At 59.9% G+C, this 56,022-nt stretch carries 56 protein-coding genes and 2 pseudogenes (2 of these 58 only partly in view); 26 read left to right on the forward strand and 32 right to left on the reverse strand.

The window, feature by feature from the left end:
* The 7 genes from NTD87_RS22945 to NTD87_RS22975 all read right to left on the reverse strand — a co-directional run.
* Positions 1-498 carry the 5' portion of a malonate decarboxylase holo-ACP synthase gene (locus tag NTD87_RS22945; RefSeq protein WP_262116483.1) on the reverse strand. It extends 123 nt beyond the left edge of the window, so 498 of the gene's 621 nt are visible here — the first part of the coding sequence; its start codon is at positions 496-498; its stop codon lies beyond the left edge, outside the window.
* Positions 492-1,295, reverse strand: coding sequence for a biotin-independent malonate decarboxylase subunit gamma (mdcE, locus tag NTD87_RS22950; protein WP_262116484.1), 804 nt, complete (start codon positions 1,293-1,295; stop codon positions 492-494). The genes NTD87_RS22945 and mdcE overlap by 7 nt, the downstream gene beginning before the upstream one ends.
* Positions 1,292-2,143, reverse strand: coding sequence for a biotin-independent malonate decarboxylase subunit beta (locus tag NTD87_RS22955; protein ID WP_262116485.1), 852 nt, complete (start codon positions 2,141-2,143; stop codon positions 1,292-1,294). Before NTD87_RS22955 ends, mdcE begins: the two co-directional genes overlap by 4 nt.
* Entirely contained in the window at positions 2,136-2,435 is a 300-nt protein-coding gene (locus NTD87_RS22960) for a malonate decarboxylase subunit delta (RefSeq protein ID WP_262116486.1), read from the reverse strand. The genes NTD87_RS22955 and NTD87_RS22960 overlap by 8 nt, the downstream gene beginning before the upstream one ends.
* Complete coding sequence (locus NTD87_RS22965; protein ID WP_262116487.1) at positions 2,435-3,310, reverse strand: triphosphoribosyl-dephospho-CoA synthase; 876 nt, start codon at positions 3,308-3,310, stop codon at positions 2,435-2,437. The genes NTD87_RS22960 and NTD87_RS22965 overlap by 1 nt, the downstream gene beginning before the upstream one ends.
* Positions 3,310-4,980 carry a malonate decarboxylase subunit alpha gene (mdcA, locus tag NTD87_RS22970; RefSeq protein WP_262116488.1) on the reverse strand — a complete coding sequence of 557 codons (1,671 nt, stop codon included), beginning with the start codon at positions 4,978-4,980 and terminating at the stop codon, positions 3,310-3,312. Before mdcA ends, NTD87_RS22965 begins: the two co-directional genes overlap by 1 nt.
* Before the next feature lie 150 nt (positions 4,981-5,130).
* Entirely contained in the window at positions 5,131-6,021 is an 891-nt protein-coding gene (locus tag NTD87_RS22975; RefSeq protein WP_262116489.1) for a LysR substrate-binding domain-containing protein, read from the reverse strand.
* Positions 6,022-6,270: 249 nt separating this feature from the next.
* Between NTD87_RS22975 and NTD87_RS22980 the strand changes: the two genes are divergently transcribed.
* The 5 genes from NTD87_RS22980 to NTD87_RS23000 all read left to right on the forward strand — a co-directional run bounded on the left by NTD87_RS22980 (position 6,271) and on the right by NTD87_RS23000 (position 11,736).
* Positions 6,271-7,389 carry an ABC transporter ATP-binding protein gene (locus NTD87_RS22980; protein ID WP_262116490.1) on the forward strand — a complete coding sequence of 373 codons (1,119 nt, stop codon included), beginning with the start codon at positions 6,271-6,273 and terminating at the stop codon, positions 7,387-7,389.
* Between the two features lie 15 nt (positions 7,390-7,404).
* Positions 7,405-8,325 (forward strand): ABC transporter permease, encoded by a 921-nt coding sequence (locus NTD87_RS22985; RefSeq protein WP_262116491.1) that lies wholly within the window; start codon positions 7,405-7,407, stop codon positions 8,323-8,325.
* On the forward strand, positions 8,325-9,131 hold the full coding sequence (locus NTD87_RS22990; protein ID WP_262116492.1) for an ABC transporter permease: 807 nt from the start codon (positions 8,325-8,327) through the stop codon (positions 9,129-9,131). Before NTD87_RS22985 ends, NTD87_RS22990 begins: the two co-directional genes overlap by 1 nt.
* Before the next feature lie 27 nt (positions 9,132-9,158).
* Positions 9,159-10,205 (forward strand): extracellular solute-binding protein, encoded by a 1,047-nt coding sequence (locus tag NTD87_RS22995; RefSeq protein ID WP_410017509.1) that lies wholly within the window; start codon positions 9,159-9,161, stop codon positions 10,203-10,205.
* 61 nt (positions 10,206-10,266) lie between these two features.
* Positions 10,267-11,736 (forward strand): amidase, encoded by a 1,470-nt coding sequence (locus NTD87_RS23000; protein ID WP_262116493.1) that lies wholly within the window; start codon positions 10,267-10,269, stop codon positions 11,734-11,736.
* 31 nt (positions 11,737-11,767) lie between these two features.
* Here the strand turns inward: NTD87_RS23000 and NTD87_RS23005 are convergent, their stop codons facing one another.
* Entirely contained in the window at positions 11,768-12,694 is a 927-nt protein-coding gene (locus NTD87_RS23005) for a LysR substrate-binding domain-containing protein (protein ID WP_262116494.1), read from the reverse strand.
* Positions 12,695-12,819: 125 nt separating this feature from the next.
* Between NTD87_RS23005 and NTD87_RS23010 the strand changes: the two genes are divergently transcribed.
* The 9 genes and pseudogenes from NTD87_RS23010 to NTD87_RS23050 form a co-directional block, all read left to right on the forward strand.
* Positions 12,820-13,440 carry an isochorismatase family protein gene (locus tag NTD87_RS23010; RefSeq protein WP_262116495.1) on the forward strand — a complete coding sequence of 207 codons (621 nt, stop codon included), beginning with the start codon at positions 12,820-12,822 and terminating at the stop codon, positions 13,438-13,440.
* A gap of 40 nt (positions 13,441-13,480) precedes the next feature.
* On the forward strand, positions 13,481-14,248 hold the full coding sequence (locus tag NTD87_RS23015) for an alpha/beta hydrolase (protein WP_262116496.1): 768 nt from the start codon (positions 13,481-13,483) through the stop codon (positions 14,246-14,248).
* A 174-nt stretch (positions 14,249-14,422) separates the two neighbouring features.
* On the forward strand, positions 14,423-14,914 hold the full coding sequence (locus NTD87_RS23020) for a GNAT family N-acetyltransferase (protein WP_262116497.1): 492 nt from the start codon (positions 14,423-14,425) through the stop codon (positions 14,912-14,914).
* Between the two features lie 584 nt (positions 14,915-15,498).
* On the forward strand, positions 15,499-15,945 hold the full coding sequence (locus tag NTD87_RS23025; RefSeq protein WP_262116498.1) for an Ohr family peroxiredoxin: 447 nt from the start codon (positions 15,499-15,501) through the stop codon (positions 15,943-15,945).
* A 204-nt stretch (positions 15,946-16,149) separates the two neighbouring features.
* Entirely contained in the window at positions 16,150-16,596 is a 447-nt protein-coding gene (locus NTD87_RS23030; RefSeq protein ID WP_262116499.1) for an OsmC family protein, read from the forward strand.
* A 133-nt stretch (positions 16,597-16,729) separates the two neighbouring features.
* Positions 16,730-17,122, forward strand: a complete 393-nt coding sequence (locus tag NTD87_RS23035) for a VOC family protein (RefSeq protein ID WP_262116500.1) — start codon at positions 16,730-16,732, stop codon at positions 17,120-17,122.
* Between the two features lie 229 nt (positions 17,123-17,351).
* On the forward strand, positions 17,352-17,813 hold the full coding sequence (locus NTD87_RS23040; RefSeq protein WP_262116501.1) for a MarR family winged helix-turn-helix transcriptional regulator: 462 nt from the start codon (positions 17,352-17,354) through the stop codon (positions 17,811-17,813).
* 225 nt (positions 17,814-18,038) lie between these two features.
* Positions 18,039-18,743: an SDR family oxidoreductase gene (locus NTD87_RS23045; protein WP_262116502.1), complete on the forward strand. Its 705-nt coding sequence runs from the start codon at positions 18,039-18,041 to the stop codon at positions 18,741-18,743.
* A 112-nt stretch (positions 18,744-18,855) separates the two neighbouring features.
* Positions 18,856-18,927, forward strand: a pseudogene (locus NTD87_RS23050) (transposase); the annotation flags it as partial.
* 582 nt (positions 18,928-19,509) lie between these two features.
* On the opposite strand, the gene NTD87_RS23055 reads toward NTD87_RS23050, so the two are convergent.
* Together NTD87_RS23055 and NTD87_RS23060 are read right to left on the reverse strand one after the other, a co-directional pair.
* Positions 19,510-20,445 carry an alpha/beta hydrolase gene (locus NTD87_RS23055; RefSeq protein ID WP_262116503.1) on the reverse strand — a complete coding sequence of 312 codons (936 nt, stop codon included), beginning with the start codon at positions 20,443-20,445 and terminating at the stop codon, positions 19,510-19,512.
* A 181-nt stretch (positions 20,446-20,626) separates the two neighbouring features.
* Positions 20,627-21,817, reverse strand: a complete 1,191-nt coding sequence (locus tag NTD87_RS23060; RefSeq protein ID WP_262116504.1) for an MFS transporter — start codon at positions 21,815-21,817, stop codon at positions 20,627-20,629.
* A 237-nt stretch (positions 21,818-22,054) separates the two neighbouring features.
* On the opposite strand from NTD87_RS23060, the gene NTD87_RS23065 reads away from it, so the two are divergent.
* A complete protein-coding gene (locus NTD87_RS23065; RefSeq protein ID WP_262116505.1) occupies positions 22,055-22,942 on the forward strand; it encodes a LysR family transcriptional regulator in 888 nt (295 codons plus the stop codon).
* 131 nt (positions 22,943-23,073) lie between these two features.
* Here NTD87_RS23065 and NTD87_RS23070 read toward each other — a convergent pair whose 3' ends face one another.
* Positions 23,074-23,901 (reverse strand): SDR family oxidoreductase, encoded by an 828-nt coding sequence (locus NTD87_RS23070; RefSeq protein ID WP_262116506.1) that lies wholly within the window; start codon positions 23,899-23,901, stop codon positions 23,074-23,076.
* 52 nt (positions 23,902-23,953) lie between these two features.
* The gene (locus tag NTD87_RS23075; RefSeq protein ID WP_262116507.1) at positions 23,954-24,373 is read right to left on the reverse strand and encodes a cupin domain-containing protein; all 420 of its coding nucleotides are present in this window, start codon (positions 24,371-24,373) and stop codon (positions 23,954-23,956) included.
* A gap of 105 nt (positions 24,374-24,478) precedes the next feature.
* Here NTD87_RS23075 and NTD87_RS23080 point away from each other — a divergent pair, with 105 nt between their 5' ends.
* A complete protein-coding gene (locus NTD87_RS23080; RefSeq protein ID WP_262116508.1) occupies positions 24,479-25,372 on the forward strand; it encodes a LysR family transcriptional regulator in 894 nt (297 codons plus the stop codon).
* A gap of 339 nt (positions 25,373-25,711) precedes the next feature.
* Positions 25,712-26,473 carry a DUF4239 domain-containing protein gene (locus NTD87_RS23085; protein ID WP_262116509.1) on the forward strand — a complete coding sequence of 254 codons (762 nt, stop codon included), beginning with the start codon at positions 25,712-25,714 and terminating at the stop codon, positions 26,471-26,473.
* 269 nt (positions 26,474-26,742) lie between these two features.
* On the opposite strand, the gene NTD87_RS23090 is transcribed toward NTD87_RS23085, so the two are convergent.
* The gene (locus tag NTD87_RS23090) at positions 26,743-27,699 is read right to left on the reverse strand and encodes a LysR family transcriptional regulator (RefSeq protein ID WP_262116510.1); all 957 of its coding nucleotides are present in this window, start codon (positions 27,697-27,699) and stop codon (positions 26,743-26,745) included.
* Between the two features lie 102 nt (positions 27,700-27,801).
* On the opposite strand from NTD87_RS23090, the gene NTD87_RS23095 reads away from it, so the two are divergent.
* Positions 27,802-29,223: an aldehyde dehydrogenase family protein gene (locus NTD87_RS23095; RefSeq protein WP_262116511.1), complete on the forward strand. Its 1,422-nt coding sequence runs from the start codon at positions 27,802-27,804 to the stop codon at positions 29,221-29,223.
* Between the two features lie 302 nt (positions 29,224-29,525).
* Here the strand turns inward: NTD87_RS23095 and NTD87_RS23100 are convergent, their stop codons facing one another.
* The 4 genes from NTD87_RS23100 to NTD87_RS23115 form a co-directional block, all read right to left on the reverse strand.
* Positions 29,526-30,335 carry a helix-turn-helix domain-containing protein gene (locus NTD87_RS23100; RefSeq protein ID WP_262116512.1) on the reverse strand — a complete coding sequence of 270 codons (810 nt, stop codon included), beginning with the start codon at positions 30,333-30,335 and terminating at the stop codon, positions 29,526-29,528.
* Positions 30,336-30,427: 92 nt separating this feature from the next.
* Positions 30,428-31,156 carry a TorF family putative porin gene (locus tag NTD87_RS23105; protein ID WP_262116513.1) on the reverse strand — a complete coding sequence of 243 codons (729 nt, stop codon included), beginning with the start codon at positions 31,154-31,156 and terminating at the stop codon, positions 30,428-30,430.
* An 87-nt stretch (positions 31,157-31,243) separates the two neighbouring features.
* Entirely contained in the window at positions 31,244-32,917 is a 1,674-nt protein-coding gene (locus NTD87_RS23110) for a carboxylesterase/lipase family protein (protein ID WP_262116514.1), read from the reverse strand.
* A 243-nt stretch (positions 32,918-33,160) separates the two neighbouring features.
* Positions 33,161-34,102: a LysR family transcriptional regulator gene (locus tag NTD87_RS23115; protein ID WP_410017510.1), complete on the reverse strand. Its 942-nt coding sequence runs from the start codon at positions 34,100-34,102 to the stop codon at positions 33,161-33,163.
* A gap of 97 nt (positions 34,103-34,199) precedes the next feature.
* On the opposite strand from NTD87_RS23115, the gene NTD87_RS23120 reads away from it, so the two are divergent.
* The gene (locus NTD87_RS23120) at positions 34,200-34,964 is read left to right on the forward strand and encodes an SDR family oxidoreductase (protein WP_262116516.1); all 765 of its coding nucleotides are present in this window, start codon (positions 34,200-34,202) and stop codon (positions 34,962-34,964) included.
* A 136-nt stretch (positions 34,965-35,100) separates the two neighbouring features.
* Here the strand turns inward: NTD87_RS23120 and NTD87_RS23125 are convergent, their stop codons facing one another.
* The 3 genes from NTD87_RS23125 to NTD87_RS23135 form a co-directional block, all read right to left on the reverse strand.
* Positions 35,101-35,262: a DUF2986 domain-containing protein gene (locus NTD87_RS23125; RefSeq protein ID WP_262116517.1), complete on the reverse strand. Its 162-nt coding sequence runs from the start codon at positions 35,260-35,262 to the stop codon at positions 35,101-35,103.
* Between the two features lie 163 nt (positions 35,263-35,425).
* Complete coding sequence (locus tag NTD87_RS23130) at positions 35,426-35,698, reverse strand: hypothetical protein (RefSeq protein ID WP_262116518.1); 273 nt, start codon at positions 35,696-35,698, stop codon at positions 35,426-35,428.
* 567 nt (positions 35,699-36,265) lie between these two features.
* Positions 36,266-37,282 (reverse strand): succinylglutamate desuccinylase/aspartoacylase family protein, encoded by a 1,017-nt coding sequence (locus NTD87_RS23135; RefSeq protein WP_262116519.1) that lies wholly within the window; start codon positions 37,280-37,282, stop codon positions 36,266-36,268.
* Positions 37,283-37,445: 163 nt separating this feature from the next.
* On the opposite strand from NTD87_RS23135, the pseudogene NTD87_RS23140 reads away from it, so the two are divergent.
* Positions 37,446-37,931 (forward strand): annotated as a pseudogene (locus NTD87_RS23140) (TetR/AcrR family transcriptional regulator); the annotation flags it as partial.
* On the opposite strand, the gene NTD87_RS23145 reads toward NTD87_RS23140, so the two are convergent.
* The 5 genes from NTD87_RS23145 to NTD87_RS27900 form a co-directional block, all read right to left on the reverse strand.
* Complete coding sequence (locus tag NTD87_RS23145) at positions 37,887-38,891, reverse strand: DMT family transporter (RefSeq protein ID WP_262116520.1); 1,005 nt, start codon at positions 38,889-38,891, stop codon at positions 37,887-37,889. The pseudogene NTD87_RS23140 and the gene NTD87_RS23145 overlap by 45 nt on opposite strands.
* A complete protein-coding gene (locus NTD87_RS23150; protein ID WP_262116521.1) occupies positions 38,891-39,589 on the reverse strand; it encodes an ABC transporter permease in 699 nt (232 codons plus the stop codon). Before NTD87_RS23150 ends, NTD87_RS23145 begins: the two co-directional genes overlap by 1 nt.
* 5 nt (positions 39,590-39,594) lie before the next feature.
* Entirely contained in the window at positions 39,595-40,308 is a 714-nt protein-coding gene (locus tag NTD87_RS23155) for an ABC transporter permease (protein ID WP_262116522.1), read from the reverse strand.
* Between the two features lie 146 nt (positions 40,309-40,454).
* Positions 40,455-41,237 (reverse strand): transporter substrate-binding domain-containing protein, encoded by a 783-nt coding sequence (locus tag NTD87_RS23160; RefSeq protein ID WP_262116523.1) that lies wholly within the window; start codon positions 41,235-41,237, stop codon positions 40,455-40,457.
* A gap of 26 nt (positions 41,238-41,263) precedes the next feature.
* Positions 41,264-43,267: an aminotransferase class I/II-fold pyridoxal phosphate-dependent enzyme gene (locus NTD87_RS27900; RefSeq protein WP_315975340.1), complete on the reverse strand. Its 2,004-nt coding sequence runs from the start codon at positions 43,265-43,267 to the stop codon at positions 41,264-41,266.
* Between the two features lie 269 nt (positions 43,268-43,536).
* Between NTD87_RS27900 and NTD87_RS23175 the strand changes: the two genes are divergently transcribed.
* Complete coding sequence (locus NTD87_RS23175) at positions 43,537-44,022, forward strand: adenosine-specific kinase (protein ID WP_262116524.1); 486 nt, start codon at positions 43,537-43,539, stop codon at positions 44,020-44,022.
* 91 nt (positions 44,023-44,113) lie between these two features.
* Here NTD87_RS23175 and NTD87_RS23180 read toward each other — a convergent pair whose 3' ends face one another.
* Together NTD87_RS23180 and NTD87_RS23185 are read right to left on the reverse strand one after the other, a co-directional pair.
* Positions 44,114-44,884 (reverse strand): phytanoyl-CoA dioxygenase family protein, encoded by a 771-nt coding sequence (locus NTD87_RS23180; protein WP_262116525.1) that lies wholly within the window; start codon positions 44,882-44,884, stop codon positions 44,114-44,116.
* Between the two features lie 16 nt (positions 44,885-44,900).
* A complete protein-coding gene (locus NTD87_RS23185; RefSeq protein WP_262116526.1) occupies positions 44,901-45,281 on the reverse strand; it encodes a hypothetical protein in 381 nt (126 codons plus the stop codon).
* Positions 45,282-45,492: 211 nt separating this feature from the next.
* On the opposite strand from NTD87_RS23185, the gene NTD87_RS23190 reads away from it, so the two are divergent.
* Complete coding sequence (locus NTD87_RS23190; RefSeq protein WP_262116527.1) at positions 45,493-45,819, forward strand: DUF2388 domain-containing protein; 327 nt, start codon at positions 45,493-45,495, stop codon at positions 45,817-45,819.
* A gap of 97 nt (positions 45,820-45,916) precedes the next feature.
* On the opposite strand, the gene NTD87_RS23195 is transcribed toward NTD87_RS23190, so the two are convergent.
* The 3 genes from NTD87_RS23195 to NTD87_RS23205 form a co-directional block, all read right to left on the reverse strand.
* Positions 45,917-47,275: an MATE family efflux transporter gene (locus NTD87_RS23195; RefSeq protein ID WP_262116528.1), complete on the reverse strand. Its 1,359-nt coding sequence runs from the start codon at positions 47,273-47,275 to the stop codon at positions 45,917-45,919.
* 239 nt (positions 47,276-47,514) lie between these two features.
* Entirely contained in the window at positions 47,515-48,591 is a 1,077-nt protein-coding gene (gene hppD, locus NTD87_RS23200; RefSeq protein WP_262116529.1) for a 4-hydroxyphenylpyruvate dioxygenase, read from the reverse strand.
* A 250-nt stretch (positions 48,592-48,841) separates the two neighbouring features.
* The gene (locus tag NTD87_RS23205) at positions 48,842-49,792 is read right to left on the reverse strand and encodes a DMT family transporter (RefSeq protein ID WP_262116530.1); all 951 of its coding nucleotides are present in this window, start codon (positions 49,790-49,792) and stop codon (positions 48,842-48,844) included.
* Between the two features lie 78 nt (positions 49,793-49,870).
* Between NTD87_RS23205 and NTD87_RS23210 the strand changes: the two genes are divergently transcribed.
* From NTD87_RS23210 to NTD87_RS23220, 3 genes are all read left to right on the forward strand, one after another.
* Positions 49,871-50,743: a LysR family transcriptional regulator gene (locus tag NTD87_RS23210; RefSeq protein WP_262116531.1), complete on the forward strand. Its 873-nt coding sequence runs from the start codon at positions 49,871-49,873 to the stop codon at positions 50,741-50,743.
* A 150-nt stretch (positions 50,744-50,893) separates the two neighbouring features.
* Positions 50,894-52,429 (forward strand): EAL domain-containing protein, encoded by a 1,536-nt coding sequence (locus NTD87_RS23215; RefSeq protein WP_262116532.1) that lies wholly within the window; start codon positions 50,894-50,896, stop codon positions 52,427-52,429.
* 246 nt (positions 52,430-52,675) lie between these two features.
* Positions 52,676-53,038 (forward strand): histone-like nucleoid-structuring protein, MvaT/MvaU family, encoded by a 363-nt coding sequence (locus NTD87_RS23220; protein ID WP_145020651.1) that lies wholly within the window; start codon positions 52,676-52,678, stop codon positions 53,036-53,038.
* Positions 53,039-53,234: 196 nt separating this feature from the next.
* Here NTD87_RS23220 and NTD87_RS23225 read toward each other — a convergent pair whose 3' ends face one another.
* Positions 53,235-53,771 (reverse strand): DUF4946 domain-containing protein, encoded by a 537-nt coding sequence (locus NTD87_RS23225; protein WP_262116533.1) that lies wholly within the window; start codon positions 53,769-53,771, stop codon positions 53,235-53,237.
* Positions 53,772-53,968: 197 nt separating this feature from the next.
* On the opposite strand from NTD87_RS23225, the gene gloA reads away from it, so the two are divergent.
* Entirely contained in the window at positions 53,969-54,490 is a 522-nt protein-coding gene (gene gloA / locus NTD87_RS23230; protein WP_262116534.1) for a lactoylglutathione lyase, read from the forward strand.
* A gap of 143 nt (positions 54,491-54,633) precedes the next feature.
* Here the strand turns inward: gloA and ahpF are convergent, their stop codons facing one another.
* Positions 54,634-56,022 carry the 3' portion of an alkyl hydroperoxide reductase subunit F gene (gene ahpF / locus NTD87_RS23235; RefSeq protein WP_262116535.1) on the reverse strand. 174 nt of this gene lie beyond the right edge of the window, so the window shows 1,389 of its 1,563 coding nt (coding positions 175-1,563); the start codon falls outside the window, past its right edge; it ends in the stop codon at positions 54,634-54,636.

The following is a 56,022-nucleotide window of genomic DNA, read 5'->3' on the forward strand; positions in this document are numbered from 1 at the left end:
TTGCAATTGCATGTCCACCGGGCACGCAACGGCGTCCAGCCTCTTCAGCAGTTCCTGTGCCTGAGCTCGACCCATGGGTTGCGGCGTGCGCAGGATTAAGTCGAGATCGCTGCGCTCGTGCAAAGCCGTCACACCGCAGGCCAACTCAAACCCGGCGCTGCCACTGACGCCCCAGACCCAACCGCAGTCATCGAGCATCGGCCGCAGTTGCGCCAGGGCCTGCAAGGCCGGCAGGTCGCGATAGACGTCGACATGGCAAAGGTCTTCCGGCCGTACCCGGCGCTGGATCGCCTCGACCGCCATCAGCGTTGGAAAACGCTGCTCGCGCAACGGTCCACGTACGCCCACTGCAATCTGATCCGCAGCACTCAAGGCGCGTCGAACCACGACCGGCTGACCGTCGCTGATGACCTCGACCACCCAGCTCGGCGCGTCCGCCGGCAGCTGCTCCGGGGTCAGCCCCCAGAGCAGGTCATGGGCCAGAAACTCGTTCACCATTGCTCACGCAGCAGCTGGCGAACCTTGCTCGACGCGGTACGGTTGGTCGCGCCCAGACGGGAGCTCAAATCAGCCCCGCTGGCTGCGACGTCGCCGATGGCGTGGAGCAGACAGTCACTGACCCGAGACCGATCGCTCGCGGTCGGCTGCTCGATCTGCTCCACCGTCAAGGTTTCCCAGAGCAGCCCGAGGCTGGCATAGCTGTCGATGTCATAGGCCATCGGCGGCACGCTGGCGGCCAGGGCTTCGAGTTCTTCGACACTGCGCAGGGTGACCCGCGCGGCCGACACCTTGCCCATGGCGTGAACCATCACCCCGGGGTCACGCAAGGCAATCAGCCGGTTGGCCTGATAACCGTGGGCCAGAAACGCCCCGGACATTGCCTTGCCCACCAGCAAACCGATCACCGCATGCCCGGCCAGTCGTGCGCGGGCATAACTGTCCGCAGCAGCGGCCAGGGCCTGATGAATGCCCAGGGCTTCTTCGCGGCGGCCGTACGCCTGGCTCGGCACATCGATAATGGCGATCAAGGCACGCTTCTGCGGTTTAGCGCGATCCGCTTCAATCACTTCATCCACCGCTTTGGCCAGACCCCAACCCTCCAGCAAACCGACTTCGCCGTTACGGGCGCGAACAAAGCGGTTCTGCGGATCGGCCACCACCGCGATAAACCGCACGGATTGCTGACCCAGCATGCCGTCGGCCACTTTCAACGAAGCGGGCAATCCGTCGACGACGGTGGAGCCGGCACTCAAGGCTTGAAACCAGTGCAAACCTCTCAGGGAAAAACCGCTCATGAGTGCGCTCCTTGATACAGATCGCGAACCGTCGCCGGCTCGATTTGTGGCGCGGCGTCCAGACGGGCGAGGCGTTGCAGAAACAGATCCGCCTGACGGCTGCGTTGTTCAGCGGGCAGCCCTTGTTGCAGCAGTTCGCCGACTTGTTGCTGAATCTGCGCCACGTCGTCGGCCACATACCGATCCACCAGCCCGCTGGCGAACCGTTGCTCGCCGCCGGTCAGGCTCCAGATGAAAGGACGGTCGCGCGAGTCGTATTCCTCGATCCCGGCTTCCTGTTCGATCACTTGCGGGCCATTGAGGCCCAGCCGCGCTTCGCGGGTCACCAGCAGATAACTGCACAACCCGGCGGCAATCGACATGCCGCCGAAACAACCGACGCTGCCGGCCACCACACCGACCACAGGCTGGTACTGGCGCAGATCGACAATCGCCGCGTGAATATCGGCAATCGCTGCCAGCCCGAGGTTGGCTTCCTGCAAACGCACACCACCGGTTTCCAGCAACAGCACGGCGCGGGTGGCGATACCCTTGCGGTTGTCCTCGGCAGCCAGTTCCAGCGCGCCGGCAATTTTCGCCCCGCCGACCTCCCCCAGGCTGCCGCCCTGAAATGCGCCTTCGATGGCGGCGACCACCACCGGCAAACCGCTGATGCTACCCTTGGCGATCACCACACCGTCATCGGCTTGCGGCACCACGCCCTGGCGAGACAGCCATGGCGACATGACCCGCTGAAACGGGTCGAGCAATTCACGAAAGGTCCCGGCGTCGAGCAAGGCCTTGGCCCGTTGCCGAGCGCCGAGTTCGACGAAGCTGCGTTTGTTGAGCAGCGCTGCGTGGTCACTCATGGCCGATCTCCTCGAAGCCCTGCTCCAGACGCAGGCGCACCACGCCCGGCGTGGCCCCGAAATCATGAATATCAATCGCCAGTGCCGGCGGCGTCTGGCCGTCGAACATCCGTGCAAACAAATGCTGCCAGCGCTGTTGGCTGCCATTGACCGACGTCTGCACCTGGATCGTCAGCGTGCCGGCCTGCCCCGGTTCGAGCAGTACTTCCAGATCGCCCGAGCCGACACAGCCGACCAGCGCCCTGCCCCGCGCCGGCTGCCCGGCGGGGAATTCAAAGGATAAGGTTTCCATCAGAAAGCTCCCTGGATGACGCCGTCGCAGGATGAGATGCGGTCGATAAACAGACAGGCTGCGAGCAAATCCGCAGCGCCGCCGGGCGAGGCATTCAACGCAATTAATTGTTGGTCCAGCTCATGCAGCCGACGGCGACCGGCCAGGCTGGCACTGCCGCCCGCCTCTAACACCGCCTTGGCGCCGCGTTGCATCGTTTGCAACCCCTGCTCGCCTGCACGGTAGAGCACGCAGGTATCGGCGAGCGTGGTCATGATCGCCAGCAACGCATCGAGCCGGGCGTTCTGCTCACCGCTGCCCGCGGCGCGGCTGCGTTGGAGTTGCGGCAGGCCGAATTGCATCACCGCCGGAAAGCCCAGTTGTGCTTCTTCCCGGGCACCACGAGCGCCATAACGTTGTGCCACTTGGGCGCCGTGACTGAACAGACGCGGCGCATCACGATCCTCGAGTAACGCCAGACGTGCGGCGCGCACAGTGACCGCGCTGGCGCCACTGGATTTAGGTTCCAGCGCGGCAGCGGCGACCAACAGGCCCAAGGCCCAGATGGCGCCACGATGGGTATTCACGCCGTGGGTGGTCGCGAGCATCGCTTGCTCGCCCTCGCGGCCGATCCGCCCAAGGGCTTCGCGCAGCGGCAGACCGACTTCGCCAAATTCGATGGCCGCTTCAGCCATGTCCTTGAAGGCCGGCCACAGCGACAGCGCTGAAGCGTGCATCAGCCCCAAGTGCAAATCGCTGTGAGCACCATTGCCACGGCGGTCCACCAGTGCCGGTTTGGGCGACAGGTCGGCTTCGTCGATCAACGCTTCCACGGCCAAGTCCGCCAGCCATTCGGCCAGGGATACGTTTTTCGGTTGCAGGTTGAATGCGTGCATTACCAGCTCCTGAACTTGGCGGGCGGGTTGTACAAGCCACCCGACCACTCCACCAGGTCGGCGACGCTTTTGGCGGCAAGCAGTTCACGGGTAGCGTCGGTACGGCGGATGCCGAGGTCTTCGGGCAACGCGATCAACCCTTCACGGCGCATGCGCGCAGTGTCTTTGGGGTTATGGCGCAGGCCGATGGCGGTGACCCCGGCCACCGCAGCAATCATTGCCTGGCGTTCTTCCAGGGAACGCGCCTTGTACAGATAGGCGATGCCTTCTTCGGTGAGCAGGTGAGTGACGTCATCACCGTAGATCATGATCGGCGCCAGGGGCATGCCGCTTTTCTTCGCCACCTCAACTGCATCGAGGGTTTCAACAAAGGTCGGTTTACCGCCCTCCTGGAAGGTCTCGACCATCTGCACCACGAGTTTCTTGCCACGTTCGAGCAAGGCTTCGGGGGCATCGCCGTGGCGCATGTCGAGCCAGGCCGGAGTGCCATGGCGGCGACCCCGCGGGTCGTGGCCCATATTCGGCGCGCCGCCGAAACCGGCCAGGCGTCCACGGGTCACGGTGGAAGAATGGCCGTCGCCATCCACCTGCAAGGTCGCGCCGATAAACAGGTCCACCGCGTACTGCCCGGCCAGTTGGCAGAACATTCGATTGGACCGCAGGGAACCGTCGCGGCCGGTGAAAAACACGTCCGGGCGGGCGGCGATGTAGTTCTCCATCCCCAGCTCGGTGCCGAAGCAGTGCACGCTTTCGACCCAGCCACTTTCGATAGCCGGGATCAGGGTCGGGTGAGGATTGAGGGTCCAGTTGCGGCAGATCTTGCCCTTGAGCCCAAGCGATTCGCCGTAGGTGGGCAGAATCAATTCGATGGCCGCGGTGTTGAAACCGATGCCATGGTTGAGGGACTGGACGTTGTGCTTTTCGTAGATCCCACGGATCGCCATCATCGCCATCAGCACATGCACGGGCTTGATATGCCGGGGGTCGCGGGTGAACAACGGTTCGATGTAGAACGGTTTATCGGCCACCACCACGAAATCCACCCAGGACGCGGGAATGTCCACGCGGGGCAGCTCGCTGACGTCGTCCACCAACTGGTTGACCTGGACGATCACAATGCCGTCGCTGAAGGCTGCCGGCTCGATCAGCGCCGGGGTGTCTTCGGTGCTCGGCCCGGTGTAGATATTGCCGGCACGGTCGGCCATGAAACCGGCCGAGAGCACCACGTTGGGAATCAGGTCCACCACCAGTCGGGCGTAAAGTTCGATGTAAGTGTGGATCGCGCCGATTTCCAGCAAACCATCTTCAAGCAACTGGCTGATGCGCAAGCTCTGGGTGCCGGCGAAGGAGAAGTCCAGCTTGCGGGCGATGCCACGTTCGAACAGGTCCAGGTGCTCCGAACGACCGACGCTGGGCATGATCATGTGCAGGTCATGCAGCCTGGCCGGATCGGCCTTGGCCAGGGCGCGGGAAAGAAAGTCCGCCTGCTTCTGGTTGTTACCCTCCAGCACCACACGGTCGCCGGGCAGAATCAAGGCTTCCAGTGCCGCGACGATCTTGTCGGTGGGCAACACCACACCATCGGCGAGACCCCGCACCAGCTCGAGGCGCCGCTGCTTCTCGCTGCGTCGCCGCGTCCAGCGCGAGTCGGGGGATATTGTTGTTGTCATGCTCACTCCACGGGTTCGCTTTCGTGGAGTTACCTTAGGAGCTAATGGGGGAGGCATCAATCAAGATGAACGAAGAACTGTTACGATCAGGGTAATGTTTCTCCCGGCTTTCATGGGACGATCAATCTGCTCAATCCTTTGCACCGTGGGTCAAACGCTAAACTCGCGTCCCAACTCGGTCGTTAGCCACTGGATAAACCACTCCACATCCGCCGACAGTTCAGCCGACGGCGTCAGCACGCGGTAGCTTTCCAGCTTCACCTGATCCTCAAGCGCACGCACCAGGGTGCCGGCCTTGAGTTCCTCACGCACCAGCACTTCATTCGCCAGCGCGATGCCTTGCCCGCTTTCGGCCACCGACAACGCGTGGTCGTTGTTGACGTACAACACGTCCGAGTGGAGGTGAACATCCAGGCCGTTAGCGGCGAACCACATGTTCCACCACTCGCCGTCGTCGAAGTGAATCAGGTTGTGCTTCAACAGATCAGTGAGACAGGTGATCGGTTCGATGCTGGCCAGGTAGCCCGGCGTACAGATCGCAAACACCTGCGGACAGATCAGCGTGGCCCGGGAATGGGCGTACTGCCCATCGAGGCCATAGACGATCCCCAGGTCAGCGGTCTTGCCGTCCACATCGGTGAACGTCGAATTGGGTTCGATGGCGAACTTCAATCCGGGGCGAAGACGCCGCGCGGCTTCCAGCCTCGGTGTCAACCAGCGTTTGGCGAACCCCGGCACGACCATGATTCGCAACCATCGTTCGGAGTCCCTCGGTTGCAGCTCCCTCCCCGCCTCGATGATCAGCTGTAACGCTGAAGCGATCTTGCGGTGGTACTTCTCGCCGGCAAGGGTCAGGGTGACGCCACGCGAGGTGCGCTCAAACAGCTGGGTTCCCAGCCACTCCTCCAGCAGTTTCACATGTCGGCCAATGGCTGGCTGAGTCACGTGCAGGGCCTTCGAGGCTTCGACATAGCTGCCCAAACGGGCAGCTGCATCAAAGGCACGTACCGCGTTCAACGGCGGCAAACGGTGGTCAGGCATGGCTTGGGACGCCTTCTGCTATTAAATTATTTAACAACTGCTATGTTAAAATTGAAGTTTCGCCCCCGCAACCCCTCACTGATAATCAGCTCACAACAGAACAACAAGAGTCTCCAAAGAGCCCGACGAAGCGGCTCGCTGCACACCTGAACAGATCTCGATCCTGCCCAAAAAAATAATATCCATGGCCTGACGGCACAGCTGACTACAGCGTATCGGCACAGGCGATGGGGGAATCGGAGGTAACGCATGAATGCCCTGCATTCGCTGCAAACGCTGGCTGTGTCTATCCGCGCTGTACGCAAAGTCTACGGTGATCCTCATAGCGGTCCGGTGGCGCTGAAAAGCATCGACCTGGACATCCGTGACAACGAGTTCTTCACCCTCCTCGGCCCTTCGGGCTGCGGTAAAACCACGCTCCTGCGGATGATCGCCGGGTTCGAATTTCCGACCCAGGGCGAGATCCTGCTCTATGGCGAAAACATTGCTGACCGCCCGCCATTCCAGCGTCCGGTCAATACGGTTTTCCAGCACTACGCACTGTTTCCACACATGACCATTGCCGAGAACCTGGCGTTCGGCCTTGAGTCCCATCCGATGGGCAAGGTCTTGAGCAAGGTGAAGATCGCCGAACGGGTACGCGAGATGCTCGCCCTGGTGCAGATGGAACGCTTCGCCACGCGTCGCCCGACACAGCTGTCCGGCGGCCAGCAACAGCGGGTCGCCCTGGCCCGGGCCTTGGCACCGCATCCCAAAGTGCTGCTGCTCGACGAGCCGCTCTCGGCACTGGACCTCAAACTGCGCCAGGCCATGCGTGAAGAGCTGAAGGCGATCCAGGCCAAGACCGGTATCACCTTCATCTTCGTCACCCACGATCAGGAAGAAGCCCTGACCATGTCCGACCGCATCGCCGTACTGTCCGATGGCGAGGTGCAGCAGGTCGGCCGCCCGGAGGATATCTACGAGCGTCCGCGCAATCGCTTTGTCGCGGACTTCATCGGCGAGACCAACTTCATCGCAGGCACGGTGACCCAAGTGGAAGCCGGTCTGGCCTGGTTCGCCGGGCCTGCCGGTCACCCGCTCCCCGCTCAACCCTGCAGCGACGTAGCGGTGGGTGCAACGGTGGCGCTCTCGGTGCGTCCCGAGCGCCTGCATCTGTTGCCAGCCAGCACGGCCGGTGCCTTGCCGTGCCGGATCGATGCGCAAATCTACCTCGGCACCGACCTGCAATATCAGGTCAGCCTGAGTGACGGTTCGCGTCTTACGGTGCGCACGCCCAACAGCGTCGACCAGAGTCTGCGCTTCGCTGTCGGCAGCCAGGCCGGTCTGCTGTTCGACCGTGGTAGCGCCAGTGTCCTGCTGGATTGAGCACGAGGGTTTGTCATGCACGCTTTACCGATATCCAACACCCTGGCGCGGCGTAAAGCCTTTGGCAGCTTTCTCGGCGTCACTCCGGCACTGCTCGCCATCGGCCTGTTTCTGATCGTGCCGATCCTGATCGTCATCGGCTATTCGCTGATGGAGGCCAACCCCTACGGTGGGGTGAACAAAGTCTTCAGTAGCGACGCCTACACCTCATTGCTGTTCGAGCGGCAACTGGATGACAGCCTGGTCTTTGCCGACTCCTACCTGATGATTGCCCTGCGCTCGATTGGCCTGGCCGGGCTGACGACCGTGATCACTTTGTTGATAGGCTTCCCGGTCGCCGTCTGGTTGGCCATGCAACCGGCGCACCGGCGTGGGCTGCTGATTTTCCTGATCACCATACCGTTCTGGGCCAACCTGCTGATTCGCACTTACGCCTGGATTCTGCTGCTGCGCAACACCGGGGTCATCAATAACAGCCTGATGGGACTCGGTGTGATCGATCAGCCGCTGCAACTGCTTTATACCGACGGTGCGGTGCTGCTGGGGCTGGTTTACACCTACGCGCCGTTCGTGGTGCTGCCGATCTACGCGACCCTGGAAAAGATGGACATCCGCCTGCTGGAAGCGGCGCAGGACCTCTATGCCGGTCGCTGGCGAACGCTGATCAAAGTCGTGCTGCCGATCGCCAAACCGGGGATTTTCGCCGGCGCCATCCTCACCTTCGTACCGTGCCTGGGAGCGATGATCGCCCCGGAGCTGCTCGGCGGCGGGACCAAGATGATGCTCGGCAACCTGATTTTCCGGCAGTTCAGCGATGCACGGAACTGGCCGTTCGGGGCCGCCCTGTCGCTGGTGCTGATGACGGCGGTGATGCTGGTGTTGACCGTGTATGCCCTGCGCGCCGAGCGCCAGCGCATCGCCAAGGGAGGTGAGTAATGCAGCGTCTATTCAAGCGAACCGGTCTCAGTGTTCAGGACTTCCCGGGCTTTGGCGGTTTCAGTTTTCTGTTCTACCTGTACCTCTATGCGCCGATCGTGGTGCTGGTGGTGTTCTCCTTCAACGCCAACCAGTCGGCCACGGTCTGGACCGGTTTGAGCCTGGACTGGTACCGCGCGGCGTTTGCCAATCAGGCCTTGCGCCAGGCGGCCAGCAACAGTCTGTTGATCGCGGTCTGCGCTAGCATGATCGCCACCGTGATTGCCACCCTCGCAGCGCTTGGCACTTCCCGGGGTGCGAAGTTCAAAGGCATGCAACTGTCGATGGGCGCAATCATGCTGCCGCTGGTGTTGCCGGAAATCGTAGTCGGCGTCGCCACCCTGGCGCTGTTTTCCACGGTCGGCCTGTCGTTGGGGTACGGCAACCTGATCATTGCCCATACCGTGTTCTGTATCCCCTTCGCCTACCTGCCGATCCGCGCGCGGCTCAATGACATGGACCTGTCGCTGGAGCAAGCCTCGGCCGACCTTTACGCCGGCCCCTGGCGGACCTTTCGCAAAGTCACGCTGCCGCTGTTGATGCCGGGGATCGTTTCCGGGCTGATGCTGGCCTTCATCGTCTCGCTGGATAACTTCGTGATTTCGATGATGGTCGCCCAGGCCGGAACCACGACCTTGCCGATCTTCATCTTCGGCCTGTTACGCATGGGTGTGACACCCGACGTCAACGCCGTCTCGACGCTGATCCTCGGCGTCTCGGTGCTGTTCGTCAGCCTCTCTTATCTGTTGGGCAAAAAGAAAACCTGAACCTTCCAAGTACCGTGGGGAAATAGCATGAGCAAGTTGATTACACGCATCGGCACCTCGTTGTTACTGACATTGCCACTGACGATGGCCGGCAGCGTTCAGGCCGCAGAAAAACTTAACGTGGTGAGCTGGAGTGGCTACTTCTCGCCAGAGATTCTCGCCAAGTTCCAGAAGCAGACCGGCATTGAAGTCACGGTGGATTCCTACGACTCCAACGAAACCCTGCTGGCCAAGCTCAAACAAGGTGGCGCCGGCTATGACGTGGCGATTCCTTCACACCAGTTTGTTCCGATCCTGATCAAGGAGCAGTTGCTGGAACGCTACGACCCGGTCAAAGAACCCTATTACGCCGGCGTCGTCGACAACCTGAAAAAACCCACCTGGGACCCGGAAGGCGCCTATTCGGTGCCGTTCATCTGGGGTACCACCAGCGTGGTGTTGAACACCGAACGCTACAAAGGCCCGACCGACAGCTACAAGGTGCTTTATGAACCGCCAGCCGAGTTGCAAGGGCGGATCAACATGTTCGACTCGGTCAGCGACGTCGTGGACATGGCCAGCCTGTACCTGAACATCCCGCTGTGCAGCGAAGACCCCAAGCAAATGCAGCAAGTGATGAGCCTGCTCAAGGCGCAGAAGCCATTCGTCAAAACCTACAGCTCCAAGGCCGGCTCGATCCGCGAGAACCTGGCCTCGGGTGAAATCGACATGTCGACCTTCTGGGGCGGTTCGTCGATGCGTGCGCGGGAAATGAAACCGAGCCTGAAATACCTCTACCCGAAAGAAGGCGTGCTGGCCTGGGTCGACAACATGGTCATCCCCAAGGGCAGCAAGAACCCGGCGAATGCCAAGGCCTTCATCGCCTTCCTCAGCCAGCCTGAAAACGCCGCGATGACCCAGAACTTCCTCAAGCACCAGAGCCCGATCAAGGGCGTGGAACCGTTTCTCGACGCGGGCCTGAAGGATGCGCCCGAACTGCACATTCCCGCAGGTACACAGGTGGTCTTCAGCAAGACCTGCGGTGAAGGTGCGATCCGCCTGGCCGACCGCCTGTGGACCAACCTGATGCGTTGATCTTTACCGCCCCGCCCGTTTGGCGGGGCGTTTCTCCAGTCGTCTACAAGGCAGCGTCGCAATGACTTCTACTTCCATCAGCGAACTGGTCCTGCTGCAGGCCCATGAACTCGCCGACTGCATTCGCCTGCGTCAGGTCTCCTGCCGGGACGTGATGCAGGCTTACCTGACCCACATCGAACGCTTCAACCCGCTGGTCAATGCGCTGATCAGCCTGCAAGCGCCGGAAGATCTTCTGGCCCAGGCTGATCAGCGCGATGCCGAACTGGCACGTGGCCTGTACCGTGGCTGGATGCACGGCCTGCCTCACGCCATCAAGGACCTGTCCCTGACTCGCGGCATTCGCACCACCTTCGGTTCACCGCTGTACCGGGACTTTGTGCCCGAACGCGACGGCATCATGAGCGAGCGGATCAAAGCCGCCGGGGCAATCATTATCGGCAAGACCAACACCCCGGAATTCGGCCTGGGTTCGCAAACCTACAACCCGCTGTTCGGTGCCACCGGCTGTGCCTATGACCCGAGTAAAACCGCCGGCGGCAGCAGTGGCGGTGCCGCCTCGGCACTGGCCATGCACCTGGTGCCGGTGGCCGACGGTAGCGACATGATGGGCTCGCTGCGCAATCCGGCGGCGTTCAACAATGTCTTCGGTTTTCGTCCGTCCCAAGGCCGGGTGCCCTTCGACGACAGCGCCGACCTGTTCATCGACCAACTCGGCTACGAAGGCCCGATGGGCCGCAGCGTACGCGATGCGGCGTTGCTGTTATCGGTCCAGGCCGGCGCCGACGCCCGGGCACCGCTGTCCATCGCCGAGTCCGGTGCCGCCTTCGCTGCTCCGCTTGCGCGCGACTTCAGCGGCACGCGCCTGGGCTGGCTCGGTGATTTCAACGGCTATCTGCCGATGGAAAAAGGCATTCTCGAACTATGCCAAAGCGCCTTCGCCGACTTCGAAGCCTTGGGCTGCAGCATCGAACCGGCCCCTATCGACTTCGCCCCTGAACAGCTCTGGGACAGCTGGCGCACGTTGCGGCACTGGATGGTCGCCGGCTCTCTCGGCGGTGCCTACGCCAACGCGAGTCAGCGCGCACAGCTAAAGGAGGAAGCATGCTGGGAAGTGGAAAACGGACTCAGGCTCTCAGCCAGCGACGTGTTCGCCGCCTCGGTGGCCCGCAGTCACTGGTACCGCGCCATCAGCAAACTGTTCGAACGCTTCGACTACCTGCTGCTGCCCACTGCCCAGGTCTTCCCGTTCGACAAAAACCTCCCCTGGCCAACCAGCATCGAAGGCGTGAGCATGGACACCTATCACCGCTGGATGGAGGTGGTGATTCCCGGCACCCTCTCCGGCTGCCCGGTGGCGAATGTGCAAGTGGGTTTTAACCAGAACGGCCTGCCCATGGGTCTTCAAATCATCGGCAGGCACCAGGCTGACTTCGCGGTGCTGCAGATGGCCCACGCCTACGAACAGGCGAGCCGTTGGTTTGAACGCTGCCCTTCACCCCTGTTAAGTGGCGCCTTTGATAAACACTGACGTGGCAACGGTAATGTTGGCCGGCTGCTATTCATTGAACTGCCGTCGGCACGTGCTCCGCGAGAAACTCAACGAACGCGCCGACTGATGGCAGCAGACCGCGGCGAGACGGCATCAGCACACTCATCGTCGCCAAGCCCGCAATCCACTGAGGCAACACACGAACCAACCGACCCTGCTCAAACTCGCGGGAGCCAACGTAACCCGGTAGTGCAACGATCCCCAAACCTGCGCATGCCGCTGCTTTGAGCGTTGCCATGTCATCGCTCACCAGAGTTGGCATGAAAGGAACGACGACGGTCTGATCAGACTGGTGTACATCGCGCAGGTGCCACGTGTAGTTCTCCTGCCCACCGCCGAGCGCTATACCGTCATGTTCCGACAGTGCATCGGGTGCGCTCGGCATGCCTTTACGAGCGACATAGCTTGGGCACGCGAACAGGTACCAGGGAATCTGGGCGATGGTGCGCTGGACCAACGACGAATCGGGCAGCGGCGCGGCATGTGCCCGCAGACAGAGGTCGAAGCCTTCCTGCACGGGGTCTACGTAGCGATTGGTTGCGTGCTGCACGATACGCACACGCGGGTAAGCCGCCATGAAGCGGGGAATCAGTTCGGCCAGCGCCAACTGCGCAAACGCCACCGGACAGGTGAATCGGAGGGTGCCGCTCGGCTCGGCGGTGCGACGCTGCACAACGCTTTGCGCCGCCTCGGCCTCGACCAGCATGGCCAGCGCGTGGCGATGGAACTCCGCGCCGATCTCCGTCACGACGAAACGCCGTGACGTGCGCTGAATCAGCCGTGCACCCAGCGATGCTTCCAGCGCGAGGATGCGCCGGCTGATGCTGGACTTGGGTACATCGAGCGCCCGGGCCGCAGCCGTGATGCCTTGGTGTTCGACCACCTTGGCGTAGTAGTAGACATCATTCAGATCGAGCATCGCCAGACCTCGGTGCACAAGGCAGTCGACCTCTCGCGCCGACTTATCGTCCCATGGCGTAGACGATAGTTCTCATTTCCCCTAATTGCTCTCAGACTGTCCGAGTTCTACTGTTAATGCATCCCGACCCGGAGAGCCTTGCCATGAACTCGCCCCATCTCTACGAACGCCTGACCCGCGAAAATGCCATCCTGCTACTGGTCGACCATCAGGTCGGCCTTTACACCGGCGTGCGCGACATCGACACACTCACCCTCATGCACAACGTCGTCGGCCTGACCAAGGCAGCGCTGGCGCTGAAGTTGCCGATCATCGTCACCACGACAACCGAGGGGATGTGGGGGCCGCTGATCCCTGAGCTCGCCGAAGCGCTACCGGGCGTGCAGCGCATCGAGCGCACCACCGTCAACGCCTGGGACGAGCGCCGCGTCGTCGATGCGGTCAAGGCGACCGGCCGCAAGAACCTGATCGTGACGGGAATCTCGACCGACGTTTGCCTCGCCTTCCCGGCGATGTCGGCCATTGCCGACGGCTACAACAGCTTTGCAGTGATCGATGCTTCCGGCGGCTTCAGCCAGACGCAAGTCGCCATGGGCGTGGCGCGCATGCAGCAGGCCGGCGTGATCCCCGTCTGTTACTCGAACGTCGCCGTCGAGATTCTGGCCGACAATGCCGCGCCCGAAGCCGAGGCCGTCTACGCTGCGCTCGGCATGCCCTTCGCCGGCCTCGTGTATGGCCTGAAGCAGTACTTCTCACACAGCTGAACACCAACCGATCCAGCCCCTGAACCTTGGGAGAACACTGATGAATCTCAAGAAGTTGGCCGTCGCCGTCACCCTATCCCTGGCCTCCACCGCTTATGCCACCGAGCCCGCGCAGGCTCCGCAAGCCCTCAAGAACGTCGTGCTCGTCCACGGTGGCTTCGTTGACGGGTCCGGCTGGCAGCGGGTCTATAACCTGCTCACGAAGGACGGTTACAACGTCAGTATCGTGCAAAACCCGACGACCTCGCTCGTGGACGACGTTGCCTTCACCAAGCGCGTCATCGCGCAGCAGGACGGCCCGGTGGTGCTAGTGGGCCACTCCTACGGCGGTGCGGTGATTTCCGAAGCCGGTACCGACCCCAAGGTACAGCGCCTTGTCTACATTGCCGCCTTCGCGCCGGACGCTGGCGAGTCGGTGCAATCGCTGACCTCCAACCCTGCCCCGGGCGCGCCGGTCCCCCCGATCGTGCCGCCGCAGGATGGCTTCCTGGCCCTTGATCGCAGCAAGTTTGCCGCCTCGTTCGCGGGCGATCTCTCGGCCGAAGAGGCAGAATTCATGGCGGCGTCGCAAGTGCCGTGGGGTGTGGGCGCTGCCGGCGGAAAGGTCACTGTTCCGGCCTGGAAGTCGAAGTCGAGCTGGTATCTCGTCGCCACCGAGGACCACATGATCCCGCCGCCCGTCCAGCAGAAAATGGCCAAGCGCGCAGGCGCAACCGTGGTCGAGGCGTCGGGTAGCCATGCCATTTATGTGTCCAGGCCTGAAGCGGTCGCCGAGATCATCGAACAAGCGGCCCAAGGCAAGAAGTAACCCCGATCCCGGCCGCTAGACCTGTCGAGCGCCCCGAACACACGGGGCGCTCGTCTATGTACGCTTTGGGTCAGTTCCGGTCACGGGCGCTGTATGGCGCGCTTTTATTCAATCTGTGTCTAACATTCTTCTCTTGACCGCCCTAGCATCGGCCGCTCCGTCCAGGTGCATGCGATGAAAGAGATTCCCGGCAACATCGATTTTTCAGGCTTGACGGCTCGACGGCTAGAGCCAAATGACCGTGAGATGATTTGTGTGCACCGCGAAACGATGTTCCTTGAGGCGGGAGGAGACCCATCGAAGTTGCGGGTGATGACTGAGCACTTCCGGCCCTGGTTACACGAACGACTGCTAGATGGCCGTTACTACGGTTTTGCGCTGATGGACACAGGGCAGCCTGTGGCGGCGATAGGTCTGATGAATATCGATTGGCCACCTCATCCGTCCCACCCAACCTTAGACCAGCGCGGCTACGTGTTGAATGTATTTGTCGAGCCGGCCTACCGGCGTCGGGGGCTGGCTTCAGCCCTGATGAAATTGGCTGAAGCCGAATTTACCCAACGCGGAATGAGTTTCGCCGTGCTGCACGCGACCACGGTTGGCAAGCCGGTATATGAGGGATTGGGCTGGGCCGCTACAACCGAGATGGCGAAAACCTTCCAGTGACTTGATCACCCTTCCCATTACCCTGATGGCTGCTTCCAACCGATTGACGCGTTCATGAACGATGGCTGTGGGTCGATTCTGTTGAAAAAGTCGGCCATGGTTTGCGCATCAGAAAAGTATGCGTCCGAGATTGAAATCTTTACTTTTGGCAGAGACTTCCGGCCTCGGATTTCACGTAGCAGCGTGCAAAAACGACGATTTCACCAGTCAATGATCAGGCAGTTTGGGCAGAGCGACTTTTTCAACAGAATCGGTCGTTACCTGCCATTCGTGACGGGCAGAGAACGGCCACAAACCGCCGCTCACATGCATCATTGGCCGGACGTTCTGGCGTCGGCTTGCGCTCAATCATGCCGTCTACACCTGCTAAAGGACAAGACAGCGCGCGGCCCGTGCGACAGCGTGTTAGATAGGCAACATCATGCTGGCCGCCGCAACGTCTTCGTTCATCCTATCGATAACACGCATACGATTAAATCTTTTACGATTGACATCCGTCAATTCCTTCCTCATGATTAAACCCATGCGATCACATCGCATACGAGTTAACAACGCTAATCCCCTTGTCCACGAAGGAATCCATCATGACCAAGATCGAACAAGTCCTCCACTCAGGCAACAGCCACGCCACGGTAAATCGCGACCCCAATGTCAAACGCGGTGAGCTCGGCGTCCTCGACCTCAAGCTGTCAGCGCCCGACGGTGAAAGCCGCGAGTTCATCGCCACCGAGTTGCATCCGAGAGCCGAGCAGTTGTTTTCGGGCGCGTGGTCGGCCTGTTACATCAGCGCGTTCGAGATTGCGGCCTCGATGAAGAAGGTCAGACTGCCGTCCGACTACTCCGTGGACATCCAGGTAAGCATTGGGACGGTCGGTACCGGGCATTGCCTCGGCGCGCAGTTCACCATCCGTGTGCCGGGTCTGGCAAAGGAAGTCGTCGAGGCTCTTGCGGGCCTGGCCCATCAGCTCTGCCCGTATTCGAAGGCCGTACACGGCAACATCGAGGTTGGCCTGAGCGTCGTCACGGTGTGATCGGACGAGGCATGCGGGTCTCACTAAATATCTTATGAGGAATTTGGTCAACGCGAGGTTGTCATCCAAGCCAACTTAAAATCGCATGCGATTATATCTTATATGCCTTAAAAAAAGCACATCCGCGCCCAATATGACGCGCATACGATTAAATCTCGCGCGCACAAAATCAGCTTAACACCCTTATTCACGAAGGAATCCATCATGGAAAAGATCGTAAAAGTACTCGCCAAAGGCAACTCCCACGCCACGGTAAATCGTGACCCCAATCTCCAGCGCGGCGAGTTTGGCGTCTTTGACCTCAAGCTGTCAGCGCCCGGCGTGGAAAGCCTCGAGTTCATCGCCACCGAGCCGCACCCGACAGCCGAAAAGTTGTTTGCCGGTGCGTGGTCGGCCTGTTACACCACCGTGTTCGGAATCGCGGCCTCGCTGAAGAAGGTCAAACTGCCATCCGACTATTCCGTGGACATTCAGGTAAACGTTGGGCAAACCGGAGCCGCGTGGTTCCTCGGCGCCCAGTTCACCATCCGCGTGCCGGGCCTGGCAAAGGAAGTCATCGAGGAAATCGCGCACCTGACCCATACGATATGCCCGTACTCGAAGTCTGTGCATGGCAACATCGAGGTCGGCATGCACATCGTCACGGTGTAATCGGATAGCCTCTTCGCACACCACTAGACCGTGCATTCATCCGTCGCTGGGCCGTCCCGCATCATCGATCTTCATGCGCGTCGGCCACAGCATCGGATGGGTCGTGGTTTATTTACTAAGGAGGATGGAAGCAATGTTCAGTCACATAGTGGTCGGCACCAACGACCTGAAAAAAGCAAAGCGCTTCTACGATGCGACGCTAGGCGCGCTCGGCTATGGTGAAGGTTTCAGTGATGACAACGATCAGCGTCGGCGCTATGTATATCGCGCCAACACGGCGCTTTTCATCATCACCCAGCCGCTCGATGGTCAGCCCGCTAGCCCTGCCAATGGTGGAACAATCGGCTTTACCTGCCAGTCGACCGAGCAGGTCGATCGGTGGCATTCCGCCGGGGTCGCCAACGGTGGAACATCGGCTGAGGCGCCGCCGGGCGTGCGTGAGGCGGCGTTTGGCAGCCTCTATCTCGCCTATCTGCGTGATCCGGACGGCAACAAGCTCGGCGCCCTGTATTGCGTGCCGGCCTGAAACGAAGGATGGCGTCAAAGGCTCTCTAGACAAGCGGCGGCCATAGCGCCAGGCAAGTGCCGCCGCAAGGCCTCTACGATGCGAAATAGCTGGGCCCGGTGAAATTGACTGTCGTTTGCACCCTATGCGGCAGCGGCCCGACGCTCGTTATATTGCGACATAATCGCATGCGATACATAATGCTCCGTATGCCTTGTGAAACGTCAGGCTCTACCCAAAGAGGATACAGATGAAAACTACTAACCAACCGCCCGCTGCGGCCGTGCCGCTGTCAGACTATCTGTGCTTTGCGGTCTACTCCACGAACCTGGCGTTCGGTAAGGCATACAAGCCGATGCTCGAGGAGCTTGGGCTTACTTACACGCAATACATCACGATCGTTGCGCTTTGGGAGGAAGACAACCAGACCGTCAGCGGTCTGGGCGAGAAGCTGTTTCTCGAATCCAACACACTCACACCGATGCTTAAGAAACTTGAAGTGATGGGTTATCTGAAGAGGCAGCGCGATCCCGAAGACGAGCGTCAGGTGCGGGTTAGGCTCACGAAAAACGGTCGACAGCTGCGCGAAAAAGCCCTAACTATGAGTCTCTCTGAGGCGACTGGCCTCGCGCCAGACGAGTTCGCTAAAGTGCAAAAGGCGATCGTGACGCTGAGGAACAATCTTATCAAGTCAGTCCGAAACGGCGAATGAGCGATTAACGGTCGTATTGCCGCTATCCCTTTCCGGTCTTGACACATCGTGGGCTCGGCGGTCTCAGTCGCAGAACGCGAGCGCAGATGGTGTGTCGCGTGACCTTGCAGAAAAGGTCGATAGGCGGTGCAATGATTCGGTACGCGATTGCAGCCTTGTTTCCACCGGATCTCACGCGAGCGCCGAACCAGCACGCATGCGATTCATCATTCGAAAGGAAAGGTTATGAAAATCGAAGGTGCTGTCGTTTTCGTGACGGGCGCGAACCGCGGGCTTGGCCTCGAGTTCGCGAAACAGGCGCTCGATAGAGGGGCGCGGAAAGTTTATGCGGGCGCGCGCGATCCGGCCAGCGTGACGCTGCCGGGTGTCGTACCTGTGAAAGTGGACGTGACCGATCCGGCGGCCGTGGCCGCGGCCGCCGACGCGGCACGCGACGTCACGCTGTTGATCAATAACGCGGGCATCGCGCGGTTCGGCAGCTTGACAGACGACGGTGCGCTCGACGCGTTACGCGATCACTTCGAAACCAACGTGCTCGGGATGTTGGCGATGTCGCGGGCGTTCGCGGCGATCCTCGCCGGCAACGGCGGCGGCGCGATCCTGAACGTGCTGTCCGTCGCGAGCTGGGTGAACCGGCCGATCCTGTCGAGCTACGGCGTGTCGAAGTCAGCCGCGTGGGCGCTGACTAACGGCCTGCGCCATTCACTGCGCGAGCAGCGCACGCAGGTCGTCGGGCTGCATGCTGGCTTTATCGATACGGATCTGACGCGCGAACTGGAAGTACCGAAGTCGACGCCGGCCGACGTCGTGCGCCAAGCGTACGACGCAATCGAGGCGGGCGCGGAGGAAGTGTCCACCGACGAGTTCACGCGGCAGGTGAAGGCCGGGCTGTCGGCGGGCGTTTATCTGAATGAGGCGACGCCGCACTGAAGGCGCAGGAGCGGTCGCCCGTCGGGTCAGGCCGTGACGTCAATGATGCCCGGGAGCTTCACGTCAGCTTCGTAGTCGACGCCGGCGATCACGGAGCCGAACAGACGCGGGTGATCCTGAACTGATGATCCGCATGCTGATCGTCGGCTACTGCTACGGCATCCGCTCCGAACGGCGACTGTGCTAACCCAATAACAGAGCCGCAAAGATCAATGAAGGGCCGAGAAACCACTCGATGTGGTGAGTAGGTTTTCCGATGGTGGTCGTGCCTGAGTTCAGGCCAACTGAAAATCCGACTTTTTCAACAGAATCGGTCGTTGCCTACTATTCGTGATGGGCAGAGAACGGCCGAAAGCTGCCGCTCGCATATAGCCGTTGAGCGGATCACCGGCGCTGTTGTAACCGACGACATGAATGCTCGGAAAGGAAAACTGCTGGTCAAGAAACGAAATATCGTTTTGATTGAGTGTGAAGCGCTTTACTCATACATGTCAGTCTCCAGATAAAAAAATGTAGATGGAAAAAGTTAGGGGTTGCTTCGGTATCGCCCCTGCTGCCCGACCGCGTCATGCGGCAGGAAACTGCGGTACGACGAACTCCGCCCGCGCATCCTCTGCAGGCCGGCGTAGCGGATTGAGATTGACGGCGACGTGGCTGACGCCCAACTCCTGCTGATGCTGTAGCAACGCGAAGAGGCGCCCAATTCGGGGGCTGGCTCAGGTAAGTCGACGTACCCTCAAGTGAACCGCCCCATCCGGGAGGGGCTTCAGGAACCCTTTTTGGCTGCCGTTTTGACGTGACGGTGGAGGAAGTCGACCTCTGCTCGCAGCACGTCGGCGAACCCTGCTCCGCCTTCGTAGACGTCGTAGTGACCACCGGCGCTGCGGAACAATTCAGCCCGCGGTGCCTTGCGGGCAACCTCGAGTGCGGCAGGCACCGGCGCAATGGTGTCTGCCTCGGGGACGACGAGCAGGAGGGGGACACGTACGGAGGCGGCGCGTCGCACGGGGCGACGCCACGAGAAACTAAGCAAAGACCGTGCGGCCACACGGTCGTGCCACCGCGTCCCATCCTTCGGCGTCATGAGCCTCTCCCCGAACAGGCCGTCCGGCGTGGCGCCGATGGACAGGTCCCCTGGTTTTCCGTGACCGGGGATGTAGATCGGCTGGCGACCGAAAACGGAACCGAGGAGGTCGAGCAGTGCCAGCCCGAAGAGTCGAATCCCGGTCCTGGGCGGAGCCATCATCGCCGCGGCCAAGCCATCGGTGAGCGGGGCTTGAGCGACGGCCCCAGCCAGTCGAGTGTCGGAGGCAGCAAGTTCGACGACATGCATGCCGGCGAATGACGTGCCCCAAACAATGATCTGGCTCGGGTCGATGTGGGGCTGTTCAAGTGCCCAGCCGATGACGGTGCTGTAGTCCTCGCGCTGGCGTGGGACGCAGAGCACTTCGCGCGGCTGTCCGCCGGAACCGCCAAAGTTGCGGTAGTCGAACGCGATGGCGGCGAAACCCTCCTCGCGAAAGCGCTCGGCAAACGGAGCCAGTCCTCCCGCCTTGATGGCACCGATACCGTGGGCCATCACCACGGCGGGATGGGGGCCGCTGCCCTCGGGCAGGTAGACCCACGCTTCGATCGCATCACCCGATGGCGTCGGAATCTGCACGGTGAGGCGCTTGGCGGAAGAGTTGTTGGGCGTCGTCATGGTCATTGCCTTTCAATCATTGCGGCTTCAGTCGCATGGAGGGGTGCCAAGCAGCAGGCCACGCGAGATAGGCCTGATAGGTCAAAGAAATCGAACAGTGTGGTCATAAGTGCCTCACGTAAAAGAATGGAGATGGGAAAAACAGGGATTGCTTCGGTTTCACCCCTGCCGCCCGGCCGCGTCATGCGGCAGGACCCACGACCGCGCGGTAGTCGCCTCCCCGGTTGCGCACCATCAGCAGCACCAACCCCAGTACCGAGACGACGGCACCGACCATACCCATGTAGGAAATGCCGACGGTACCGATGGTCACACCGCCCAATACCGAGCCCAAGGCGATGCCGAAGTTGAAACCGGCGATGTTCAGGCCGGCCGCCACGCCATGGGCGTGCGGCGCATGCTGTTCGGCGATGCCGATCAGGCGGGCCTGCAAGGCCGGCACGGCAGCGAAGGTGAATAGGCCCAGCAATGCGACAAGTACGCCCATGGCAAGCGCCGAGGAGGCGAAAGCCCACATGCCCAGCGCAACGAGGGCGATACCGCTGATCACGATCACGCTTGAACGATCCACGCCGATCCGGTCGGTCATCTTGCCGCCAATCACGTTGCCAATCGCGGCGAGCACGCCATAGATCAACATGAAGATGCTGACCGTGGTGCCACTGACGTGGGTGACGTCCGTGAGCAGCGGTGCGATGTAGGTGTAGGCAGTGAACGAGCCGGCATAGCCCAGCACCGTGACGAGCGCAGCAACCAGCAAGGTCGGATGGAAGATTGCCTTCAGCGCCTGCCCGACCGAGTCGGCTCCAATGTGCCCTTGTTGCTTGGGCGGCTCCTTCATGCCCAGCAGCAGGCCGAGGAAGCCCAGTGCGCCGAACGCCGCGATCGCGCCGAGCACCGGACGCCAGGAGATCACGCCCCCAAGGTAGGTGCTGATCGGCACGCCAATCGCCATGGCAATGGTGAACCCCCCGAACACCACAGCCACGGCGCTGCCGGCCTTCTTCGGCCCGACGAGACGTGCCGCCGTGCTCGAGGCCACGGCGAGGAACAGGCCGTGGCCCATGCCGGCCACAAAGCGTGCAATCAGCAGTGTCGACAGGTTGGTGGCGATCGCCGCGAGCAGGCTGCCGGCGGTGAAGACCAATACTGTCACCAGCATGGCTTGCTTGCGTGACCATCCGGCGGTCAAGGCAGTCAGGACGGGCGCCGCGAAGGTCGCCCCCAATGCGTACAGGGTCACGGCGCTGCCGGCCTGTTCGATGCTGACGTCCAAGCTTTGCGCCATGACATCGGTCAGACCAATGGGAACAAACTCGGCAAGGCCCAGTGCGAAGGCACTGAGCGTAAAGATGTACACGATGAGTGGCATGAGAATCTCTCTCGATCATTCAGGAATGAACAGCCTTGGGCCGCGGTTGCCATGAATCGTAGAGAAGGTCGATAGATATGAGGAATTATCATTTAATGGTCTATGGATAAATATATTTATAGCTGAGATACTTTCTTCATGCAGATCGGTCGGCGAACGGCGCTCCGGTGCCGAACAGGTCGCTATCGCCACCAGAACCTTCCGGAGGGCGTCGCCAGCAGCGGCGTGACAGTACCCATGAGCCATCTTGATCATCTGCGCACATTTATCGAGGCTTACCGGCTGCAGTCGTTCTCCCGGGCGGCCGAATCCCTGGGCATGACACAACCTGCGGCATCCCTGCACATCCAGGCGCTGGAAGCCTTTGTGGCCAAGCCGTTGTTCGTGCGGCGTGCCCGTGGCGTCACGGCGACGGAAGCGGCTGACGAACTGGCGCGGGCGATCGGCCCGATGATGGACGGGCTGGAGATGAGGATGGCCTCATACCGTCTGGGCGGTGAGATGGGTGGCACCGTGCATATCGCCGGGCCTTCCGACTTCATTTATTCCAAGATCGCGGCGGGACTGGCACCGCTGATGGCGCAGGGGTTTCAGATCCGCGTGCACACGGGCAACCGCGACCGCATCTACAGCCTCCTCAATGCCTCGACCGCGGACCTGGCCATCACCGCCTCCATGCCGGATGAGCATTCGCATGGATTCGCTCGGCTGTTGACCGAGCGTTTTTTGCTCGTCCTCGCTCCGGAGATGGCCAAGCAATTGGGCAAGCGTCCGACTGCGGAAAGGCTGGCGAAGCTCCCGCTTATCGCGTTCGATGAAGACCTGCCGCTGATTCGGCCGGTGTGGACCGCGCTGTTCCAGTTTGCGCCAACATTGCAGGCAGCGCTGACAATCGCCGACCTGCGCATCATTCAGGACCTGGTCGTGAAGGGGCACGGATGGAGCGTTCTACCGGATTACCAGTGCGCCGAGGCGCTGGAGTCAGGCCGGTTGGTGTCGATCACTCCGCGTCAAGACGCCCCCACCAACAACCTGTATCTGGTTTGGAAAAAGACCGTTATGCGCAATCCACGCATCGTCCATGTGCGCGATTTCATTCTGGGAATGTTCGGTAGCGACACATAAGAACGTATTTGCGGCTACTGCCTATTTGCACAAAACAGCGCTTAAGGCACGAGGATCACGTTGGGCTGCTGCCGACTTCCAAGGCACCTTGTTAAGGTGGTCAGCAAAGAAACCCCCGGTCCGGGGCTTGCTCAAGTCGGGGCAAGGTCACCGTACCAGTAAGCGGCTGTGACTCCACCATCCATGAGGAAGTCGCTGCCAGTAATAAATGCCCCGTCCGGCCCCATAAGCAGAGCGCCAACGTTTCCTACTTCATCGGGAGTCCCGGCACGGCCGGCTGAGGACAGCTCTATCATTCGACGGTATCCTGCGCCGCGCGGACCGGAAAGCTCATCCTTTGCAAGAGGTGTAACGATGATGCCTGGGCTAATTGAGTTGACTCGTGCACCGCGCTTGCCCCAACGCACTGCCTCGGCCATTACGCGCAGTGCGTTCCCTCGCTTGGAAATTTGGTAGGCATTGAGCGGGTCCGTCACCTGATCCGGCTGGAGCATGGGAAGTGCAAGCAGCTCGTCAGCCGGTGTGATTGCCAGAGCCTTGTTCTGCTCCGGAGTCAACGCTGGAAGACGATGTCCTGACTGCGACGCGATCACCACACCCGCGCCGCCGCGAGCGATTACGTTACCAAATTCCTCAAGCACGAGCGCGGTGCCATATAGGTCGACTCTCAGAATCTGGGCGGGTGATGCTTGCGTCGGAGAAACACCTGCCGCATGAATTAAGCCCGTAACGGAACCAAGAGCTTCGGCCATCTCGACGAGAACGTGGACGGACTCACGCGAAGTGACATCCACGACAGCAGTGCTCACCTCAAATCCGGCTTCGCTTAGAGTTTTCGCGGCAGCGCTGGCGTTATCTTCGCGCAGGTCGGCCAGGAAAATGTGCTTTCCTGCGCTTACCCGACGGGCGATTGCCTGACCGATCGATCCCGATCCGATGACTACAATAACGTCTCTCATTCAGATCTCCTTACTGTTCAGTCGATTTAACTCGGATGCTTGTGAATGCTGTTCAACTGAATTGTCGAGCATTCGTGCCCGCCAGATATTGTTCGTCGCTGACCTTTTCCATCCAGACCACCGCGACGCCGTCGAGCGCCTCCTGCACCGCAATATGAGTCATGGCAGTGGTAGGCGTCGCCCCGTGCCAATGCTTGTGCCCTGGCGGACACCAGATCACGTCGCCAGCACGAATTTCCACGACTGGTCCGCCCTCGCACTGGGTCCAGCCACAGCCGGCGGTGACGATCAGCGTTTGGCCCAGCGGGTGGTTGTGCCAAGCCGAGCGGGCGCCGGGTTCGAAGGTGACGCTGGCGCAGGAAGTGCGGGCCGGCGCTGGCGGTGTACTCAGCATTTCTACCCGGACCTGGCCGGTAAAAGTAGCCTCAGGGCCTTTCATCGAAGTGATCGTGCTCACACGTTTGAGTTCCATTCTATTTCCTTTGCATTCTGTGATGGGATGCCAAGGAGTTTATCGCGCAAGAACTGCTGTGATTAGATGCTATTATCTGCATTGACTTATGAGGATAGCTCATGAATGGCGCGTGAAAATTTCAACGATCTGCAGGCCTTTGTCACTGTCGCGCGTGAGGGCAGCTTTACACGCGCCGCCGCGCAGCTTGGCGTGTCACAGTCTGCGCTCAGCCACACCATTCGTGCGCTGGAAAACCGGCTGGGCATCCGCCTGCTGACGCGTACCACACGCAGCGTTTCCGTCACCGAAAGTGGCGAACGACTTTTGATGACGGTGGGGCCGCGCCTCGATGAAATCGAAGTCGAAATTGCGGCGTTGAGCGATCAGCGCGACAAGCCTGCGGGCAAGCTGCGCATCACCACCGCCGAACACGCAGCCAACAGCGTGCTGTGGCCCAAACTGACCACCTTCCTTCCCGGGTACCCAGACATCAAGGTCGAGGTGACCATCGACTACGGGCTGACCGACATAGTGGCAGGGCGTTTCGACATCGGCATACGCCTTGGCGATCAGGTGGCCAAGGACATGATCGCGGTGCGGATCGGGCCGGACCTGCGCATGGCTGTGGTCGGATCACCAGCCTACTTCGAGCGACGCCCGGCGCCGCGCACGCCGCACGAACTGACCGCGCACGACTGCATCAATCTCCGCCTGCCGACCTATGGCGGGCTGTACGCCTGGGAATTTGAAAAAGATGGCCACTCGCTGAAAGTTCGGGTTGAGGGCCAACTGACGTTCAACAGCAGCAGTCCATGCCTGAGAGCGGCACTGGCTGGTTTCGGCCTGGCGTTTTTACCTGAAGATATGGTTCTTGAGCATGTCGACGCAGGACGTCTGGTGCGCGTGCTGGAGGACTGGTGTGCCCCCTTTCCTGGTTACCATCTGTACTATCCAAGCCGGAGTCAGGCTTCGCCTGCGTTTGCACTGCTGGTCGAAGCATTGCGTTACCGGGCGTGAACATATGGATCAACCGAATGCGAGTTTCCGACTGGCTGCTTTCTGGAAAGTCGAATGTCGCTTATGGGTCGAAAGCTGCCGGCTGCTTTCGACCCAAAGCTGCCTGTACCGACTGACAGAAATCGGCCAGAAATTACCGTTCGAGGTGACGATTGAAATTTCCCCCATAGCGGACGCCCAGAGTCTGCCCACCAATGTGAAACGCCTCCTGGGTGAATGCGATATCCTCGGTCGTGCACTGCGGTGCAGGTGTACCATCCCAGGACTCAAGCACGGTCTTCGCCAGTTTTACAGTGCAGTTAGGGTGGGGGCGCTTCGAGTCGAACGCAAGGAGTCATCATGAGCGCAGTGGTAATCGCTTCGATCGTATTTGTGTGCGTCTTCGGCAGCGGAATGCTCGGTTTGTTTATTCGCGTTTCCCTTCCCGAACATCACCTGAGCGAGGAGTCGATGGGTATGGTGAAACTGGGGGCCGGCCTGATGGCGACGCTCGCCGCGCTCGTTCTTGGTCTCCTGGTCGCCTCGGCAAAGGTTTCTTTCGACCGGATCGACGACGAGTTCAAGAATACCGCGGCCACGGTCGTCATGCTCGATCGCACCTTGGCCGATTACGGCCCGGAGGCCAAGGAAGACCGCGAGTTCCTGCGCAGCACCTATGCCTCGGTTGTAGAGCAGTTTTTTTCCGGAGGAACAGTCGGGACGGCCAACGTGGGCGTTCCGGAGAGGCTGGTGCGCGTGGAGCAATTTCAGCATAAGCTTCGGGAACTGGCACCACGAAACGATATGCAGCGCTCGCTTCAATCGGAGGCCCTGGCCCTCAGCCGTGACCTGGCGCATACGCGCTGGATGCTGCTCCAACCAGATCAGAGCGCTATTCCAACGCCATTCCTGGTTGTGCTGGTGCTCTGGCTTGCCATCCTCTTCTCCGGTTTCGGTCTGGTCGGCGACAACAACCGAACCGTCATCGTGACTCTGCTGGTCTGTACGCTATCGGTCTCCAGCGCGATCTTCCTGATCGAGGACCTAGCCCACCCGCTCGAAGGATTTATGCAGATCTCGCAAGCGCCGGCGCGCAGCGCGCTCTCCTATCTCGGCCATTAGGCCGGCGCTACCCAACCGCCGAGTGGCCTTCACCGACGCGATTCCATGTACGGCCGCCTTTTTGCCGCTGTGTATGTGTGTGTGCGTCCACCCGGCAGGAGCCGAATGGCAGCTTTCGGAAGATTCAACCGACCGTAACGGGTCGATTTCGGTCAGTCGTGACAGGCTGAAATCGGCTAATCCCAGCCATTCGCCGAGGACACATCGGTGTCCGATGTTGCGTCTCGAGCGGTCGTTCGAGCAGTACGCCAAAGCGCGAAGTTAGCGCATCAGCGCGGCGTGCCATGCTCCGGCGGTGAGCGACGATTACTCTTCCCCGCCACGCGCTCGCGGTTCGCGTCAGCGTATTCGCGAATTATGTCGGTCAGTGCGCGTAGTCCCGCTGGCACATGATGCCGGCCCGGATAGTACAGGCATAGCCCGTCTAGCGGCGGCGTCCAGTCTTCAAGCACCCGCACAAGCGTTCCGGCCTCCAGATCCGCGTTGACGTTCCATTCGGTCAAATAAGCGAGACCGAGGCCTGCGCGCGCCGCCGCCAGCATCAACCCCGGCTCGTCCAGCGTCAGCGCGCCGTCACCGTCGACGCGCACCGTCTCGCCGTGCCGTTGGAATTCCCACTGATAGATTGACCCGCTCGGCATCCGGCTGCGGATGCACCGGTGCGCACTGAGGTCCACGGGCGCGCGCGGCGGCTTGTGCTGCGCAAAATACGCGGGGCTGCCAACGACGGCAAACCGCTGCCTGTCGCCAAAAGGCACCGCGATCATGTCCTGCGGCACGCTTCCCATCAGCCGGATGCCCGCGTCGAACCCTTCGACCACGATATCGATCAGCCGCCCTTCAGTGACGATGTCGAGCTTCATCTCGGGATAGCGCTGCAGGAATGCGATGAAGGCCGGCATCACCTGATTCGCCGCACCCACTGACGTATTGATCCGCAAAGTGCCCGACGGCGTGTCGCGGAAGCTGCCGGCCTGCTCGAGCGCGGCATGAATGGTCGACAGAGCGGGCGCGATACTGTTCACGAATTGCGCTCCAGCTTCCGACAGCGACACGCTGCGGGTCGTACGATTGAAGAGCCGCACACCGATACGCGCTTCGAGCGCTGCGACCGCGTGACTGAGCGCGGACGTCGACACGTTAATTTCGTTTGCTGCGGCGCGGAAGCTGCGATGGCGCGCGACGGCCAGAACGGCTTCCAGTTCACTCAGGCCGGATGTCCTCATTGTCCTAAATCCTTCAACAGGTCATCCTCAATTGTACGGCTAGTCAGTGCAATGGCGACGATCTATCTTGTGCCTCTGACAACATTTTTCCGGACCAACCCCATGCAAATCATCGACAAAATCTACATCGACGGCGCCTTCGTCACGCCGCATGGCAGCGAGTTCTTTGACCTCGTCAATCCGTCTACCGAGCAGGTCATTGGCCGCGTGCGCCTTGCCGACGCCGAGGACGCGTGCGTCGCCATCGCTGCGGCGAAGCGGGCATTCCCAACGTTCTCCCGTACGGACAAGTACGAGCGCGTTGATATGCTCAAGCGCATGCATGCGGCTGTGGTCGCGAAAGAGAACGAGCTTTTCGAAGCCATTGTTGAGGAATATGGCGCACCTGTGTCGCGCGGCCGCTGGATGGCCCAACACGCGAGCAATGTGCTGCTGGAAGCGGCGAAGGTGCTTGAAGACTACGCGTTTGTCCGCCGCGCCGGGTCCGCCGAAGTGGTGATGCAGCCACTCGGCGTCGCCGGACTGATTACGCCTTGGAATAGTGATGCGGGCTTTATTTGCGGCAAGCTCGCGGCGGCGCTGGCCGCCGGCTGCACAGCCGTGGTCAAGCCAAGCGAGATGAGCGCCATTCAGACACGAGTCATCACAGAGGCGCTGCATGAAGCGGGGCTCCCACCGGGGGTGTTCAACATCGTCACGGGACGTGGCGAAACGGTAGGCGCGCAGATCAGTTCGCACCCCGACGTCGCCAAGCTATCGTTCACAGGATCAACGGCAGTCGGCAAGACGATTCTGCGCACTGCCGCGCAGACGTTTAAGCGCGTGACGCTGGAGCTCGGCGGCAAGTCCCCCGTGATCGTGCTCGACGACGCGAACTTCGACGAAGCCGTGCCGCTTTCGCTTCAGGCGGGCTTCTTGAACAGCGGGCAGGCGTGCATTGCTGGCACGCGCATTCTGGTGCCGCAGGCACGGCTCTCAGAGTTCGAGAAGAAAATCGTGGACGCAGTTGCAGACATTCAGTCCGGCGACCCGCGCGACCCGCGCACGAGTATCGGCCCGATGGTGAGCCAGAAACAATGGGATCGAGTGCAGCGCTATATCCGCATCGGCATCGACGAAGGCGCGCGCCTGATCGCCGGTGGTGAGGGGCGTCCACACGGTGTCAACAGAGGCTGGTTCGTACGCCCTACCGTCTTCAGCCATGTGACGAACGATATGACCATCGCGCGTGAGGAGATATTCGGTCCGGTGCTCTCGATCATCGCGTACCGCGATACGGAGGACGCAATCGCGATTGCCAACGATACGCCCTACGGGCTGCAAGCCTACGTATGCTCATCCGACACCGGTCGAGCAAGCGCAGTGGCCTCGCAAATCGAAGCGGGACGCGTGCTTGTCAACACGCTCGCGCACGAACCGGCTGCCCCCTTCGGCGGGTTCAAGCAATCGGGTATCGGCCGCGAGAGCGGAACGTTCGGGCTTGAGGCGTATCTCGAGCCGAAGGCGCTGCTTGGCGTCTTGTGAACGAATGCCCGCCGGGCGGCCTCTGGACCGGACGAAGCGAGACACGGTATCGCACACGTTGCCAGTCCATCAGAACGCTGCTTCGACCGCCTTGACCTCCGGACCTGACAACCTTGCCCTCCGAAGGGCCGGTCAGGCGACGCGGAGCGGACATTCGCCAAGTTGAGCCGAATGACCTCGAAGGGTCGATTTCGGTCAGTCGTGACAGGCAGAAAACGGCCAAGAGCGGTCAGTCGTTGCGGCAGTCTCAGCTAATACAGAAATGCTGCGTCCGCTTGACCGCCTCAACTGCAACCTCAGAATCAACCGCTGTCCCACTGGCCGCTCTTCGCCAAGCAATTCACTGTGTGTAACGAAATGCCCGATAGCGATTTGCGCGATCCAAAATAATGGCTCAACGCTCTGTACCCATGAGCGTCATCGTAGAAACCTGCAAAGTGAATGGCCTCCCCGGCGCCTTGGGATAACCAGCCTTCCGTGGCTTCGCATACATAGCACACCATACCGTGCAGCTGCCTCCAGGCCTTGTACTTAGACAACGTCATCCCTGCCTGCTGCTTGAAGAGTTGCCGCAGGTGATCGGGAGAAAGATTGGCAATTCGGCTCAATGGCTTCAGGCTTAGACGCCCTTCAGTATCACTGGCGATGGTGCTGGCAACCCGTAGTAAGCGTTCATCGACACGGACAGGCGACAGCATCCCTCTGATCTCCGCTTGACAACTTTCCATCCAGGCGACCACTGCGGATCGTGGGATATTCCCGGAACACAGGTTTTCGAAGAGCAGATCATTCCAAGGCAGCTTTCCGGGAACTGGCCACTGCGCCATAACCTGCTCCCCCAGTGATCGTTGGATGCCCATCCCTTCTACGCTGAGCGGATCGAAGTAGATGATCACCAGACCATCCCCGGCTGCGGAACTCCACCGGCCACTCGCATGCAGTAGTCCGGCCGAATCGATCAGCCGGCCATCATCCATCTCGTAGCGCAGGCAGGTGCCCGGGCGACTGAGGATCAGGCAGGGCGCCACCATTTCCGAGCGATCGAAGCCGCCCGGTCCGGCATACATCATCCAGCCCTCGCTCACATAGACGCACTGTGTCTCGCCGCGCATGGAAATCGCTCGATATGATCTTGGCGAAGCCAAGCATTGTGTTGGGGCCCAGCGACAGACCGGTGACGACAGAACCATCGCCGGGGATTCACTCAGAAGGACTTGCTGACACCCATCAGTACACTCGCACTGCAAAGGTCATCGTACCCCGTTAATGATTGACACTCGGTTCGAGAGAGATCCGTACCCACCAGGCCTGCGCTCCAGGTAAGGCCAGCGTAGTCGCGGTAAAGCCGCACCTCCCATTCGTCGTAGCGCGATCTGCCCTTGCCACTGCTGGACTGGATGATGTCATCTTTGTAATCCATCAGCCCGTAGCGCAGGTTCAGGTGGGTCTTTTCGTTCAGAGGCAGTTCGTAAGCGACATAGCTGTAGAGATTGCTCTGATTCCCGAGCAGGTCGTCCGAATACGCGGCGGTCAGCTCCAGACCATGAAATTTGAGTCTGCCGTAGGTGGCAGTCTGGTTGAACAGACTGTCCTTGGGATAGACGTACTTGATGTAGCCCAGATCGAAGGACAGATCGTCGTTCAAGGGTACGTACCAGCCCGCATAGAAGTCCTGCTCAAACCGTGTTTTGGTGCCCTCACCGAAGTCGACGGACGAGCCCCATACGCCGGCATAGAGCCCGAACGGGGTTGCCAAGGTGGCTCCAGCCTGGGCAGCCGGATCCCCCAGGGTTTGCGAGATACCCTTCGAACGGTAGTCGTTGATGGCGGTCAACTCCAGGCTCAGGTCATAGCCATTTCCCAGGGGAAGCGCCGAAGCGCGCAGAGCGACCAGGCTCAAGAGAACAACAATCACCGCATTGGCTGCCTTCATCAGCAATCCTCTATTCTTATTTTTGTGAGGCGAACTCCCCCGCCGACTGAGCGATCCGCGGGGTCGTGGCTTGAATGGAAAGAGCCGTCAGAGCCCGTCAGGAAAAAGTCCGAACGGCCAATTCGCCCAGGCTTGGCGACGGGATGCATCGGGGTCGATTTTGGTCCCGGGCGTGGTGCTCCAGAGCATGGTCTGGCGAGAGCTGGAGTCGTATCGGGGCCAATGCGGCACCGCTTTACCGTTCGGATTGCCCGTGCGGGCAAAGTTAGTCCAGGCGTCCATCATCTGGCTGGCGAGCCGTTGCTCCTCCTGACGCCGGGCGTGGCCGAGTTTTCCACCGCCAGGCACCCAATCGAGGTCCAGGGTGCCAAAAACGAAAGGCAGCTCCAGCGCATGGGTTGCCCCCAAGTCCGGCTGGCCGGACTCCAGGAAACCCAGCGGGACCTTCCACTGGAACCGGTACAGATAGGTATTGGGGTTGTGAGCAGCCTGCATCTCTGCCAGCCGGGTCATCGGCTGGATCATCACAAAATCGTCGTTTTGTGCCTGCCGAATCAACGACTGATCCCGTGTCTTCAGACTTTCGGCATAGAGCGCATCCAGGTTTGCGGGCGCTAGCGCCTGGTCGAGGTGGCTGCGTAGCTCGTCCGGGATGATGGGGGCAGCAGGCCCCAGGTCGGTCTGCTCCGTGAAGGGGTTGCGCTGCTTGCTGTCATACAGGCTCCAGTAGTTCATCTCGTTCTGGTTGGCACCGACCATGAGGTCGATACCTTTCGCATGCCCGGCCGGGATGAGCTGGTTGGGGTTGCCGACGACCAGTTGCCCGTCCCGGTACGGCGCGAACAGGCTGTCGCCGTGCTCGGCATTGAGCGTTGCCGCTGTCTGCTGGTTCAGTAACTCCAGCGCAGATGCCTTGAGCATTTGCGCCAGCGTTTTAAGTTTCCCCGAGTTGCCAATCAGTGCCGCAGCGGAAAAGGCAAAGTCACGGGTATGAATCAGGTTCACCCCGCCACTCTGCGCGATGGCCCGGTGGAACAGGCTTTCAGGATTGGCCGTCGCTAGCAGCGCGGTGATGGAGATGCTGCCCGCCGATTCACCGAACACTGTGATGTTATCGGGGTCGCCACCGAAAGCCTGGGCGTTGCGCTTCACCCACTCGAGCGCGGCAATCTGGTCACGCAGACCGTTGTTACCACTGCCCATATAGCTCGGATCGAGCTTGCCCAGTTCCATAAAGCCAAACAGGCCGACACGATAGTTCAATGCCACGACCACCACATCACGTCTGGCCAGGTGTTGCCCTGTATAGAAGTCGGACGATCCATTCCCTACTATGAAGGCGCCACCGGGGATGAACACCATAACAGGTCGTTTTTTGCCATCTACGGCCGGTGTCCAGACATTCAGGTGCAGGCAGTCCTCGTTCTCATAGACCTCCAACGTTTCGCCGGAGACCGCATCGGTGTGAGCGTTGGGCTCGTAAGGGTAGCGCTCCAGCGGATCCTTGACCTGCGGGCAGGTGGAACGGAAACGCGTTGCCTCCAGAGTGCCCTGCCACTTCTCGACCGGTTGTGGCGGGCGGAAACGCAAGGCACCAATCGGCGGTGCAGCATAGGGGATTCCTTTGAATGCTAGCCCCGCCCCCTCGTGAATCCCCTGGACGATTCCCCCATCGGTCACCGCGCAGAAAGCGCAAGGCTCGGCGGCCAATAGACTGCCGCTACCCAGCAGACTTGCCACGACCACGGCAAGTGCTGCCATTGATCTTCTTATTGTCATACAGCCTCCGGTTCAAATTGATGAACCGAAGGATGTGATGAGCGTGAATGCGCGTCTTGTACGAAACGGGGATTGAACCTTGGTAGGTTGCAGCAAGCCGTATGGTGGAGTGGACCTTGCATTTACCTCTAAGTCGACTGGCCGCAATGGGGTCGATTTCGGTCAGTCGTGACAGGCAGGAATCGGCCAGGACGTTTAGATTTGGTTTAGAAAAAGAACTGGCGCCTACGCCTTCGCTACGATCTCGTCCCACACTGTAGGGGTGGGAAATAGCTCGTTCAGAAAACCCACAAACGCCTTAACGTTCGGGCTTCCCCGGCGGCTTTCTGGCCACAAGGCCGTGATGGAGGAACGGTCGACCGCGAACTGTGGAAATAGCGGCTTCAGTTCTCCCCGAGCGACATAGGGCGCCGCGACATAGGTGGGTGAAATGCCAATGCCACCGCCAGCTGCAAGCACCGCAGCAACCGCATCGCTGTTGTCGATGACGATGGATGCGTCGGGCGCTATCTCCAGCATTCGGTCCCCCACGCTGAATGGCCAGCGCAGCGCTTGGCCCGAACTCTGGTAGCGAAAATTCACGCAGTCATGGTCGGCCAGATCGCTGAGTTCCAGCGGCGTGCCGCGTTTGGCCAAATAGGCTGGCGAGGCAAAAGCGCAAATTCGATGCGGTCCCAGCGTACGAGAGATAAGCCGCGAGTCGGCCAGGTTGCCCACGCGCACGGCCACATCGATGCCTTGCTCAACGATGTCCGCAAACTGATCGCCCAAGCGCAGGTCGATGGCGAGCTTGGGGTAGCGCTCGCGAAACCTGGGAATCGCCGGCGCCAATATGTTCAGCCCGATAGGCGGTGTCGCTGTCACTTTCAAGGTGCCGGAGGGCTCAGCGCGCGAGGCCACTGCAGCCTGCTCGATGTCCTCCACCTCGCGCAGAATCCGTAGCGCCCGTTCGTACAGATCCCGTCCTTCAACTGTCAGGGTTAGCGAACGGGTGGTGCGGTTGAATAAACTCAGCTCGAAATGCTGCTCCAGGCGTTGCACGCTCTTGCTGATGGCGGACGGCGACACTGATAAATCGCGCGCTGCAGCGGTATAGCTGCCCAAAGAGGCAGCGCGGGCAAAGGCAATAAGACCGGTAAGGCGGTCCAACCCTATTTGTTCCTTCATGGCACTAGTAAAGCGACTTATGCCCTAATTATCAATATTGGCTCAAGCCTTTAGTCTTTACCCATCGACGCTATTAAGGCGTTCAAGGAGATAGACCATGAGCCATTCCACTGCTACCCAAACCGCATTTACCCAACAGCTTCCAGCCCAACTGGAAGGCCGCACCGTGGTGATTTTCGGTGGTACGTCCGGCATCGGTTTAGCGGCCGCGATTCAAGCCAAAGCCGCCGGGGCATCCGTGACCGTGATCGGTTCCAATGCCGAGCGTGCCGAGCAAGCTGCTCTAGAACACGAGTTCGCCGGCTGGCGTGCCGCTGATGTCACCCATAGCGAAGCTATCTACGCCGCCTTGGCGGACATCCCGCACGTGGATCATCTGGTTCTACTCGCCGGCACATTTGTGGCGGGCAAGGTGCTGGACGCTGAAATCGATTACCTGCGTCGGGCGTTCGAAGAGCGGATGTGGGCTTCTGTGCACGCCATCCGCGCTCTCGGGGATCGTTTGTCCAAGGACGGCTCCATCACCTTTATCTCTGGCTGTTTGGCGGACCGGCCCAATGCTTATGGCACCGCCGTGCTCGCTGCTGCTTCGGCAGCAATGGAAGCGCTGGCACGTGGCCTGGCCCTGGAGCTGGCGCCCATCCGTGTCAACACCCTGTCCCCAGGCCCGATCAACACCCCCATTTTTAGCAAGGCCTTGGGCGAGGGGCGCGATGCGTACGTCAGCGCATGGGAGCAGTCGCTGCCGCTGCATCGCCTGGGCACCGCCACTGAAGCAGGCGCCGCTACCGTTTTCCTGATGACCAACACGTTTATGAACGGCGCCACGCTGAACATCGACGGCGGCGCTCGGCTGGTCTGAGTGACCGGCCCCAAACGCCGACGCGATCGCCTTTGGCAGAGACTTTATTGCCTTTCGCGAAAGGCAGGAATCGGGGTGTGGATTCAACCGGTCGACGCAACACAACTAAATTCCGGTGGTGCTCAAGCTACATAGATCAGCTCTCGGAGGAAATGATTGAGTCGTGATTGGCTTCAGCAGCCAGCTTCAATCGGTCAGCTTTACTAATGTATTTAGACTTGCTTGGCGGTGCCAATTTGGCACTAGCCTTTTTGGCGTGAGCCTTTAATAACTGCTTTATTTTTTTACGACGATTCATATGTTTCTACTCGGTTTGTAAGCTCTTGAATGATATCAGCTTAAAATATGGGGCCAGATCCCATCGCTCAGCATGGATATTCGACTTGAAACAGGTCTGATTCAAGCGTCGCTCGCATCCCCCCGACAAACACAACGGGCGCCTTCAGAGCGCCCGTTTTCATTCACTTCGCCGCTTGCGCCCGCAAGCGTCTGCCGATCACATCCATCACGTCACACCCATCGCGCAACGGAATGGCCAGTAGTTTGGCAAAGTCGGCCAGCACCACCGTGTCGCTCTCGATATCGGCACGAAAAGCGATATTTTCGAGGACTTGGGTGACGGTGCGGATGCGGTAGTCGGCGGTGGCTTGCAGCACGTCGAGCGGGGCTTGGGTGTCGATCAGCAGGGAGGCCGGGATCAGGTCGATTTCGGTGAGGGGCATGTATCGATTCATTTTGAAGATCTCTGTTTGATTGGCTCAAGGCCGTCACACAGTCGTCGCCAAACGAATGGGTGGCAGCTGTGCGCAGGTTGGCGAACCGGCAACAGAGAGACCGGCAGACCCGAAGGTCTCCCGCGCACAGCCGCCATGGAAAGCGGTTTTGCGGGTGCGTTGGCCCCTGCAATAAAGCGGATAGCCCTCGCATTCTCTGTGATCAGGTCGCCAAACCTGAATCGCCAGTTGGGCGACGGAGCGGACTATAAGCTTCATCGAGTCAGTGGGGCAAGGTGAGGGATTCTCAGGTTGGCGTAGGATCTGTGTTGGACCCGAAGTAGCCAGACTGACAGGCAGGAAACGGCCAACATTCCTTTCGTCATAGTCCAGCCAGTTCAGAAGACTGGCGCTTACCCTAATGCCTGTCAGTTAAGCGCAATCCATGTGGGAGCGAGCCTGCTCACGATAGCGGTGGGTCAGTCAACATTGATGTTGAATGTTATGCCGTCATCGTCGGAACGCCGCCCGGAGCCGGCTCGCTCCCACAGGTTTGTGCCTTAACTGACTGGCATTAGCGCTTACCCCCTAGTTCGGGTCCAGCAATCCGCCGCTCCAGTTGCGCGACACCCGGGTTCCGGTGAATTTCGCCACCACCATGCCCTGAGGCACAAGCCGATCCCGATAGCGTGTCACCATCCGCCCCGCTTGCTCGGCAAACAGCACCACTTCCGAAGACGGATCACCCGGTCGCCCCAGAATCCGCGCAAACCGCTGCCCTTCTTCGACGAAATCGCCGAGCTGTTTTTCAAAGATCAGTACCCCGGACTGCGGCGCGAGAATGGTCTCCATGTGGCCCATTTCCATTGCCTCGACGGGCCAATCGCCGGGCGACAGCGCCTCATCGATGACCCCACACGCGCAAAGCCAGGTGTATAGCCCCGTAGCATCCTGCTCGGCAAACCGATCGCTGACATCGCCCTGCCCGCGCAATTCGAGGGTCGCGGCCATGTGCTGATCGGTGACGCCATCGCGCAGCCAGGGCGTAATGATGGTTTCCTCGAAGGAGCCATCGCCACCGTCATCCCAGATGATCGCCACCTCCATCTTCATCGCCGCCGCCAGTTCGCGGCCACGTGGCCAGAAACTACGGTGAACGTAGAGGTACGGTAATGCCTCGTCATCGGTGTGCAGATCGAGCATTACATCCGCCGTGGCCGCCAGTTGTACCAGGCTTTTTTGCCATTCCTGGACATTGGTCGAAGGTCGGGCCATCGCTGCCGACTGGTCGAACGAACGGTTGAAGTTATGGCCGGTGGCGTCGTGAAACCGACCCAGAATCCGCCCTTGGCGAAACTGCCCGATGCCCAGGGGATTGGCCTGTGGCACCACCGTCACACGGCCCTTGAGGCGGCCCTCGGCCTCGGCGACAGCAAGCCGCTGCATCAGCACATGCAGGACCAGCATCCCGGCGATTTCATCGGCATGTACCCCCGCCTGCAAGTGCACCTTTGGCCCGCTGCCATCGCCCTCGAAACACCACGCACCGACCCGCACGGCGTCACCGTTATTGTTCCGAACACTGAACGAAATATCCTGCGCCATACGCTTGCCCTCCCGTCATGACCGTTAACACCCGATGCTGCCTTCACTGGAGATTGAACGCACGTTCAACTAAGCTCGCCCATCAGGATCTGCATCCAAGGACGCCCACGTGACAGCCCACTCCCCAAAAAACCGCCGCGCTGAACCCGACGAGCGCCGTGAAATGCTGGTTGCCGCCACCTTGCGCTGCCTGGTCCGCGACGGTCACGCCGGTATTTCCGTGCGCCGCATCGCCACCGAGGCCGGGGTGTCCGTCGGCCTGCTCAATCATCATTTCGGCACCATCGATGCCTTGATCGCCGACACTTACCAAAAGCTCGCGAGCGAACTGACCACCGCCCTGCTCCAGGAAATCGAGCAGGCCTGCACGCCTGCCGAAAAGATGGACGCGTTCCTCACAGGCTCTTTTTCGTCCAGGGTCATGGACCCGCAATTGCTCGGCGTCTGGGTAGTGTTCTGGAGCCTGATCCGCCATTCCGAACACGTCAGCCAGTCCCACGAAAAAAGCTACCGCGCCTACCTCGATCTGCTCCGCCAACTGCTGGACGGACTGGCGACAAGCGAAGGTTTCGTCATTCACGACACGCGCCTGGCCGCCATCGGCTTATCGGCGATGCTCGACGGACTCTGGATCGAATGGTGCCTGAACCCCGAAACCTTCAGCCCCGCCAACGGCCTCCATATCTGTCGTTGCTGGATAAAGGGGCTGCGTCACGGAGCATTCAGCGCCGACGACGTCCTGTGACGGGTGGCGGCCAAAGATCATCGCCAGGGTGCCGCTGACCGCGATCAGCCCGGCACCGATCATCAGCGACACATCCATCAGTGTGCCCCAGACCAGGTTCGACAGCGCGAATGCCCAGATCAACCCGGTGTACTCGAACGGCGCCAGCAAGATCGCCGTGGCCCGCTGAAAACTGGCGAACAGCAGAAACTGCCCGATGCCGCCCACCAGCCCGGCGCCAAGCATCCCCAGCCAAGCCGGGGTCGGCGATGGAGTGTGGGTCCAGGGCAGCGCCAGCATCATGCAAATGACAAACACCCCGTTGGTGATCAGCATCTGCTCCAGCACTGAAGTCTGGCCATCCACCTGCCGCAACTGGATGTAGGTGAACGCCCAGCACATCGCCGCCAACAGCGTCAGAACGATCGGCAAGGGCTCGGCCATGTTGCTGGGGCGGCAGGCAATGATCACGCCGACAAAGCCGATGATCAGGGTGAACCACTGCCAGCCGCTGGCACGTTCCTTGAGAATCACCACCGCCAGCACCGTGACCATGATCGGCGCCGAAAAATACAGCGTGGTCATCTCTGCCAACGTCAGGTCCCGGGCGGCCGTGTAATACAGCAACCAGGCAACAATCGACAGCAACCCGCGCACCACCAGCAAGCGCCGGCTCGGTGAGCGCCAGGCCCGCTGAACCAGCCGCAGGCGCCCTGCCAGCAGACAGGCGAGCACCACCACGAGGCTGCGCCAGAACAGGATGCTGACCACCGAATAGTCGGCCACCAGCCACTTGATGCTCGCATCCTGCAAGGCCAGGAAGGCGTAACCCAAGGTGCACAGGCCAATGCCCTGCAACGACCGGTCAACCCGTGGCGCGCTCATTACACCGACCGGCGCAGCGGCGTCCCGCGCCGTTCGGCAAAGGCGAACAGCGCCTCGATCAGGAACGTCAGGCAGACATACACCCCGGCCACCAGCAGCAACGGTTGATACACTTGCAGGGTCTGGGCACGGACCACGTTGGCGGCGCCCAGCAGGTCGATCACCGCGATGGTCGAGGCCAGCGCCGTGGATTTCAGCAACATCACGGTCTCCCCGGCCAATGTCGGCAACAACAACCGCATGGCCCGGGGCAAGCGCACCCGCAGCAGGGACTGGCGCGGGGTCATGCCAAACGCCGAGGCGGCTTCTATTTCACCTTTTGGCACCGCCAGGAGGCCGCCGCGAATCACTTCGCCCACATAGGCACCCACCGACAGCACCAGGGCGAACACGATGTACCAGTAGCCGTCACGCAGATAAGGCCAGAGAAAACTGCCATGAATCAGCGGAAACTGCGCAAACAGGCTGCCAAGCCCGTAGTAGAAGATGTAGATCTGGATCAGCAACGGTGTACCGCGCAACACGCTGGTGTAGAACAGGCTGGCCTTGGCGATCACTTTGTTCTTCGAGATCCGGGCCAGCGCCACCAGCACCGCCAGTACGAAACCGAACACGCTGGCAATCAACAAAATGGTGATGCTTGTTTGCAGCCCCCGGCCCAACAGCGCCGCGTATTCAACTATCCACGCTGGAATCATTTCATTCACTCAGCCAAAGGCATCCAGCGACGCGTGCGTCGCTCAAGCCGTCCCGACAGGTAGTTGGACACCAACGTCACCCCGTAATACATCGCCGCGGCCGTGAGGTAGAACAACAGGTAATGACGCGTCGAGCCCGCCCCTTGCTTGGCGGTGTACAACAGCTCGTTGGTGCCGACCACGCTGATCAAGGCACTGTCCTTGATCAGGTTGATCCACAGGTTGGCCATCCCGGCCATCGCATAGGGCGCCATGATCGGCAGCGTGACACGCCGGAACAGCCCGAACCCACTCTGGCCGAACGCCCTCCCCGCCTCGATCTGGCCGAAAGGAATCGCCTGGATCGCCGCCCGAAAAATCTCCGAGGCGTAGGCGCCCTGCACCAGTCCCAGCACCAGGATCGCCGCCAGAGGGCCGCTGACATTCACTGCGTCGTAACCCATCCGGGCCATCAGCGAATTGAGCAGCATGGAACCGACGTAGTACAGCAACAGGATCAGTAATAACTCCGGAACCGCCCGGAACAACGTGGTGTAGCCGCGCATCAGCGCCGCGATCGGTTTGGGGGCGCCCAACTTGAGGCAGGCCACCACCAGTCCGATGAACAGCCCGACCACGAAGGCCCCGGCCGATATTTGCAGGGTCATCCAGAGCCCCTTCAACAGCGCACCGCCCCATCCTTGTTCGCTGAAATCGATCAACTCGAACATTGCTGGCATTTCACTCTCCGGTTAGCAGGCGTGAGGGCACCGCTGGACCTAGTGGGAGCGAGCCTGCTCGCGATAGCGGTGGGTCAGCAAACATTGATATCGAATGTGCTGCCGTCATCGCGAGCAGGCTCGCTCCCACAGGATCTGTGTTCAGGTCAGAACGCGGGTTTCACGCTGGTCCCGAAGTAGCTCTGGGAGAGATCGTCATAGTCCTTGCTCGCCAGCAAGTTCTTGATTGCCTTGTCGAGATTGGCCTTGAGCTGAGTGTCTTCCTTGCGCAGCCCGGCGCCCACGCCTTTGCCGAAGATCGGGTCATAAGGCACCGTGCCCAGGTAGGCCAGGTCCTTGGCATCGGGCGTCTTGACGAATGCCGCCATGGCCGTGCCGTCTGCCATCATCAGGTCGACACGACCGGCAATCAGGTCGGCGTTGGCCGAGTCCTGGGTGTCGTAATACTTCACCTCAGCAATTTTCTCGTAGTAAGCCTTCAGGTAGCTGGCGCTCACTGTCGAGTTCTGCACAGCGATGATCTTGCCCTTGAGATCATCCGGATATTTGTTCACCGCAGTGCCCTTTGGCCCGACAACCGCGATCGCCGAATCGTAGTAGGCCTTGCTGAAGGCGATCTGTTTTTCGCGCTCTTCGGTCACGGACATGGAGGAAAAAATCACGTCGATCTTCTTCGCCAGCAACGACGGGATGATTCCATCCCACGCCACTTCCTTGATCTCGCACTCAGCTTTCATATCAGTGCACAGTTTGTGTATCAGGTCGACTTCAAAGCCTTTCCATTCACCGTTGGCCTGTTTCTCGGTGTACGGCGGATAGGGTTCGGCCGCTACCGCGAACCTGATCGGCTGGGCTTGTGCCGCGCTCATACCCGCCAGCAGTACGCAGGCCACGCCCGTTACCCAGTTTGCCAAACGTCGATTTCCCATGATTGTTCCCCGTCTTTTTTATGTTATTAGCGAGTCTGATGAGCGTTGACGAATTGTCGGCAACGCTCGCTGCGTGGGTGTACGAACACTTCGTCCGGCGAACCGGCTTCCTCGATCAACCCTTGATGCAAGTAGGCGACTTTGGAAGAAACATCGCGTGCAAAGGCCATCTCATGGGTCACCAGGATCATGGTCCGGCCTTCTTCGGCGAGGGAGCGGATCACCCGCAGCACTTCTCCGACCAGTTCCGGGTCGAGTGCCGAGGTGGGTTCATCGAACAGCATGACCTTGGGCCGCATGGCCAGGGCCCGGGCGATGGCCACCCGTTGTTGCTGTCCCCCGGAGAGAAACGCCGGGTACTCGTTGCGCTTGGCCGCAAGCCCCACGCGTTCAAGCAAGGCTTCGGCCCGTTCAGTGGCCTCCGCACGGCTTTCACGCAGGACCTGCGTCGGCGCTTCGATGAGGTTTTCCAGCACCGTGCGATGGGGCCAGAGGTTGAAGTTCTGGAACACCATGCCCAGGCTCGAACGGATCCGTACCAGCTGTTTGGCGTCGGACACCAGCGGCGCGCCGGGACGATCGAAGTTCAGGTGAATGCTTTCGCCGTCGACCAGAATGCGACCCTGGTCCGGCACTTCGAGCATGTTGATGCAGCGCAGCAAGGTACTTTTGCCCGAGCCGCTGGCGCCAATCAGGGAGATCACATCGCCTTCGCGGGCCGTCAGGGAGACGCCTTTGAGGACCTCGATATTGCCGAAGCGTTTGTGCAGGCCATCGACTTCGATCATGGTCTTGCCCACCACCGGTTCAACGGCCGCTTCGCTGGTCACACGGGTGATCGCCGGCCTGGGCGCTTCGCCCTTCAACACCCGGACAAAATCGCGAATACGCTGGCAGGCCTGGGCCAGTCGCTCTTCACCCAGCGTGAACGAGAGCCGCACAAAGCCTTGCGCCGGCTCGCCGAAGGCGGCCGCATCCAGGACCGATACACCCGCCTCGCGCAACAGACGCCAGGCGAATTCCAGAGAGGACAAACCGGTGCCACGCACGTCCACCAGCACGAACATGCCGGCATCGGGCTTGAGCACTGAAATCCCCGGGCAATCAGACAGGCCTGCGACCACCAGATCGCGACGACGGCGATAGATTTCGCGCATGCCGCAGGTCACCTCTTCATGGGCCTGTACCGCCTTGAGCGCGGCTTCCATGACAAATCCCGGCAAACCATAGAGCATGCTCAGCATCAGGGTTGCGGCATGCGCCACCAGGGTTTCATCGGCGATGATCCAGCCGATACGCCAGCCAGTCATGGCATGGGATTTCGACAGGCTGCCGATGACCACGCAACGCTCGGCCATACCCGGCAAGGCCGCCAGGCTGAGGTGCTCGCGTTCGAACGTCAGGCTCTCATAGACCTCGTCCACCACGACCCACAGGTCATGGGTGATGGCCAGGTCGGCGATGGCTTGCAGCTCTTCGCGGTTGAGTACCACGCCGGTAGGGTTGTTCGGATTGGAGAAGAAAATCGCCCGGGTGCGCGGGGTGATGGCCTTGGCCAGCACGGCGGCATCGAGCCTGAAACCCGAATCCGCCGCGCAGGGCACGCGCACCAGCGTCGCCCCGGAGGCCTTGAGCGTCGCCTCGTAGGTCACGTACATCGGGTCCAGGGCAATCACTTCGTCGCCGGCGGTGAGCAGGCACATCGAGGTGATGAACAGCGCGTTCTGCGCCCCCGCCACATTGATGACGTTTGACGCTTGCAGCTCACGGTCGAACAGTGGGCTGTAGCGAGTGGCGATGGCTTCACGCAAGGCCTGGCGACCGGCGATTTCGGTGTAGTGAGTGTCGCCCTCACGCAGCGCCTGAATCGCGGCATCGGTGATGAAATCTGGAGTAGGGAAATCCGGGTCCCCGACGCTGAGGATGATCACATCCTCGCCACGGCGCTGTGCTTCATACGCCGCATTGTGAATATCCCAAGCGGCAACGCCTTGGCCTGAGATCTGCTCAACAAAGGGTGAAAACCGCATGCCAGTGCCTCGTTCGAATAGAAGAAACGCAAGCCCGCAACCAGCCGGGGAGAAGGTGGAACGAACATAGTCGAAGCTGAACACTCGTTCAACAGAAAAGTCATCGGGGTTCGCGTTCAGCGTAAACAGGTCGTTTTTACGACAGTCGACGTGTTTTCCAGTCGTGGATTGCCTTGAATGCAGTCAGTGGGCGGAGCAATGGCAAATGAGTAGCTATGCTAGGTCTGTTGCCGCGCTCTGGTAGCAACACCGTGAAAGGAGGCGTTGAGATGCAGCTCATCAGTTTGAAAATTGATAAGCCGGACGCGACAAACTTCATTTTGGGTCAGACGCACTTCATCAAGTCCGTCGAGGACATTCACGAAGCGCTGGTCAACGCCGTGCCGGGTATCACGTTTGGCGTGGCCTTTTGTGAAGCTTCCGGCAAATGCCTGGTGCGCTGGTCTGGCACCGATACCGCCATGATCGAACTGGCCCGGAACAATGCGCAAACCATCGCCGCAGGCCATAGCTTCATCATTTTCCTCGGCGACGGTTTCTATCCGCTGAACGTGTTGAACACCGTCAAGATGGTTCCAGAGGTGTGCCGTATTTTTTGTGCGACAGCCAATCCAACTGAAGTGATTCTCGCTGAGACGGCACAGGGACGAGCGATCCTGGGCGTGGTGGATGGCTTCTGTGCCAAGGGCATTGAAGACGATGCAGACATCCTGTGGCGCAAGAACCTGTTGCGACAAATCGGTTACAAGCTATGAGTTGAAGTGCGGGTGATGGTCGGTCTAACCGGACAGTCAATATCGCTCGAGTCACTCAACGAATAACACCGGCTCGCGAACCCTCAACGGGTCAATCGTATTCCGCTTCCTGATGCTCTCCCAGCAGACGCCGTTGACGGGGCGTCGCGGCAGCCAGCACGCTGGGGTTGAAGCGCCAGTGCAGGTAGGGCGAGAACTTCTGCGCCACCATGCGTCGGCCGTAGTGGACCTGCAACAGGTAGCGCACGCGGTCAAGGGTTCGGTTGTTGCTACCGGCGTGCCACAGCTCGCTGCGTAACATCAGCACATCCCCGGCTCGACACAGCACCGGCTGCGCAGTTCGGCCATGCCACTGGTCTTCGCCGCGAGCAGGCGGTCGCCCGGCGCGGTGGCTACCGGGGATCACCCGAGTGGGACAGAGGTCGACATCGATATCGTCGAGGTAAAGGTGCGCGGTGCAGATCTGCATCGGCAACTCGAAGGCGGGGTCGGCCAGCAGGCTTTGCGGCAGCTCCATCACCAGGTAATCCAGATGCAGTTCAGCCCCGACGAAGCCGGGATGACAGCGCCAGGCAGTCTGGCCGATGACATGACAATCGGCGCCCAGGGCCGCCTCGGCCAGTTCGATGACCCCGCTCAGGTCGAGAAACGGCAGCCAGAACGGGTCGCGATTGAACACGCACTTGTAATGATCGAGCAGACCGCTGTAGTCCCAGTGCTCAGGTTCAAGGCCATCGATAGCATTGCGCAGCGTGGTAATTTGACCGCCATCCAGCACGCCGGGTAGCACCACGAAACCTTCTCGGTGCAAGGCCTGCAGACGGCTGGCGGTCAGTGATGACGAACGCTCGGTGGTGTCCATGTGGCTCGGTATCGTCTTAAGACGCGCCTTTGCGGGGTACGCGTTGCGCCGGATCATAGAAGAATGTCTCCTCGGCGATCCGGTCGCCTTCCCAGCGCTGATAGGCGAGCTCTTCCATGTGAGTAGCCGTTCCATCAAGCCACTCAAAATGGAAGATCCAACGAATGACAACGTTGTCTCCGTTCACAAACACTGGACGTACGCACTTCGACGACACGGATTTGGCCCGTGCCATGACTATCCGTTCGTTCTCAACGTGCGCGCTTCGCCCAATCCTTGGCGGCGCCTGGTTCTCCTGCATCGAAGAGTCCACGGTGTAAAACTCCTCACACGCCTCGGCATGTGCATTCTCTTCAACTCGCGCGATGAAGCGTTCAAGTCTCTCGGCAGTGGGCATATTTTTCTCGGCAGGGTTAACGGGACGTTTGACTCAGTATGGCCGACTAATTCAGATGCACATCCATCATGCCTACTGTCAGAGCGCAGCAACAAGGGGCTGGAGATGTTCGAACCCCGCCACCTTGGCGAAGAAGGGAACTCCTGACTGCCGCCGCACCTCCAAAATTATGTAACACATCCGTTGCTTCACCCTTTTGGAGGACGCCGTCATGCGTCGCATACTTGTCATCTCTTCGCTAATACTTTGCCTGCCCTTTGGTTCGGCCATGGCTCACAAGCCCGATATTGATGCGCGCGATGTAGCGACGTCGGCAGGGATTTCCGTGTCGTTGTATTCGACATTCAAGGACCACAAAATGGTCACTTCCGCCCGTGATGACGCCTCCAGCTACGTGGCGAGTGGAGGCGCGATTCGTGGTGCCTATCTGGAGTCAGCGTTGAAGCAGATTCGGCACGATCATCCAGACCTCAAGGCCAGCGACGAAGAGCTGGCCAACGCGATCCTCATTCAATCCGAGCTACCTGCTGGTCGCTAGAGCCGCACGCACCGCGTGGCGTACCGAGGGAATACTTTGTGAACGCCTGCGCCCGGTGAACCGAGATCGACTCAGTCCACCGGCGCTGCCTGGCCCTTCACACCAACCGCTCAATCCTCTGATGCTGCCAGACCCTTTTGTAATACGCCGTCTGCAACATCAGCATCCCCAGGTACGCCACCGGAAACGCCATCCACACCCCTTGCAACCCAAACCGCGCATCCAACAAATACGCCACCGGCAACTGCACCCCGACCACGCACACGATCGCAATCGCCACCGGCACCATCACCGTGCCGCTGGCGCGCATGATGCCGCCGATGATCGCCTGGAAACCGAACACCAGCAGGCTCCAGAGCATGATGTGCAGCAGGTGTTCAGCCATGGCCCGGGTGGATGGATCGGTGAGGAACAGCCCCAGCAACCAGTGCGACAGCAGGTAACCCAACACCACCAAACCGCCGGTCAGCCATACGTTGATCAACAGCCCCGTGCGCAGAATCGGCCCGATACGCTCGATGCGCCCTGCCCCGATAGCCTGGGCGCCGAGGATCGACGCCGTGATCGCAATCGACAGCGCCGGGAATTGCACGTAATTGACGATCTGCGTCACCGCGCCGTACGCCGCCGTCGCTTGGGAACCATGCTGGTTCACCAGCGCCAGAATCACCAGTTCCGACAGCGACAGCACCACCATCTGCAACCCCGTGGGCAGGCCGATGCGCAGCACCTTGCCGAGAATCTCCTTGTCCAGCCGCATCGCCGCAAAAAACGCCCGATCCGGCGCCAACGGATGCCCCTTGCTAATCAACCGCCACGCCAGCCAGCCCATCGCCGACAAGTTACCCGCCAACCCGGCAAACGCCGCACTCTGAATGCCCATCGGCGGCAGCCCCAGCCACCCTCGAATCAATGCCGGCGTCAGCGCCAGCCCGACACACGTCGACACCACCAGCGCCAACAATGGCGACAGCGTATCGCTCACCCCTCGCAGCAATTGCGTGAACAACACAAACACCAACAGAGACGGCATGATCCACATCATCACGTGCGCATACGCCACCGCATCGTCCAGCACATCCACCGGCGTCCCCAACCCTTGCAACGCCAGACGCGCAAACACACTCCCCACTACCGCCGCCGCCAACCCGATCATCGCCCCCAACAGCAACGTCGTCCCGGCGATAGCCTTAACCATCTGCGGCTCACGCGCCCCCCAGGCCTGACCGATCAACACGCCCGCCCCCGCGCCGAGGCCGATGACCAGGGCGATAAAGAAGAACACGATCGGGAGCATGCCGGACACAGCCGCCAGGGCCTGGGTGCCGAGCATTTGGCCGATGTAGATGCTGTTGACCGTGCCCGACATGGATTGCAGAAAGTTCGACAGGACCATGGGGGCCAGGAACAGGAGGTAGGTTTGCCAGAGGGGGCGTTGGGAGGTGGGGGTTTGCATGGGTGAGGTCCGTCTCGACTGCTGGAGGGGATTTTAATGGCCGCATTAATACAGATCCTACAGTAACCTGAGAATGCCTCACCTTGCCCCCTTATTGGAGGATGTGATCGGCAGACGCTTGCGGGCGCAGGCGTCGACGTCAATGAAAACGGGCGCCCTGAAGGCGCCCGTTTGATTTGTCGGCGGGGTGCCGAACGGAAAAAGCCCGGAAAACCGGGCTTCTTCACATCGTAAGCAGATTACTCAGTGGAGAGCACACCACGGCGAACCTGGTCGCGCTCGATCGATTCAAACAGTGCCTTGAAGTTACCTTCACCGAAACCATCGTCGCCTTTACGCTGGATGAATTCGAAGAACACCGGGCCCATCAGGGTTTCCGAGAAGATTTGCAGCAGCAGACGCTTGTCGCCCGACTCGGACGAACCGTCCAGCAGAATCCCCCGCGATTGCAGTTCGTTGACTGGCTCACCATGGTTCGGCAAACGGCCTTCGAGCATTTCGTAGTAGGTTTCTGGCGGTGCGGTCATGAAGCGCATGCCGATTTTTTTCAGATGATCCCAGGTCTTTAGCAAGTCATCGGAGAGGAAAGCAACGTGCTGGATACCCTCGCCGTTGAACTGCATCAGGAACTCTTCGATCTGCCCGGCACCCTTGGACGACTCTTCGTTCAGCGGGATACGGATCATGCCGTCCGGGGCGGTCATGGCTTTGGAGGTCAGGCCGGTGTATTCGCCCTTGATGTCGAAGTAACGGATCTCGCGGAAGTTGAACAGCTTCTCGTAGAAGTTTGCCCAATAAGCCATACGGCCGCGGTACACGTTGTGGGTCAGGTGGTCGATGATCTTCAGGCCAGCCCCTACCGGATTGCGGTCGACGCCTTCGATGAACACGAAGTCGATGTCGTAGATCGAGCTGCCTTCACCGAAACGGTCGATCAGGTACAGCGGCGCGCCGCCAATGCCTTTGATCGCCGGCAGGTTCAGCTCCATCGGACCGGTGGCGATGTGGATCGGCTGAGCGCCAAGTTCCAGGGCGCGAGCATAAGCCTGCTGAGCGTTCTTGACGCGGAACGCCATGCCGCACACCGACGGGCCGTGTTCAGCCGCGAAGTACGAGGCCACGCTGTGAGGTTCGTTGTTGAGGATCAGGTTGATCTGGCCCTGACGGTACAGGTGCACGTCTTTGGAACGGTGGGTCGCGACCTTGGTGAAACCCATGATCTCGAAGATCGGCTCAAGGGTGTTCGGGGTCGGCGATGCGAGCTCGATGAATTCAAAGCCCATCAGGCCCATTGGGTTTTCGTATAAATCTGCCATGGTTGGCGCCTCATCATGATGCTTTTGGAATTAACGGAACGTTAGTTACAAGCAATGCTGAGAGCGGCGGGTGGCGCGCAGGAGATGCCTCGCACACTGCGGGCGAGAAAATCACCGTAGATCAATTGGAACCCGAATATCTTCATTGTCGACCCAAGGCTCTTGCGGGCGAGGCTTCTGCTGCCAGAAGACGTTATTCTTGTATGCGTAACCCGATTCTACACAGCGTAACCAGGTTTGTCCGCCTTCTCTATAAAATCCCCCTTTTTGGCGCCGGTGCAAGGGGTTTGTTGCACAGGTAGATGCCCAGCAGAATCACCCCGCCTCCCAGGCACATCGCCAGGCTCAGTTGCTCGCCCAGCAACAGCGCGCCAAGCATCACCGCGGTCAGTGGATTCAGCGCAATAAACACCCCTGCGCGGGTTGCGCCGATTTTGCGGATACCGTCGTAGTACCCGATGTAGGCCAGCGCCGAACCCAATACCCCCAGATACAGCAGACTGAGCACCTGCCCTGCGTGCAATCCGCTCAAGGCCTCCAGGCTCAACTCACCGCGCGCGGCACTGGTCGCCCACAACATCAAGGTGCCCAGCACAATCGAGTAGGTGACGGTGTGCAGCGGGCCCAATGTCTGGTTCAGGCCCCTGGAAAACAACGAGTAGACGCCCCAGCCCAGCACGCAGCCGAAAATCAACAGGTCACCCATCCAGGCGTTCGCGGTGCCACCATCAAACACTGGCTGGTTTCGACTGACAATCACGACCCCTGCCCCGGCGACGCACATCGCGATGCCCACGATTTTGGCTCGACTCAAGCGCTCCTTGAACAGCAGCCATGACGCCAGCCCAATGACGGCCGGGTTCAACGCCACAATCAGCGATGCCCGAGAGGCATTGATGTAGTGCAAGCCGTAAAAGAAACACAGGTTGTAAAAGAAGATCCCGAAAAACCCCAATACCGCCAACTGCAACCACTGCCTGAACGTCGGGCGCAACAAAGGAATCCGCGCCACGGCCATGAACAGCAGCAACGCCAGGCTCGCCAGCAGAAAACGCAGGCTCGCGGCGAATAACGGGCTGAGTGTGTCGGCGAGAAACCGGCCGGCAACGAAGGTCCCGCCCCAGATCATGGTGACAGTGGCGAGTTTCAGGTAGACCGGGACATCCGAATCACGGGAACCGCCCTGGACAAGGCTTCTCATAAGTCTCCTCGAGAAAAAAGCAGTCAGATGACCTATTCTTCACGTCATGATCGATCATCGTAAAATGAGTAAATACTCATGACCCTGACCCAACTCGAGATTTTTTCGCTGGTTGCCGAACTCCATGGGTTCACCAGCGCGGCCAACCGTCTGGGCATCACCCAGTCGGCGGTGTCCCACGCCATCAAGTCGCTGGAGCAGGAACTCGGCGTCGAGTTGCTCAGAAGGCATCAGTCCCACATTGAGCTCAGCGATATCGGACAACAGCTGCTGTTACGCGTCCGCGCCATACTCGGCCTGGCCAGCACCCTGCGTCAGGAAGCCGCGGATGCCCGCGGGATGAAGCGCGGCACGCTGCGTATCGGCTCTTTCGGACCGACTTCATCGATCAAACTGCTGCCAAGGATTTTGCAGCACTACCGCGCGGCCTATCCGGGGATCGAGGTTCATGTCGACGAAGGCCCGGATCGGCAAGTGCTGCAATGGCTTGAAGAGCGGCGCATCGATATCGGCTTTGTGGTGCTGCCCGAGGAGCGTTTCGACACCTTTGCGTTGGTGGAGGACCAGATGGTCGCGCTGATACCGGCCACTCATGAACTCGCCCAGCGCGACAGCCTGAGCTTGAGTGATCTGTGTCACGACCCGTTCATTCTTACCGAAGCAGGCTCCTCGGAGCTGGTTTCGCGTCTGTTCAGCACTGCGCGGCTGACCCCGGACATTCGCTATCGCAGTTCGCAATTGCTCAGCACGCTGGAAACCGTCGGCCGTGGCGACGCCTTGACACTGGTCGCCGAACTGTCGCTGCCGGACGCTGCCCAGCCGCGCTACGTGAAAAAGCCCCTTTCACCGCCGGTCAAACGTCAGGTTGGTCTGGCGGTGCTGGACCAGCGCCAGTCATCGCCAGCGACCCTGGCGTTTATCAAGCTGGCCGCGTCCCTGAACTACCGTTGAAAAGCACAAAGCCTGTACGCCATCTATCATGGCCCTTGTCTGTACTCTTTTGGGGAGGCAGCCGTTGCCCTGCCTACATTTGAGAGCACTACTTTATCTGAGAGCCCTACTCTATCTAAGAGCCCTACTCCACCGTCACAGGTTCCACAAATGCCATTGACCGTCAAAGCCCGTCGCACGCCGCTGACTCGCAACCTCATCACGCTGCTGATCGGTCTGGTTCCGGTACTGCTGGGTTTCGTCATTCTGCACATGGAAGCCGAACGGGTGCTGGAGCAGAGCACCCAGCAAACGGCCGAAGAAGCGGTGCGTCAATTCGATTTGATGCTCGACAACACCGCGATGGCGGCACAAGAACTGCTGCCGCTGGCCGGACAACCGTGCGCCGACGTCGAACTGGCCCTGCGCGAACAAGTCACGCGCCGACCCTTTGTGCGCTCGACCAATCTGGTGTGGGACAACAACATCTATTGCAGTTCACTGTTTGGCGACTATAAAGCAGAGGTTGATCCTGGCGAGTACACCCAAGGCAAGTTGTGGTTGATGAACGGCAACCCGGTCACACCCAATACCGCGCTGCTGGTGTATCGCCTCAGCGAAGGCAAACAAGGCGCCCTGACCTCCCTTGACGGCTACCACCTGGGCAACATTCTGCGGCTGATTGGCCGCAAGACGCTGCTGTTACTGCAAGTCGGCCCCCACTGGATGTCGGCCGATGGCCAGGTTCACGAGGGCGCCCTGCCCGTATTACCGGTGGCCCGGAGCAATCTTGAATCTTCGCGGTATGCCTTTGAAGTAGAGGCCGGTTTTCCCGAGGGCGAAGTCTGGCGCTACATGAAGAGCGAATACCCGCCGCTGTTCAGCCTGCTGATCTTCTTTGGGGCGATTGCCGGAACCATTGGTCATTGGCTACAAAAACGCGCGTCATCCCCAAGTCACGAACTGCAGCGGGCGCTGGAAGCCGGCGAGTTCATTCCTTACTTTCAACCCGTGGTCTATGGCGACACTAAACGGTGGGCTGGCATCGAGGTCCTGATGCGCTGGAAGCATCCGAAAGAAGGCCTGGTGCGTCCGGACCTGTTCATTCCATTCGCCGAGCATTGCGGCCTGATCGTGCCGATGACTCGCTCGTTGATGCGCCAAACGGCAGCGTTACTCGCCCCACATGCGCCGTCGTTCCAGGAACGCTTTCACATCGGGATCAATATCACCGCCAGCCACTGCAATGACCTTGAGCTGGTCAACGATTGCCGCGAATTTCTCGCCGCCTTCCCGCCAGGCAAGGTCGCGCTGATCCTGGAGCTGACCGAGCGTGAGCTGATCGAACCCAACGCCATCACCCTCCAATTGTTCGAACAGTTACATGAGCTGGGCGTGATGATTGCAATCGATGACTTCGGCACCGGGCATTCGAGCCTGGGCTATTTGCGTCAGTTCAATGTGGACTTTCTGAAGATCGATCAAAGCTTTGTGGCCATGATCGGTGTCGATGCCTTGTCCCGTCATATACTCGACAGCATCATTGAGCTCTCGGCCAAGCTGGACCTTGGTATCGTTGCCGAAGGTGTCGAAACCATTGAACAGAGTGATTATCTTGCCGCTCACGGGGTGAACTTCCTGCAAGGCTACCTATTTGGGCGACCTATGCCGGGCGCCGATTTCATTACTGCGTTGAACAGCCATTAATTAGCCGCTTTTAGCGCTCCAGGGAAATCCTCAACAAATGGATCCCTGCACCCCATTGCATCAAACAGCAGCGTGCGTTACATCATGAAAAAGACATGATTTACTCTGAGCGAATTAACTACTACAATTTTTCTTGCCTGTGCAAGATTGGCAGGTGAGCCATTAACACCGAGTCGCTACAAGGCTCTTGGCTTATAGCTTTGTTTGCGGTTGGTATCAGCCAAACACACTATTGGAGTAAAGATATTGTCCAGACTCGCTGAATTTCGTGCAGCCGAAAAGGCCCTTCAAGAACAGCTCGCGCAGCTGGAATCGCTGAAGAACGACGCCGGGCTCAAGAAAGAAATCGAATTCGAAGAAAAGCTCCAGGGGCTGATGAAAACCTACGGCAAGAGCCTGCGCGACATCATCGCCATTCTTGACCCGAACCCAAAATCCAGCCTCCATCAGGCTGTCGCACCTAAAACTCGCCGCGCCCGCGTGGTCAAGGTTTATCAAAACCCGCACACCGGTGAACTGATCGAAACCAAGGGCGGCAATCACCGCGGCCTGAAGGCCTGGAAGGAACAATATGGTGCGAGCACCGTTGACTCCTGGCTGCGCGCTTAAGCTTCCCTGCGTCCCACCAAAAGCCCTGCCTATGCAGGGCTTTTTATGCTCATCTACACTAATGCAACGATGATCGCCGATCCAGTTGGAAACGCCCGGTAAATATCCTTAGCACCTACCTCAACTTCATGCTTAAACCCTTTGGATATTGAGCAATAACCCTCGGCACTGAAAACACGCAGGCTGTAGCGCACTACTAAAGTTTCAAACTGTTTCGCGCATCGCGTATTTCATCCTGACTAGCCGCATAAACCTCGGCCTGGCCTGCATAGGAAAAAACATAGGCCTTATCGGCATCTACCGCCGCGACTAATGTTTGCGACAACACATGTCGTCCATTCTGGGTGACCGTACAGGTGGTTTCCAGCGCTTGCAGCCGGCTCAATGTAGCGGGATGGATTTTGTTGCAAACACTTTGATAGCCGCCCTGGAAAAAATCCTTTTGCACGGACTTGCGCATTTCCAGCAGCACGCCTTGCAAATTGACTTCATGCCCAGGCTCAACCTGGGTCATGGTCAACTCCATGACCAGCACCGGATCGCCACTTGCATCGTTTTTCACCGCCCGCTGCCTTGAAACCCTGGCCGGTGTTTGAGCTGCCGCATCATCTTGCGGCAATACTTGCACTTCCCAGCCGCTGGGCCAGGTAATCTCGGGAAGCACCGTCTCGGCACTGGCAACAGCCGAAAACAGGCAGGTCAAAACAAACAGATAGCTATACGGTCGACTCATTGCGCTAAACACTGAAGGGGCGAGCGTCAAAGTCTGAGCCCAGCCACGTCACCAGGCAATAGCCGAAGGTTTTGCTTTGGTGCAACGCGAGCCCTTGCGTATCATTGGCGCACTGCAATAAAGCCCAATCAACCGCAAGCCAAGGGACAGCTCGTTATCCCGAGCGCCGTTTGCCCCACTTTTTTTCCGGAGGGCTCATGAGCCTGCACGAACTGAATACGTTCCAAGGCGTTACCGCCCAACCAGACACCGCCACGCAACAATTCGTCTTCAACCACACCATGTTGCGGGTCAAGGACATCACCAAATCCCTGGACTTCTACACGCGTATCCTCGGTTTTACGCTGGTGGAAAAGCGCGATTTCCCGGAAGCCGAGTTCAGCCTGTACTTCCTGGCACTGGTCGATAAAGCTCAGATCCCGGCCGACGCCGCTGCACGCACCCAGTGGATGAAATCGATTCCCGGCATTCTTGAGCTGACTCACAACCACGGCACTGAGAACGACGCGGATTTCGCCTACCACAACGGCAACACCGACCCTCGCGGTTTTGGTCATATCTGCATCTCGGTACCGGACATTCGTGCCGCTTGCGAGCGCTTCGAAGCCCTGGGCTGTGATTTCCAGAAACGCCTGAACGACGGCCGCATGAAGAGCCTGGCCTTCATCAAAGACCCGGACGCGTACTGGGTTGAAATCATTCAGCCGGCACCGCTGTAAAAAAGATCGCAGGCTTCGCCAGCTCCTACAGAATCGAGTCTGGTCCGGCTTTTGTAGGAGCTGGCGTAGCCTGCGATCTTTTGATTCACACACAAAAAAACCCCATGATCGCTCACGGGGTTTTATCTTTTCAGCGTTGACGTTTATGCCGGGGCCGAGGTGCGGATCAGATGATCAAAAGCACTCAGCGATGCCTTGGCACCCTCGCCTACCGCAATCACGATCTGTTTGTACGGCACGGTCGTGACGTCACCGGCAGCGAACACGCCCGGTATCGAAGTCTCACCACGGTTGTCGACGATGATTTCGCCGCGCGGCGACAACTCGACGGTGCCCTTGAGCCAATCGGTGTTAGGCAACAGACCGATCTGCACGAAGATCCCTTCCAGCTCGACGCTCAAGACTTCACCCGACTGACGATCCTTGTAGCGCAACCCGTTGACCTTCTGCCCGTCGCCCGTCACTTCAGTGGTCTGGGCGCTGGTGATGACGGTCACGTTCGGCAAGCTGTGCAACTTACGCTGCAACACCGCATCGGCACGCAACTGCACATCGAATTCCAGCAGCGTCACGTGAGCAACGATGCCAGCCAGGTCGATGGCCGCTTCGACACCCGAGTTACCACCACCAATCACTGCAACGCGCTTGCCTTTGAACAGCGGGCCGTCGCAGTGCGGGCAGTACGCCACGCCTTTGTTACGGTATTGCTGCTCGCCCGGGACGTTCATTTCACGCCAGCGAGCACCGGTCGCGAGAATCACGGTCCTGGCTTTCAGTGAAGCGCCGCTGGCGAATTTGATCTCGTGCAACTCACCGCTCCTGCCCGGCAGCAACTTGTCGGCGCGTTGCAGGTTCATGATGTCGACGTCGTATTGCTTGACATGTTCTTCCAGCGCAACAGCGAGCTTCGGCCCTTCAGTCTCCTGTACCGAAATAAAGTTTTCGATGGCCATGGTGTCCAGCACCTGACCACCAAAACGCTCGGCCGCAACGCCGGTACGAATGCCTTTACGGGCCGCGTAGATTGCCGCCGAAGCACCGGCCGGTCCACCACCGACGACCAGTACGTCAAAGGCTTCTTTGGCGCTGATCTTCTCGGCCTGACGTTCGATACCGCTGGTGTCGATCTTGGCGATGATTTCTTCCAGGCCCATGCGGCCCTGACCGAAGTTCACGCCGTTCAGGTAAACGCTGGGCACGGCCATGATCTGACGATCGTTGACTTCGTCCTGGAACAACGCGCCGTCAATAGCAACGTGACGGATGTTCGGGTTAAGCACCGCCATCAGGTTCAGCGCCTGGACCACGTCCGGGCAGTTCTGGCACGACAGCGAGAAGTAGGTCTCGAAGTTGAACTCGCCTTTGAGCGAGCGGATCTGCTCGATCACTTCACTACTGGCCTTCGAAGGGTGACCGCCGACTTGCAGCAAAGCCAATACCAACGAAGTGAATTCATGGCCCATGGGGATGCCGGCGAAACGCAGGCTGATATCGCTTCCCGGGCGATTCAACGAGAACGATGGCTTGCGCAC

This window comes from Pseudomonas sp. 6D_7.1_Bac1 (genome assembly GCF_025465945.1).
In the GTDB taxonomy this organism is placed as follows: domain Bacteria; phylum Pseudomonadota; class Gammaproteobacteria; order Pseudomonadales; family Pseudomonadaceae; genus Aquipseudomonas.

Coding starts and splice junctions, on each gene's coding strand:
- mdcE (WP_262116484.1), bottom strand. CDS start 1,295: ATGAGCGGTTTTTCCCTGAGAGGTTTGCACTGGTTTCAAGCCTTGAGT.
- NTD87_RS22955 (WP_262116485.1), bottom strand. CDS start 2,143: ATGAGTGACCACGCAGCGCTGCTCAACAAACGCAGCTTCGTCGAACTC.
- NTD87_RS22960 (WP_262116486.1), bottom strand. CDS start 2,435: ATGGAAACCTTATCCTTTGAATTCCCCGCCGGGCAGCCGGCGCGGGGC.
- NTD87_RS22965 (WP_262116487.1), bottom strand. CDS start 3,310: ATGCACGCATTCAACCTGCAACCGAAAAACGTATCCCTGGCCGAATGG.
- mdcA (WP_262116488.1), bottom strand. CDS start 4,980: ATGACAACAACAATATCCCCCGACTCGCGCTGGACGCGGCGACGCAGC.
- NTD87_RS22975 (WP_262116489.1), bottom strand. CDS start 6,021: ATGCCTGACCACCGTTTGCCGCCGTTGAACGCGGTACGTGCCTTTGAT.
- NTD87_RS22980 (WP_262116490.1), top strand. CDS start 6,271: ATGAATGCCCTGCATTCGCTGCAAACGCTGGCTGTGTCTATCCGCGCT.
- NTD87_RS22985 (WP_262116491.1), top strand. CDS start 7,405: ATGCACGCTTTACCGATATCCAACACCCTGGCGCGGCGTAAAGCCTTT.
- NTD87_RS22990 (WP_262116492.1), top strand. CDS start 8,325: ATGCAGCGTCTATTCAAGCGAACCGGTCTCAGTGTTCAGGACTTCCCG.
- NTD87_RS22995 (WP_410017509.1), top strand. CDS start 9,159: ATGAGCAAGTTGATTACACGCATCGGCACCTCGTTGTTACTGACATTG.
- NTD87_RS23000 (WP_262116493.1), top strand. CDS start 10,267: ATGACTTCTACTTCCATCAGCGAACTGGTCCTGCTGCAGGCCCATGAA.
- NTD87_RS23010 (WP_262116495.1), top strand. CDS start 12,820: ATGAACTCGCCCCATCTCTACGAACGCCTGACCCGCGAAAATGCCATC.
- NTD87_RS23015 (WP_262116496.1), top strand. CDS start 13,481: ATGAATCTCAAGAAGTTGGCCGTCGCCGTCACCCTATCCCTGGCCTCC.
- NTD87_RS23020 (WP_262116497.1), top strand. CDS start 14,423: ATGAAAGAGATTCCCGGCAACATCGATTTTTCAGGCTTGACGGCTCGA.
- NTD87_RS23025 (WP_262116498.1), top strand. CDS start 15,499: ATGACCAAGATCGAACAAGTCCTCCACTCAGGCAACAGCCACGCCACG.
- NTD87_RS23030 (WP_262116499.1), top strand. CDS start 16,150: ATGGAAAAGATCGTAAAAGTACTCGCCAAAGGCAACTCCCACGCCACG.
- NTD87_RS23035 (WP_262116500.1), top strand. CDS start 16,730: ATGTTCAGTCACATAGTGGTCGGCACCAACGACCTGAAAAAAGCAAAG.
- NTD87_RS23040 (WP_262116501.1), top strand. CDS start 17,352: ATGAAAACTACTAACCAACCGCCCGCTGCGGCCGTGCCGCTGTCAGAC.
- NTD87_RS23045 (WP_262116502.1), top strand. CDS start 18,039: ATGAAAATCGAAGGTGCTGTCGTTTTCGTGACGGGCGCGAACCGCGGG.
- NTD87_RS23055 (WP_262116503.1), bottom strand. CDS start 20,445: ATGACGACGCCCAACAACTCTTCCGCCAAGCGCCTCACCGTGCAGATT.
- NTD87_RS23060 (WP_262116504.1), bottom strand. CDS start 21,817: ATGCCACTCATCGTGTACATCTTTACGCTCAGTGCCTTCGCACTGGGC.
- NTD87_RS23065 (WP_262116505.1), top strand. CDS start 22,055: ATGAGCCATCTTGATCATCTGCGCACATTTATCGAGGCTTACCGGCTG.
- NTD87_RS23070 (WP_262116506.1), bottom strand. CDS start 23,901: ATGAGAGACGTTATTGTAGTCATCGGATCGGGATCGATCGGTCAGGCA.
- NTD87_RS23075 (WP_262116507.1), bottom strand. CDS start 24,373: ATGGAACTCAAACGTGTGAGCACGATCACTTCGATGAAAGGCCCTGAG.
- NTD87_RS23080 (WP_262116508.1), top strand. CDS start 24,479: ATGGCGCGTGAAAATTTCAACGATCTGCAGGCCTTTGTCACTGTCGCG.
- NTD87_RS23085 (WP_262116509.1), top strand. CDS start 25,712: ATGAGCGCAGTGGTAATCGCTTCGATCGTATTTGTGTGCGTCTTCGGC.
- NTD87_RS23090 (WP_262116510.1), bottom strand. CDS start 27,699: ATGAGGACATCCGGCCTGAGTGAACTGGAAGCCGTTCTGGCCGTCGCG.
- NTD87_RS23095 (WP_262116511.1), top strand. CDS start 27,802: ATGCAAATCATCGACAAAATCTACATCGACGGCGCCTTCGTCACGCCG.
- NTD87_RS23100 (WP_262116512.1), bottom strand. CDS start 30,335: ATGCGCGGCGAGACACAGTGCGTCTATGTGAGCGAGGGCTGGATGATG.
- NTD87_RS23105 (WP_262116513.1), bottom strand. CDS start 31,156: ATGAAGGCAGCCAATGCGGTGATTGTTGTTCTCTTGAGCCTGGTCGCT.
- NTD87_RS23110 (WP_262116514.1), bottom strand. CDS start 32,917: ATGGCAGCACTTGCCGTGGTCGTGGCAAGTCTGCTGGGTAGCGGCAGT.
- NTD87_RS23115 (WP_410017510.1), bottom strand. CDS start 34,102: ATGAAGGAACAAATAGGGTTGGACCGCCTTACCGGTCTTATTGCCTTT.
- NTD87_RS23120 (WP_262116516.1), top strand. CDS start 34,200: ATGAGCCATTCCACTGCTACCCAAACCGCATTTACCCAACAGCTTCCA.
- NTD87_RS23125 (WP_262116517.1), bottom strand. CDS start 35,262: ATGAATCGTCGTAAAAAAATAAAGCAGTTATTAAAGGCTCACGCCAAA.
- NTD87_RS23130 (WP_262116518.1), bottom strand. CDS start 35,698: ATGAATCGATACATGCCCCTCACCGAAATCGACCTGATCCCGGCCTCC.
- NTD87_RS23135 (WP_262116519.1), bottom strand. CDS start 37,282: ATGGCGCAGGATATTTCGTTCAGTGTTCGGAACAATAACGGTGACGCC.
- NTD87_RS23145 (WP_262116520.1), bottom strand. CDS start 38,891: ATGAGCGCGCCACGGGTTGACCGGTCGTTGCAGGGCATTGGCCTGTGC.
- NTD87_RS23150 (WP_262116521.1), bottom strand. CDS start 39,589: ATGATTCCAGCGTGGATAGTTGAATACGCGGCGCTGTTGGGCCGGGGG.
- NTD87_RS23155 (WP_262116522.1), bottom strand. CDS start 40,308: ATGCCAGCAATGTTCGAGTTGATCGATTTCAGCGAACAAGGATGGGGC.
- NTD87_RS23160 (WP_262116523.1), bottom strand. CDS start 41,237: ATGGGAAATCGACGTTTGGCAAACTGGGTAACGGGCGTGGCCTGCGTA.
- NTD87_RS27900 (WP_315975340.1), bottom strand. CDS start 43,267: ATGCGGTTTTCACCCTTTGTTGAGCAGATCTCAGGCCAAGGCGTTGCC.
- NTD87_RS23175 (WP_262116524.1), top strand. CDS start 43,537: ATGCAGCTCATCAGTTTGAAAATTGATAAGCCGGACGCGACAAACTTC.
- NTD87_RS23180 (WP_262116525.1), bottom strand. CDS start 44,884: ATGGACACCACCGAGCGTTCGTCATCACTGACCGCCAGCCGTCTGCAG.
- NTD87_RS23185 (WP_262116526.1), bottom strand. CDS start 45,281: ATGCCCACTGCCGAGAGACTTGAACGCTTCATCGCGCGAGTTGAAGAG.
- NTD87_RS23190 (WP_262116527.1), top strand. CDS start 45,493: ATGCGTCGCATACTTGTCATCTCTTCGCTAATACTTTGCCTGCCCTTT.
- NTD87_RS23195 (WP_262116528.1), bottom strand. CDS start 47,275: ATGCAAACCCCCACCTCCCAACGCCCCCTCTGGCAAACCTACCTCCTG.
- hppD (WP_262116529.1), bottom strand. CDS start 48,591: ATGGCAGATTTATACGAAAACCCAATGGGCCTGATGGGCTTTGAATTC.
- NTD87_RS23205 (WP_262116530.1), bottom strand. CDS start 49,792: ATGAGAAGCCTTGTCCAGGGCGGTTCCCGTGATTCGGATGTCCCGGTC.
- NTD87_RS23210 (WP_262116531.1), top strand. CDS start 49,871: ATGACCCTGACCCAACTCGAGATTTTTTCGCTGGTTGCCGAACTCCAT.
- NTD87_RS23215 (WP_262116532.1), top strand. CDS start 50,894: ATGCCATTGACCGTCAAAGCCCGTCGCACGCCGCTGACTCGCAACCTC.
- NTD87_RS23225 (WP_262116533.1), bottom strand. CDS start 53,771: ATGAGTCGACCGTATAGCTATCTGTTTGTTTTGACCTGCCTGTTTTCG.
- gloA (WP_262116534.1), top strand. CDS start 53,969: ATGAGCCTGCACGAACTGAATACGTTCCAAGGCGTTACCGCCCAACCA.